A 56,376-nucleotide genomic window follows, 5' to 3' on the forward strand; every position below is an offset into this window, starting at 1 on the left:
CGGCTTGGTGCCGAGTTCCCGCAGGTCGAGCGACGCGCCGAGCCAGACGAAGAACACCGGGCCGAGGAACCCCTCGGTCAGTGCGAACAGCTGCCGGGCCAGTCGCCGCGGCTCGCCGACCGCGGCCACGGCCAGCCCGAGCACGAACCCGGCCAGCATGATCGACACGTGTGTCGCGGCCGCCAGCCCGGCCAGCGCGAACAGCACCATCAGGCTGATCCGCAGCTCGACCGCGAACCGCCGGTCCTCGGACACGTCGTGCACCCGGTGCCGGACGCCGGACTTCTCCGCCTTGTTCAGACCGAAGAACACCACCACGCCCGCCACGAGCACCGCGAGCGCGCCGAACGCCGCCCGGCCGGCGTGCGGCGGGTCGATCGCGAGCGGCAGCGCGACGATGCAGGTGGCGTCCGCGATCGCGACCTGGGGGAGCAGCTCGACCACCGACCGCCCGCCGAGCCCGAGCGAGTCGACGATCGGCAGGACCAGCGCCGCCGACGAGGACGACATCAGTACGGCGTACAGCGGGATGTGGCCGGTGCCGAAGAGGGCGTTCAGCGCGAACGCGAGTGCGGTCGCGACGATCCCGGTGACGACCGCGCGGAGCAGGCCGGGGCGGATCGCCCGCCGCAGGCTCTCGTCCCGGACCGGAACGTGGGTGCCGGCAACGAACATCACCAGCCCGAACCCGATGTCGGCGAGGAACGTGAAGCTCGGGTCGGACGCGCTCAGGTACCCGATCCCGGTCTTGCCGAGGATGACCCCGGCGATCAGTTCGCCGAGCACGATCGGGATGTGCCAGCCGCGCCGCAGCGCGAGCAGCGGCCCGGCCAGTCCGACCGCGATGACCACCGCCAGCATGGTGAAGCTCACCGGGTAGCTCCTTTCCCCAGATCGCCATTGTGCATCCGGGACGCTGAGGAACGGCGACGGCGCGGCGCCGGCAGGTTCCGGAAGTGGCCCGTCCGGTTCCGGTTCTACCGTGGTCGCATGCAGACTGCGTGGTACGACGCCCCCTCGCACACGGCCGGCGCCGCGCTGGCCGCCACCGTCACGGCAGCCGCCGACGTCGACATACGGGCCACCGGCGTACGGGTCCGGGCCGAGGACCTGACCGCGGTCTCGGCGGCGGCCCGGAAGCTCGGGCTCACCGAGGGCTCGACCCGAACGCTGACCGTACTGATCGAAGCGGCGAACCCGCCCGCGATCCAGGCCTTCTGGGACGTGATGCTCGGCGCCTCGATCTTCCCGGTACGGCGCCTCGACGAGCCGCGGCCGCTCCGGAACCGGATCCACGTGGACGTGGTCCGCCCGTACGACGAAGTGCTGCGCGCCCGCGGCGACCGCGAACCGTCGGGCCCGTTCGGTGTGATGCTGGCCGACGACGAGGGCAACGAGGTCGACCTGGTCCCGGGCGACCCGCTCCCCAGGACCACCGACTGGTACGCGTTGTTCAGCGCGATGGTCCACTACCCGAAGGCGCCGGCAGGGTTCGTCACGACCGTGGCGGAGCTGGCCGACGCCGCGGGCGTCCCGCTGCAGCTCGACGTACGGACGGAAGGCGTGACGATCGCGAGCCGGAAGGACGCGTGGGCGGACGGCACCGGTGCGGCGGATCCGGCGTTCGTCGCACTCGCCCGGCAGACCGAGGGTGCGGCCAAGGATCTCGGACTCCGTGCGGATCCGGCGCCGTTGCGGTTCGTGCAGTTCGGCATCGACGCCCTCGATGTTCAAGCGGTACGGGCGTTCTGGACCGAGTTGCTGGGCTACGAAAGGGACAGCAGGCCGGACGTCACCGACATCTACGATCCGCGCGACCTGAATCCGGTGCTGTTCTTCCAGCAGTTGCGGGAACCCCGGCCGCAGCGGAACCGGATCCGGTTCGAGCTGGCGGGCCGAAACCCTTACCTGGTGGCGGATCCGGAGGGCAACGAAGTACTCGCCGGAACGTGAAAGACCTGCCCCTCCACCTGAAGGGGCAGGTCTTCGAGTTTGTCTCCTTTGCGGCTCAGCTCATTCGCCGATGCGCCTTGACCAGGTCGAACTCGTGGACGATGGCGGTCGCGTGCCCATGCGCGAGCGCGTACTCGCTGGAGAGCCATCGCACTCTGTCGTCGAAGCGCAGGAACGACGGTCCGTCGTTCATCAGCTGGAACCACTCGGTCATTGCGCGTCCGGTGCATCTGGGCACGGCCTCCACCAAACGCTGATGCGTCTCTTCGGAGTGGTTCAAGCCCATCTTCGCCTCCCGTTATCGGGGTACCGCGTAGTTATCGACTGTGCACCACCTGGCCGCCCGGAATCAAGACTCCCGACAGGAAAGTCGCCGCTCAGCGGACGCCGAATTCCAGCAACTATTGGCAGACGGGCACGGTTTCCGGATTTTCCGCTGCGGGTTCCTCGACCCGGTCGACCTCGGCCTTCGGGTGCCGGCGGCGGTGCCGCAGCTCCGCCCAGCGACCGCGCGGGCCGCGTTCCCGGCCGGCCACCTCGGTGGCGGCGACCTCGGTACCGGCCCGGCGGGCGGCCTGGACGGCAGCCTGCGCGATCGGCAGGATCGCCTCGCCACGGAACGGCTCCGGGTGCACGAACGACTCCGGCCCGACCCCCATCGCGGCCGCCACCGACGGCAGCAGTGCGGCGGACGCGGCGGCGTACCCGGTCGCCGACGGGTGGAAGTTGTCCCGGCCCCACATCGACGGATCGGTGCGGAACACCTCGCCGAGCAGTGAGCCCAGCGACACGGACCGGCCGCCTGCTTCGACGACGGCGATCGTCTGAGCGGCGGCCAGCCGGTGGCTCCAGGACCGGGCGACCTGCCGCAGCGGCGGCATGATCGTCCGGACCACGCCCAGGTCCGGGCAGGTACCTACCACCACCTCACAGTTCGCGGCGCGCAACCGGCGGACGGCGGTCGAGAGCAACCGGACCGAGGTCGACGGCGGCATCTTCGCCTTCACGTCGTTGACGCCGATCAGGATGACGGCCACATGCGGACCGGCCTGCAGCGCGGAGTCGACCTGGGCCGCGAGATCGGTCGACTTCGCCCCGGTCTTCGACACGTCGACGAGCCGCACCGGACGCTCGGCCAGGTCGGCGAGACCGGAGGCGAGCAGCACCCCGGGAGTCTCGTCCGGCGACTCGGTGCCGTAGCCGGCGGCACTGGAGTCGCCGATCATGGCGAACGTGATCGGATGTCCTGGATGCCGGCCGTACAGGCCGTCGCCCGGAGTGGGGTAGTACCTCGTCGGTCCGATCACGCGCTTCGCGTACTCGGCCTCAGCGGTCAGTACGCCGTACAGCGTGGCACCGATGAGTCCGAGACCCCCGCCCCCGAAGGCTGCGGCCTGGGCCAGCTTCTTGGCTGCCCGGGCTCTACTCATGAGTCAAGGATTACACGGCGTTACAGCGATGCAAGTGAAAATAGGGCAATGCCGCGAGTATCACTACAGTAAAGATCGTGCGCTACGCAGACTCTCTCCTGGACCTCGTCGGCAACACCCCACTGGTGAGGCTGTCCAAGACCACCGACGGGGCCAAGTCCCTCGTCCTGGCCAAGGTTGAGTACTTCAACCCCGGCGGCTCGGTGAAGGACCGGATCGCGGTCCGGATGATCGAGGCCGCGGAGGCCTCCGGCGAGCTCAAGCCCGGCGGCACGATCGTCGAGCCGACCTCCGGCAACACGGGTGTCGGGCTCGCGATGGTCGCCCAGCAGAAGGGCTACAAGTGCGTCTTCGTCTGCCCGGACAAGGTCAGCGAGGACAAGCGCAACGTGCTCAAGGCGTACGGCGCGGAGGTCGTGGTCTGCCCGACCGCGGTGGCTCCGGAGCACCCGGACTCGTACTACAACGTCTCCGACCGCCTGGTCCGCGAGATCGAGGGCGCCTGGAAGCCGAACCAGTACGCCAACCCGAACAACCCGCGCTCGCACTACGAGACGACCGGTCCCGAGCTCTGGGAGCAGACCGAGGGAAAGATCACGCACTTCGTGGCGGGCGTCGGCACCGGCGGCACGATCAGCGGCACCGGGAAGTACCTCAAGGAGGTCTCGAACGGTCGCGTGCAGATCATCGGGGCCGACCCGGAGGGCTCGGTGTACTCCGGCGGCACCGGCCGGCCGTACCTGGTCGAGGGTGTCGGTGAGGACTTCTGGCCGGAGACGTACGACCGGGAGATCTGCGACCGCGTGATCGAGGTGTCCGACGCGGACTCGTTCGCGCTCACCCGGCGACTCGCCCGTGAGGAGGCGATGCTGGTCGGCGGTTCGGCCGGAATGGCCGCTGCCGCCGCGATCCGGCTCGCGCACGAGCTGGACGACCCCGACGCGGTGATCGTCGTACTGCTGCCGGACGGTGGCCGCGGCTACCTGACGAAGGTGTTCAACGACGACTGGCTGGCGCAGTACGGCTTCCTCGCGCACTCCAAGCAGGGCACCACGCTCGGTGACGTACTGGCCGGCAAGGACGGCAGCCTGCCGCCGCTGGTGCACACGCACCCGCACGAGACGATCGCCGAGGCGGTCGCGATCCTCCGGGAGTACGGCGTCTCCCAGATGCCCGTCGTCCGGGCGGAGCCGCCGGTGATGGCGGCCGAGGTGGCCGGCGCGGTGTCGGAGCGGACGCTGATGGACGCGCTGTACTCCGGCAAGGCGCGGCTCGCCGATATCGTCGAGCAGCACATGGACCCGGCGCTGCCGTCCCTTGGCGCCGGCGAACCGGTGACCAAGGCGGTCGAGCTGCTCGAGGGTCGGGACGCCCTGATGGTGCTGGACGACGGCAAGCCGGTGGGCGTACTGACCCGGCAGGACCTACTGGTCCATCTGTCCGCCGACTGAGGTCTCTAGCGGTCTACGACTGACGGGATGATGGCGATCAGTGCGGTGATCACGATGCCGATCACCACGACTGCCGCGCCTGCGATCTGAAGAATGTCCATGTCTCAAGAGTCCTTCAGTTCCGCCCGGTAGACATCGGCCTCCCGGTCGGTCTTTCGCTCATCCCAAGGTCGTACGCCGGGATACCCGGTCTCCTACTAGAGGAGTCCGGGCCATCCCCTAAGGGCACAGAACCTAATGGACGACCGCGAAGTCGGCCGGATCGAGCTTCCGGGTCCGGCGCCAGTACGCGAACGTCCACTCCGGCCAGATCGTGGAGTTCCGCCCGGAACTGTCGAGGTACCAGCTGGTGCAGCCTGAGTGCCAGACAGAGTCGTCGAGTTCGCGTTGGACGTCGGTGACGAAGTGTTCCTGGGCGTCCTCGCGGACCTCGACGTACGTCGCGTTGCGGCGGCGGAGGAGGTGCAGGGCCTGCAGCACGTACCGGACCTGGGCCTCGATCATGAAGACCATCGAGGAGTGGCCGAGGAGCGTGTTCGGGCCGACCAGCAGGAACAGGTTCGGGTAGCCGGCGACCGTGATGCCGAGATGCGCGCCGATGCCGTTGCGCTTCCAGTGGTCGGCCAGATCGACGCCGTCCCGGCCGAGGATCGGCATCCGGGTGAGGTTCGCCGAGACGTCGAACCCGGTGCCGAGCACGATCGTGTCGCAGGAACGTTCGGTGCCGTCGGCAGTGATCACGCCGGTCGAGGTGATCCGCGCGATCGGAGTGCTGACCACGCTGACGTTCGGCCGGGCCAGCGCCGGGTAGTAGTCGTTCGAGATCAGGATCCGCTTGCAGCCGATCTGGTAGTCCGGGGTCAGCTTCGCGCGGAGCTCGGGGTCGGTGACCTGCTTGTGCAGGTGCCGTTTCGCCTGGAGTTCAAGGCCTTTCATCAACTTCGGGTTTCCGGCGAAGCCGGCGCCGCGGCCCTCGAGTCCCCAGTAGACGGCGTTCCGGATCGTCCGTTGCGCGGCCGGGAAACGCTCGTGCAGCGTTTGTTCCCAGCCGCCGATCGCCCGGTCCGGCTTCGGCGTCACCCATGGTGGCGTGCGCTGGTACACGTCCAGCTGCGCGACCTGCGGGGCGATCTGCGGTACGAACTGGATCGCCGACGCGCCGGTCCCGATCACCGCGACGTTCCGCCCGCGGAGGTCCCGGTCGTGATCCCACTGCGCCGAGTGGAACGCCGTACCGTCGAAGGAGTCGAGGCCGGGGATGTCCGGGAGCTTCGGGCGGTGCAGGCTGCCGACGCCGGCGACCAGGGCCTGGGTCTCGAGCGTCTCGTCGTCGTTGACCGTGACCGTCCAGTGCCCGGACGCCTCGTCGAACTCCGCCCGGGTGACCTCCGCGCCGTACCGGATCTTGTCCGCGATGCCGTTCTTCTCCGCGCAGTAGCGCAGGTACGCGAGGATCTCGTCCCAGGGCGCGAACATCCGTGTCCAGCGCGGGTTCTGCTCGAACGAGAACGAGTAGAGGTACGACGGGATGTCGCAGGCGCAGCCCGGATACGTGTTGTCCCGCCAGGTGCCGCCGAGGTCGTCGGCCTGCTCCAGGATCACGAAGTCCTCGCAGCCGGCCTGCTTGAGCTTGATCCCCATGCACAACCCGGCGAACCCGGACCCGATGATCACGACCTCAGCCATAGCAGCCGAGGTTACCGGTGGGTCACACGCCGGCGGAAGGGGACAGTGGACGTGCACGCAGGCACAAGTGCCTGAATCGGGCACTTCGAGGCCCGAATACGACGGTTACGCCTGCGCGGGCGTCCACTTACGCCTTCAGGCGGTAGAGCGTCTCGCCGGCGTTCGGGACGACGAAGGTGTCCGGGTCGGCCTCGTAGGCGTCGAGGTCGACATCGGCCGGGTTGAGGTAGCCGAGGTTGGCGCCGCGGACGACGTCCTCGGGGATGCCGGTCGCGAGCGTGACCTGGACGCGGAGGTGCTCGCCGCTGACCGGGTCCCAGGTGCCGGCGCCGCGCAGGTGCGTCGAGTGCGCGAGGACACCCCAGTGCAGGTCGCGGAACTTGTCCCACTGGCCGAGGAAGTAGTCGCGGCAGTGGTACCCGATCTCCTCGATCTCCGGGTGCATCGCGGCCAGCTGGGTGACGTGCGGCGCGTACAGGATCACCTCGCCGCCGTCCGCGACCACCGGTTCGAGCTTGTAGAACCCCTTCGCCGCGGTCCAGATGTCGGCGTACTTGGGCGGCATCACCGAGACCACGCGCCGGATCGGATGGTCGAGGTAGCGGACGTGGGTCAGCGCGGAGATCTCGGCGGCGGCGCGCCACGACTCGACGGTGTCACCGAACGCGATCGCGTGCAGCGAGTCGGTACCGGACTGGGCGACCACGGACAGCGCGAGCTTCTCGGCCGGGATCAGCGCAGCGGCCTCGTCTATCAGCGCCCGGACCGGCGTGATGCCCGGCGTACCGATGATGTTCGCACTGGTGATCAGCGCACCCAGCCAGTGCGAGAAGTCGATCACCTCCTGGCCGGCGACGCCCGGGAAGAAGTACTTGTTGCCGCCGGAGAACCCGACCACCTCGTGCGGGAACACCGGCCCGACGACCAGCGCCACGTCGTGCTCGACGACCGCCCGGTTCAGCCGGACCGGGACCTCGTCGCGGAGCATCTCGCCGGAGATCTCCCCGACCCGGTCGGGACCGATCGTGCCGAGGTCGGCGAACGTCTCCGGCTTCCACCACTCGTGGTTGATCACGTTCGGGTAGTCGTCGCCGAGGTGTTTGCGGAGCTGCTCCGGGCTCATCTCCGCATGGGTGCCGAGGGCAACCAAGATCGTGACCTCGCTGCCCTTCAGGGCCTGGGTGACCGCCTTCAGGAGCAGCGGGAGCGGGCAGCTGCGGGTCGCGTCCGGGACGATCACACAGACGCTGCGGCCCTCCAGCCCCGCACCGGCCAGAGCGTCACCGATGAACGCCGTCACCTCGTCCTCGGTCAGGACCTGACCCGCACCACCGATCACCGCCGCATTAGTCACACCTCGACCCTACTAAGGGGCGGCGCCGGATCACAGCTGTGACGGTTGTGGCTGACTGGTGCGCGTCCACTGCACGCCGGCGATCACGGCGTACGTGACGGCGCCGAGCGGGACTGCCCAGAACCGGAAGAACGGGAGCTGACCCGAGACCGCGGTCGCTGCGAACACCACGCCGTACGTCGCGACGCCCGCGACCGTCCCGCGCCGCCGGGAGTCGAGCGCGGTGCTCGGCAACGGACCCATGTGCCGGTCGAGCACCGTGCCGAACGCGCTCAGCCCGGCGAGTGACGTGACGATGACCAGGACGCCGCCGGGCAGGCCACCGAAGACGATCGCGACTGCGTTCAGGAACGTGATCAGCGCGAACGCGACCGCCATGTCCAGCGCACCGAACGCGAGGTGTGACCGGCGCCGGCGGCCGAGGGCGACGCCGTCGCCGGTACGGAGCGGGCCGGGTTCGCCGGTGAGGCGCTGTACGGTCAGGATCAGGCCGGCCGCGAGGACGATCAGCAGCAGTACGCCGAGGACGGACAGCACCACGGACCGGGTCGTCGACATGTACTGGTGGACCTCGCCGCCCGACACGCAGCTCGCCGACGGCGGGAACCAGCTGGTCCGCGGTACGGCGTCCATCGCCCCGGTCCTGCGCGCGCAGTCCTGACCGGGGTCGTACCAGTTCGGCTGCGACAACGTGACCACGGTCGTCCACACCAGCCCGCCGATCAGCCCCAGCCCCAGCAAAGATCCCGCCCGACGCCGCACCCAGTCCACGGCACTACCCTCTCATCCGTGGATCCGTACCTTGCTCAGCTCCGTCGCGACGTGGGTTCCCGGCTGCTGTTGCTGCCCGGCGCGCAGGTGCTGGCGATCGACGCCGCCGACCGCATCCTGTTCCAGCGCAGCCGCGACACCGGCCTGTGGGAACTCCCCGCCGGCGGCGCGGAGCCCGGCGACAGCTTCCGCAGTACGGCGACCCGCGAGTTCACGGAGGAGACCGGGCTGGTAGGCGAGCTCTCTGGACGACCCGGCTTGCTGCTGTGCCGGCCGCGCTCCGGCAGAGACCGGCCGCCTGGGGGCTGCTCTGATCAGGTGACGTCGATCAGGACCTTGCCGACGACGCCGCTCTCGACCGCGGTGTGCGCCTCGGCTGCTTGCTCGAGTGTGTAGTGGTGCAACGGGATCCCGGCCTCCGGCCCGACCCGGATCGCCCCCGCCGCGACCGCCGCCGCGACATCGCCGAGCCCGCGCGGCCGCCAGGAGTCCGGCGCCGTGTACAGCAGCACGAACTGCCAGCGCGCGTTCGGCACCATCGACGCCCGGACCGGGAGTTCCATCGTGCCGCCGCCGTCGGTCGCGTACACCGCCACCGATCCGTGCGTGGCGATCACCGCGGCGTCGATGGCCGCGTTCGCCGCCGGCGACACCTCGACGATCGTGTCGACGCCGCCCGGGGCAATCGCCCGTACCTCGGACACCACGTCCTGCTGCTTGTAGTCGATGACATGGTCCGCGCCCGCCAGTGCCGCGAGGTTGCCCTTCTCCGGGTTGCTTACGGTCGTGATCACGGTCGCGTCCGACCACCGCGCCAACTGGATCGCCGCGTTGCCCACCGCGCCCGCACCGCCGGCGACCAGCACGGTCCGCCCGGCCAGCTTGCCCGGCCCGAGATGAACCGGCCCGTCCTCGGTCACCGTCAGACAGCGATGCGCGGTCAGGAACGGTACGCCGAGCGCAGCGCCGAGGTCGTACGACGCTGTGTCCGGCAGCGGCACCACATGCCGCACCGGCACCACGGCGTACTCCTGCGCCGTACCACCCGACGGCCGTTGGTACGCCGCCTCCCAGAGCCACACGCGCCGCCCGCGGAGCCCCGCGTCGACGCCTCGCCCGACCGCGTCGACGACCCCGGACCCGTCCTGGTTCGGTACCTGCGCCGGATGCACCGGCGTACCGGCCTCACTGCCGCGGCGCGACTTCCAGTCGGTCGGGTTGACGCCCGACCGGTGGATCCGCACCCGCACCTCTCCCGCCGCCGGCTCAGGCATCGGCCTGTCCACCAGAGTCAGGACCTCGGGCTCACCGGTCACGGAGTACTCGACAGCTCGCACCCCACCGACGCTACCTCAACCGCTTGGTGAACATCAGCGCCAGCCGAGTTCGTCGAACGCCGGCGCGATCACCGGCGGATCGTCGTCCCGCAGCGGCCGACGGATTGTATAGAGGTCAGTACCTGGCCGCTATGCCGTTTAGAGTCATGGCATGACGACAAACGAGCAGGCCGTTTCCGGTGAGCGGGCGGACCTTCTGGACCTTCTCGCCACCCGTCGGCACTTCCTCCGGCACACCGCCCAGGGGTTGACCGACGAGCAGGCGAGTACTTGCAGTACCAAGAGTGAGCTGACGGTCGCCGGGTTGATCAAGCATGTGTCGACGGTCGAGCAGCACTGGGCGGAGTTCGCTCAGGGTACGGCCGACACGGCGCCGACCGAGTTCACGCCGGAGGTGATCGCCGCCTGGGCGGACCAGTTCCGCCTTGTCGAGGGCGAGACGCTCGCGGACGTGCTGGCGGAGTACGAGAAGGTCGCCGCCGCCACCGCCGACCTGGTCCGCACCCTCGACCTCGAAGCCAAGTACGAACTGCCCGCCGCCCCCTGGCAACCGCCGGGCGTCTTCTGGTCGGTGCGGATGGCCTTCCTGCACATCGCCTCCGAAACGGCCCAGCACTCCGGCCACGCGGACATCATCCGCGAAACCATCGACGGTCAGAAGACCATGGGCTGACCCAACGAACATGAGCGCCAGGAGATTCTCCTGGCGCTTCGAAACCTTTGGTCGTCGTGCTGCATCGTGGTTTGTAAGGGGAGAGACAAACCTCGGTGAGCTGACCGCCCCCATGGAAATCCGTGGGCCACCGATGGTCCGGTGTGCCGCGTCGCGGTGCGCCTGTCCGCTCAGGAGACCGTCGCCGGTGTCCGGGGACGGTGGGGGAGGCACAACTTCATGCGATTCAGGGGAACGGCCGGTCTGGCCGTGGGGATCGCTGTTCTGCTGCTGGGGGCAGCGACAGCAGAAGGTGCGACGCGGACGCCGGGGGACAACCCGGGCATCCGGATCGTGCCCGGGCCGGAGGAGCCGGGCGAGGCCCAGTTCGTACCGGGCGCGAGCAACGTCGTACCCGCGAACGCGGCGCCGGCGACGGACATCGGCAGGACGCAGATGAAGGCCCAGGCAGTCGCGGCACCGTTCTACGCGTGTCCCGGGTTCAGCGGGCTGGAGGCAACGAACCCGTTGGCGAATCTGTACGCCGACAAGTTCGCCTGGGGTCCTTACGCGGCGTACAAGGTCGGTAACGGTGGCGGGAACATCAACTGGTCGCTGAACCCGTACAAGAACGCCAGCTGGTACATGTGGTTCCACTCGCTGCGCTGGCTCGGGCAGGGGATCATTGCCGCCGGCAAGGGTGATCTGGCCGCGCTGACCCGGGTGAACACGATCGCGTACGACTGGTACCGCGACAACCCGTACTCGTGGAAGGCGAACGTCGGCGCGTGGGAGTCCACCATGCACCGCACCAACGTCCTGAACTGCCTGCGCCAGGCGATCATGTCCGGCTTGCAGGTCACGACTCTGCCGACGCGCTACGCCTGGGTGGATGCCGCGCTGCTGAGCCACGCCCGCTTCCTCACGAACTACTGGAGCGGCGCGTGGAACCACGGCACCGACGAGAGCATCGCGCTCTTCGGCGTCGGCTGCGCACTTGGCCGGACCGACTACGAGAACCTCGCCCAGCAACGCCTCGCGGCCGGGATCACCACGTCGATCGACGCACAGGGGTCGACCAACGAACAGTCGACCGGGTACGCGTCCTTCAACTACTCGCTCTGGGGCCGTGCGATCACGGTCCTGCAGAACTGCGGCGTCGATCCCGGTACGACGATCGCGACCCGGCGCGCGCTACTCGCCAAATGGTTGACGCTGGCAACGAATTCGCTCGGCAAGCTCCATCAGCTCGGCGACACCGAAGTACAGGCGACATACCCGTGGACGGGGACGCCCCTGGAGTACGCCGGTTCGCTCGGAGCCACGGGCACGGTGCCGCCGTGGCGGGTCGGGGTCTACTCGGCCGGGTACGTGTTCGGGCGGACGGGCTGGGGGACCGATCCGGCGCGCGGGTTCGCGGGCGAATCGACGTACAGCATCAGGTACGGCGCGGCGCGGGCGTTCCACGGGCACTTCGACCACACGAGCATCACCTACACCTCGCGTGGGCGGGACATCATCGTGGACGGCGGGTACGCGGCGTACAACGCCGGGGCGTATCGGACCTGGGCCGTCAGCCCGAGTGCGCACAGTGCCATGACGACGCCGATGTCGACGTACCTGAATCCGGTGACGCGGCTGACTGCTTCGGCGGTGAAGGATACGTCGGAGTCGTACGTGTTCACCGACGCGCCGGGGAGTGGGATCAGCCGCGCCCGCTCGGTGCTGGTGCTGAAGGATCCGGACCTGCTCGTCGTGTGGGACCGAGCCTCGGCGAAGACCGCGCAGGCGTTCCAGACGTTGTGGCACCTCCCGCCGGACCAGCGCGCGACCGTCTACTCACGGACGACCGCCGTGGCGATGGCGCCGGGCGACTCGACCAGGACGATCCTGTTCCAGGTGCCGTTCAAGCAGGCACTCCCGGCCGGCGCGATCCTGGTCAAGCAGGCCCAGACCAACCCGATCCAGGGCTGGTACTACCCGACCAGCTACAACCGCCAGTCCGCCCCAACGCTCATGCTGGCCCGGGCCGGCAAGACGGCGTCGATCCTGTCCTTCGTCGTCCCCGTCCGATCCACCGGCACGGTCACGTACTCCGTCCGCCAGTCCGGTACGACGTTCATCGTCAACCTCAACGTGGCCGGCCAAAAGACCGCGATAGCCATCTCCGCCGGCGGCTCCCTCTACCGCGCCGGCTGACAGACGCGGGGCGCCTTCAACAAGAGGCGCCCCGGACCGTCACGACGTCTCCGGCCGTTTCCTGGGAACCTGGAAGCGGTGCACCTGCTGCGGCCAGCCGCACGCCTCGGCGATCTTCCCCGCCCAGTGCCGTGCCGCCTCCTCGTCGGCCACATCCAGGACGGCGAACCCGCCCAGGTGCTCCTTCGACTCGACGTACGGCCCGTCTGTGAACATCGGCGTACCGCTGGAAGCATCCACGCTGAACACCGGCGCCTCCGGATCCAGCCCACCGGTGAAGATCAGCACACCGACCTCCCGCATCTCCGCCAGCAACGGCCGCAACCCCTTGGACTTCGCCGCCAGCTCCGCATCCGTATGCTCCGGCACCCACTCGTCATTGAACGCAACGAGGTACTCAGCCATAACACCCTCCTCCACAGGCAGCCCAACGCCGCCCTTCCACCCTCACCACGAACGCCACAACCCCAATCCGACAACTCACCCTACGACGGGGTGAACATCTCGTTGGCCGTACGCCACCTGGCCGGGCGACTACAAGCTCAGCTGTCGGCCGGGAACGGTGCGCCGGTGTTGCTGTGGCAGCGGTAGCCGTTGGGGTTTTTGTGGAGGTACTGCTGGTGGTGGTCCTCCGCGTAGTAGAACGTGGTTGCGGGGGCTATTTCGGTGGTGATGTCGTCGTAGCCGAGGGGCTTGATGACGGGGGCGTAGAGGTTGCGGGTGCGTTCGGCTTCGGCGCGCTGGGCGTCGGTGGTGTAGTAGACGGCCGAGCGGTACTGCGAGCCGAGGTCGTTGCCCTGGCGCATGCCCTGGGTCGGATCGTGGGTTTCCCAGAAGACCTTCAGGAGGTTCGTGAAGGTGGTCTTGGTGGGGTCGTAGACGACCCGGACGGCCTCCGCGTGACCGGTGCGGGCCGGTGCAGACCTCTTCGTACGTCGGGTTTGGGGTGTAACCGCCCGCGTACCCGACGGCCGTGGTGTAGACGCCCGGCTGCTGCCAGAAGATCTCCTCGGTGCCCCAGAAGCATCCAGTACCGAACCAGACCTCCTCGAACCCCTCGGGCGCGGCGGCGGTCTGCGGCGTGCGCAGGACGATGTTCTCGTCCGGTACGGCGAAGCCGCGGGTGGGCCGGCCGGGCAGCGCGGCCTGCGGCTCGACCATGGCGGTGTTGCGGGTGAAGAACGACATTCTCACGCCTCTCGCAGTCTGACTCTCATAGTCTCGCAACGCCTCCCGCAGGGCGAACCTTCCCCGCACCCCTTACGGCGTCATGACGTCCGGGATGCGTACCGACGAACGGGCAGTGGTCGGCGGCGGCGAGCGACGTCACGCGGCGACACGACGGCAAGGGGCGGCCGGAGGCCACCACTGCCCGTCCTTCGGTACGGCATCACGCGATCATCACCCCAGTCCGCCTGGTGGGGCCCGCGGTGGTCAGGGAGGTGTACGACGCCGCCAGCCGCCGTACGCCGTCCCGGAGGGCGTCCTCGTCCAGCGTGAAGGGGAGGCGGATGAAGGACTCGAGGCCGCCGTCGGGGGAGAAGCGGGAGCCGGCGACGAGGAGGGCGCCGTTGCGCTGGGCGACGCCAACGAGGCTGGAGCCGACCGGCTCGGGAAGCTCGCACCACAGGGACAGCCCGCCGGACGGCAGCCGGAACTTCCACGACGGGAGCTCCTCCGCTACGGCGGAAGCAAGCGCGTCCCGTCGACGGGCCAGCGACGTACGGCGGTCCGGGAGGAGCGTGGAGCGCCGCCGGAGCAGATCCGCGACCACGAGCTGCTCCAGCACCGGCGCCCCGAGATCCAGCGACGCCCGCGCGTCCAGCACCCGGGCCACCAGCGCCGCCGGCACCCGCATCCACCCGATCCGCAGCCCGCCCCAGAACGACTTGCTCACCGACCCCACGGTGATCACCCCGTCCGGGTCGTACGCCGCGAACGGCGGCGGCATCTCCTGCCCGTCCAGCGACAGCTCGAACAGCGTCTCGTCCACGATCGCCGTCGTCCGCGACCGCGCGAACGCCCGCGCCAGCCGCTGCCGGTCCGCCGCGGGCATCAGGAAACCGGTCGGGTTCTGGAAGTCCGCCACCAGCCACGCGGCCCGCGGCGCCGTCTGCCGGATGGTTGCCTCCAGCAACGGCAGGTCCCAGCCTCCGGGCGACATCGGTACGGCGACCACCCGGCAGCCGCTGCGCCGGATCGCGTCCACCGAGTTCGGGTGCGTCGGGCTCTCGGTGAGCACCCGGTCGCCGATCTGGGTCATCGCCCGGACGGCGATCGACGTCGCCGCGAGCGCCCCGGCGGTGACGACGATCTGGTCCGCGGTCGTCGGCAGGCCGCGTTCGCAGTACGCCGCGGCGATCTCGGCCCGCAGTACCGGCAGGCCCTGCGGGTGGTACCCTGGCGTCGCGAGGTGCAGCGGTAGGTCGAGAGCCGCGGCCGCCACCGCCGTACTGATGCCGGGCACCGCCGCGGGCGCCGCGCAGGTGAAGTCGTACAGCCCCTCGGTGTCGACGCCGGGCGCGTGGTGCCGCCCGAGCTCGGGCTCGACCTTCGACGGCAGCGCGGTCACGCTGCCGGAGCCACGCCGGCTGATCAGGTACCCGCTGTCCCGAAGCTCCCGATAAGCGGACGCCACCGTCGTACGGCTGACGCCCAGCGCCTCGGTCAGTTCGCGCTCGCTCGGCAGCCGCGAGCCGGGCATGATCCGGCCGTCCGCGATCAGCAGCCGGAGCCGCTCGGCCAGCACCCGGTACGCCGGACCGGGACCGCCGGCCCACTCGCCGAGCAGGCCGGTCAACGTACTCGCAGGGAGATAACGGGCTTCCATGCAGTCCACTATCGCGCAATTGGCTATCGAATACCAGGCCACTTGTTCCGGACACTGGGATACGTGACCGCCACCTCCGATGCCCCGCCGCGGCAGCTCGCCCCGATCAACCCGATCCAGCAGCTGAAAGCAGGCCACCTTCCGCGCCGCCTGGTGCAGCTGTACGTCGGCCTCTCGTTGTACGGCGCCTCGATGGGCCTGATGATCCAGGGCAACCTCGGCCTGGACCCGTGGGACGTGTTCCACTCCGGCATCACCAAGCACCTCGCGCTCAGCTTCGGGACCGTGGTGATCGCGATCAGCTTCGTCGTACTGCTCGCCTGGATCCCGCTCCGCCAGTGGCCCGGGCTCGGCACGATCAGCAACGCGATCGTGATCGGCCTGGTCACGGACCTCACGCTGGCCACCGTCGACCGGCCGCACGCGCTCTGGCTGCGGATCGTGTTCATGCTGTCCGGCGTCGTCCTGAACGCGCTCGCCGGGGCGCTCTACATCGGCGCGCAGTTCGGCCCGGGTCCGCGCGACGGCCTGATGACCGGCCTGGTACGCCGTACCGGACTGAGCGTCCGCCTGGTCCGGACGACCCTCGAGCTGGCCGTCCTCGCCACCGGCATCCTCCTCGGCGGCTCGATCGGCATCGGCACCGTCGTCTACGCCCTCTCGATCGGCCCGCTCGTCCACGTCCTGCTACCGATCTTCACGGTCCGGTTGAAGCGCGAGTAGCTACGATGTGGCGAGCCGGAGAGTCAGGAGCAATGCATCGTCGCGGTCGTTCCCGATCGGGAACTGATCAAGCAACTGCTGGACAAGATAGAGCTCACGAACACCGTCGCGCCGATCGAGCTGAAGAAGCTCAGCACCACCGCGAACATCAGCACCAGCGGCGCGATCAGCGAAGCACTCCGCCGACACCGTCGACCTTTGCCAGCTTCCCGGCGTACGGCAGGATGTCCGCCGAGCTCGATCTCTCGGTCAGCGACGCGGAGATCCGCGCGGTACTGCTCGACGCTGCCACCGCGGTTCTTGGTCGGCGCGGGACCCCGGTGGGGGAGTGAGCGGGTACCGGTTCACGGCGCCGCTGTGGCAGTACCCGGGCGAACGCAGGTGGTACTTCGTCAGGGTGCCGGAGGACGTCAGCGACGAGATCAGAGACCTGACCGAGGGGCAGCGGAAGGGATTCGGGTCGGTGCGGGTCACGGTGACGGTCGGCGCTAGTACCTGGCGGACGTCCGTCTTCCCGACCAAGACCGGCGCGTACGCCCTCCCGGTCAAGAAACCGGTCCGGACCGCCGAAGCCCTACTCGAGGGCGCCCCGTCGATACCCAGTTGGTCCTCACCGGATTCTGGCTAGAATCCGCGGGAGTCGCTGGACTGACGGCCCGGCATCTGGTGGTTGTATTGCCGAGCGCCGCCGTCCGCCTGGTGCTGCGGTCGCGCGGCCGCGGCCGCGGCCCCGGCCGCAGGCTGCGGGGCGCTGGCCCGACCGGACAGCGAGGTCGCCTGGGCGTTCATGTTCTGCTCGACCTGGGCGTTCTCGGCAGTGACGGTCGCGTTGCCGGACATCGCGCCGGCGCGGACGATCCTGGACCCATCCGCGTGCGGTGCGACCACATGGACCTGGGCGTTGCCGGACATCGAGTTCACCTGGGCGGTGCCGCCGGCGAACTGGCGTACGTCGACGTTCCCGCTCTGCGTCTTCGCGTTCACCTGCCCCTGCGCCCAGTCCGCGGTGACGTTTCCGCTTTGCGCCTTGGCGTCGAGGTCCTGCACCCAGCCCACGGACACGTCTCCGGACTGGGTGTTGGCGTTGACGGTCCATGCGGCATCCACGTTCACGTCGCCGGAGTGGGTCCGCGCATCGACGGAGCTGAGACCGTTGGCTTCGATGTCGGCGCTCTGCGTGTGGGCGCTGAGCGCACTGCCCGGCGGCACTACGGCGGTGATCTCGATCGGCGATGCCACCGGCACGCCGACCCCGGAACCGTTGCCGTTGATCTGTACGCCGTTGACCGTGATCGGACCGCTGTAACCGGAGATCTCGATGCCACTGTCGGTGGTGATCACTCCACCGCTGATATGGCCGATCGTCATGTCGCCACCGGCGCCGTTGATTGTCATCCCGCCGTTCGACGCGCCGGTGACCTTCGCCGACAGCACACCATCGCTGTTCTGCGTCAGCGTCGCGCGGTTCACGGCCTCGGCCGAGGGACCGTCGGTGTCGGAGGTCGAGATCACCATCGTGGCCTGCTTGCAGTTCGGGTCGACCCGAACCGACACCTTGCCGGCCGATCGCAGTAGTTCAGCATCGATGGTGACGGGCCCGGCTGTGTCTGCCACGAGTTCCCGACGGGTCGAAGGCGTTCTCGGCTTCTCCCCCGCGGCGGGCCCTTGCGGTTGCTCCGTGTTGGCCGCAGGTTGCTGGTCGTTGGTCCCAGGCTGCTGGGGATCAGGCCCGGGCTGTTGCCCGGTGACGCCGGGCTGTTGGGGGTTGGCGCCGGGTTGCTGTGCGTTGACCCCGGGTTGCTGGGGGGCGACGGTTGGTTCTGGGGTGGTTGCTGGGACCTGAGCGGCGGCTGCGGGTGCGTCCAGTTCGTTGGCGGACTGCCGCTCCTCTTGCGCCTCGGCGGCGAGGACGGACGCGCCCTGGGTCGCGGCCGAGTCGATCCAGCGCTGAGCAGTGCTCGGCTGGGCGGCGGGCACCGCCTGCGGCTCCCCACCCTCGACCACCGGGCTGCCCTGCGTCGCCTGCGGCTCTCCGCTCTCACCGAGCTGAAGTCCGTTGTTCTCCCTGACCTCGGCCTCACCACCGACCTCTGCCTCACCGGCGACGTCTGCCTCACCACCGACCTCTGCCTCACCGGCGACGTCTGCCTCACCGGCGACGTCTGCCTCACCGGCGACGTCTGCCTCACCGGCGACCTCGGCGTCACCGGCGGCGCGGGGCTCGTTGACTTCGCCCTCGGTGCGGGGCTCGCCTACTTCTGCGTCGCCCTCTGTGCGGGCTTGGGGTTGGGCCTCGCCTTGTTGCTGGTCGCTGCCTGTCTCGAGCTGGTTGGCGCCTTCTCGTTGCTGACCGGGCTCCACGGTCTGGTTCGCGGCACTTTCCTGCTGGAGCTGCTGTACGCGGGTCTCGAGCAGACCCCGCAGCTGCGTCTGCAGCCTGAGGTTGTCCTCCATCTGCGAGATCGTCTGCGCCTGCTGATCGATGGTCGACTGCAGCGCCTGGATCTGCTGGGCCATCTGCTCGTTCAGCTGCTGAGCGGCCGCCGTCGGCTGCTGCACCTGCTGACCCTGCACCTGCTGCACCTGGCCCTGCTGCTGGCCCGGCACGTTCTGGAATCGGCCCTCCGGCCGGAACACCTCGTCCATTCGGCCCGACGCGAGCGCCGCCAGGTCGGAGCGGTTGATCGTCGACCGGCCGATCGCGTAGCGCACCGACGGATCCGTCCGCTTGACGTCGCGCGCCGCCTGCGTGAACGCGGCCTTCAGCGCCTTCGTCCCCTGCCGGGTGTTGCGCCACCGCGAAAACCGGTTGGCGATCCGGCGCAGCGGGTTCCTGGTCTGGGCCTGCGTGGACGTACGGGCGGACATGGCGGCGCCGAGCTGCTGCGAGACCGCGCCGTACCGGTCCGAGCGGAACTGGGCGTCGACGTGGGTGCCGGCCAGCATCTGCAGGTCGGCACGCGTCATGTGGGCGCGGCCGATCTGCTCGCGGACGGCGGGGTCCATCCGCTTGACGTCCCGGGCTGCCTGCGTGTACGCCGCCTTCAGCGTCTTGGTACCGCGACGAGTCGTGTTCCACCGCGAGAACCGCTGGCGGATGCCCCGCGGGTTCTCCGGGTAGGACTGGCTCATGAGGTCTCCTAGTCGATGTACACGGCGTAGTTGACCCCGACGGACGTTGTCAGCGGGTCCTTGCTCGGCTTGGTGCTGTACAGGTGGATCTGGGCCCCCGGACGCAGCCAGACGGCGAGGTGGCGGCGGCCGGTCCCGGCGCCGGGCTCCCACTCGTCCGCGAACGTCGGGCTGCTCTCGTCACCGACATAGTCGGGCTGCCCCCAGTGCCGGGTCGCGAGTGCCAGGTGATCCGGCCAGTGCGCGTCCAGGCCGGTCTCGGCGGCGGCGATGTCGCTCGGGCCGATCTCGTACGCCGACCAGCCGCTGTCCGGGCAGTCCGGGAACGCGAGCCCGTCGAACACGATCATCGTGGTCCCGCGCCGGGTGGTGAACCCCCACGAGACCATGTCGGCGGCGATCACCTCGCCGGCCTGCAGCGGCCACGGCTGCCAGGACGTCCGGCCCATCACCCGATGCACCAGCGCGCGCACGACCTCCGGCCCGGCCTCGTCGCCGTCCGGACCCGCGATCACGGTCCAGTCCGGGATCTCGGCGAGGTCCGCCATCGCCAGGTCGTCCTGGTCGAGCGGCCTGTCCTGCGTCTTCATCCGGCGCCGTCGTCCTTCCTGCCCGATCCCACCCGTGGGTCTCCTGCGAGCAACCGTAGGCGGCGGGTGGGTCATTCCGCCAGCCGGTACGACGTACCTGTGGACAACTCGGTTCCGCCGATCCGCCGGGCTGTGGACGGGCTGCGGGGGTTCAGCAGACCAGGCCGTACGCTGGTCCGGTGAACACCGAACACCACTACGGCTTCGAGACGCTTGCCATCCACGCCGGGAACGAGCCTGACCCGACGACCGGAGCGGTGGTGCCGCCGATCTACGCGACCAGCACCTACAAGCAGGACGGCGTCGGCGGCCTCCGCAACGGGTACGAGTACTCCCGGTCGGCGAACCCGACCCGGACGGCGCTGGAGGAGTGTCTCGCCGCGATCGAGGCGGGCAACCGCGGCTTCGCGTTCGCCAGCGGCCTGGCCGCCGAGGACACGCTGATCCGGTCGGTGTGCGCGCCGGGCGACCACGTGGTGTTCCCGGACGACGCGTACGGCGGCACGTTCCGGCTGTTCTCCAAGGTGCTGAGCAACTGGGGCGTCGAGATGACGCCCGCCGCGGTCACGCATCCGGAGGCGATCCGGGCCGCGATCCAGCCCGGGAAGACCAAGGTCGTCTGGCTTGAGACCCCGACGAACCCGCTGCTGAACGTCGCGGACATCGCGATCGTGGCACAGATCGCGCACGACGCGGGCGCGCTGCTCGTGGTGGACAACACCTTCGCCTCGGCGTACCTGCAGCAGCCCCTCGAGCTCGGCGCGGACGTGGTCGTGCACTCGACCACGAAGTACATGGGCGGCCACTCCGACGTGGTCGGCGGCGCGCTGGTGGTCCGGGACCCGGAGCTCGCGGACAAGATCGCCTTCCACCAGAACGCGATCGGTGCGGTCGCGGGGCCGTTCGACTCCTGGCTGGTACTGCGGGGCATCAAGACGCTCGGGGTCCGAATGGATCGGCACAGCGACAACGCCGAGAAGGTCGTGGAGTTCCTGCAGCGGCACCAGTCCGTCAGCCAGGTGCTCTATCCGGGGCTCGACGGGCACCCCGGTCACGAGACCGCCGCCAAGCAGATGAAGCGCTTCGGCGGGATCGTCAGCTTCCGGGTCACCGGCGGCGAGGCGCAGGCGCTGGACATCTGCAACAAGGCGGACGTCTTCACACTCGGCGAGTCGCTCGGCGGCGTCGAGTCCCTGATCGAGCACCCCGGCAAGATGACACACGCCTCGGTCGCCGGCACACCGCTAGAGGTCCCCGCGGACCTGATCCGCCTGAGCGTAGGCATCGAAACAATCGACGACCTCCTCCAAGACCTCGACCACGCCCTCTCCTAACCCACCTCGCACCCGCACCTCGCACCCGGGGACCCGCACGGCGCACCCGCACGGCGCACCCGCACGGCGCACCCGCACGGCGCACCCGGGGACCCGCATTCCCGGACCCGGACTCGGGCCCGCATCTCCCGGACCCCGCACCAGGCGACGCGTCCGGGGGACCGCGCCCCGGACGGCGCACTCGGGACCCGCACCCTGGCCCAGAGATCCCGCGCCCGGGCCGCGGGACCCGCGCCTCGGACCCGCGCCCGGGGGGACCGCGCCGCGGACGCGCGCCCCGGATCCGCACCCGGGCCTCGGGACCCGCGCCCGGCAACCGCGCCTCGGACCCGCGTCCGGGACCGCATTCCCGCACCCGCACGGCAACCGCGCCCCGGTCCGCACCCCCGGACCTGAGCCCCGGACGCGCACCCGGCAACCGCGCCCTGGACCTGGCAACCCGCACCCTCCACACCTCCGCACCACGTCAACGCGAGGGGATAACCCCTCGCGTTGACCGTTCACTGGTCGTGTGAAGGGGGCGAAGGGACAAGCCGAGGGGTTATCCCCCGAGTTGCCGCTGGAGCGGCGCGGCGAGGCGATGCCGGGCGGCGGGTACGGCAGCGCGGGGGTCCGGCGAGGCTGGCCGCGGGCGCGTGGCGCGTGGCGCGTGCGCGGGTGTGGCGGGGCCGGGGGACGGGTGTGGCGGAGCAGGGTGAGCGGTTACTGCGGCGCAGCCACGTGATGGGGTATGGCGGGTACGGTGGGCGGCTCGAGCGGGTACGGCGGCGCAGCCACGTGATGGGGTATGGCGGGACGGGTGTGCGGGTACGGCGGGCGGGGTGAGCGGGCACGACGGCAAGGCCGGTGCGCAGGGTGCGCGAGTACGGGGCGGGCGGGTTGAGCGGGGCTGGGGTGAGCGGGTGCGCGAGGCTGGCCGGGAGCGGGGTCGGCGGGCAAGTTGGTCGGGTGCGGCCGGCAGGTTGAGCGGAGTACGGCGGCGGGCGGGGTGAGTGGGTGTGGTGGGAGAGGGTGCGGTGTGCGAGGCGGGGGCGGGTGTGTGGCCGGGGTGGGGTGGGTGGGTGTGGCGCGTCTGGGAGGGTGGGGCGGGGTTGGGAGATGCGGATGAGGGGAGAGTGTGGTGGGCCTGGTTGTTGCGGTTGACTTTGGGTCGACGTTCACGAAGGCGGTGGCGGTGGATGTCGCCTCGGGTGGGTTGGTTGGCCGGGCCGAGCACCGTACGACGATCGACACCGACGTCATGGACGGGTGGCACGCGTGTCGCGCCGTACTCGAGGAAGCCGACCGTGGTGTGCGGAACGCCGAGGTGCTTGCCTGTTCCAGTGCGGGTGGTGGGCTGCGGATCGGTGTCGTGGGCAACGAAGAGCTGGTCACCGCGGAAGCGGGGAAGCGGGTCGCACTGTCCAGCGGTGGACGCGTCGTGGCGGTTGTCAGCGGCGGGCTCACCGCGACCACTCAGAAGGAACTGCGCAAGGACCGGCCGGACGTCGTGCTGCTGCTCGGCGGGACCGACGGCGGCAACTCGGCCGTACTGCTCAACGCCGCCGAGACGCTCGCGAAGTACAAGTGGCGGAAACCGATCGTTGTCGCGGGCAACGTCGACGTGCGGGACGAGATCGCCGGCACGCTGACCGCGGCCGGCGTACCGCATGTACTGGCGGGCAACGTCGTACCGGAGATCGGGGTGTTCGCGCCGGACAGTGCGCGGGCCGCGATCCGGGAGATGTTCCTCGCGCACGTGATCGGCGGGAAGAACCTGTCCTGGGACCCGGCGTTCGCGCGGATGGTCCGGGCCGCGACGCCGGACGTCGTACTGCGTGGCGTCGAGGTACTGGCCGGCCTGCACGGTGACGTCGCGGTCGTGGACATCGGCGGCGCCACCACCGACGTGCACTCGGTGATCGAGCTCGACCCCGAGGACGCGAACCTAGGCCGCGAGGTGGTCGCCACGCATCCCGTCACCCGTACCGTCGAGGGCGATCTCGGGATGCGCTGGAGCGCCGTACCGGTGGTGGAGGCGGGCGCCGAGGCCGGGCTGATCGGCGACGTCGACGGTACCCGGGCGGCGGCGGAGCGGCGACGCGCGGATCCGGCGTACCTGCCGGACGATCGGCGCGAGGCGGCGTACGACGAGACGCTGGCGAGTGTTGCCGCGACGGTCGCGCTCCGGCGGCACGCGGGACGGCAGCGGATCGTGTTCGGGCCCGGCGGGCGGGTGATCGAGCGCTCCGGCAAGGACCTGCGCGAGGTCGACCTGCTGGTCGGATCCGGGGGAGTGCTGCGGCACAACCGGCCGGAGGTGGCGGCGCGGATCCTCGGCGCGATCGGGACGAACGCGCAGGAGGAGGGTTGGCTGGTGCCGCAACGCGCGGAGGTGTGCGTCGACGCGGACTACGTGCTGGCGGCCGTCGGCCTGCTCGCCGATGACTCGCCGAAGGCCGCAGAAGGCCTCGCCACCCACATTCATGGAACAGGCCTCCTCGGGCACTAGGCTCACTGACCAGGGAGGTCAGATGAGTGACGTGGGGCGCGACGAGACCGAGGGAAGTCCGGTCGCGGACAACGAGGCGCTGGAGAGCTCCAGCGAGCCGGCGGCCGAGCAGCCACCTGCGAAGGTGGACCACGGGAAGGTGGACCACGGGAAGGTGGACCACGGGAAGGTGGACCACGGGAAGGTGGACCACGGGAAGGTGGACCACGGGAAGGTGGACCACGGGGTGACGCCGGCGATGCAGATCGCCAGTGCGTGGGCGTGGCGGTTCCTCGTGATCGTGGCAGCCGTCGGTGTGATCGGCTACGCGGTGCGGTACCTGTCCGAGGTCGTCGTACCGGTGACCGTCGGCGTCCTCCTCACCGCCCTGCTCGTTCCGGTGACGAACGGCCTGCAGAAGCTCCGGGTCCCGCGCGGCCTCGCCGCCGGCACCACCGTCATCGCGACGATGATCGTGGTCGCCGGCCTGCTGACGCTGGTCGGGACGCAGATCGCCGGACAGTTCGAGGCCTTGTCCAGCCAGGTCGGCGAAGGCGTCCAGAAGCTGCGCGACCTGGCCCGGATCAACTTCGGCCTGACCGACAGCGACATCACCAACCTGTTCAAGCAGATCCAGAAGCAGATCACCTCCGGCGGCGCGCTCGGTCAGCAGGCGGCCGCGGTCGGTACGACGGCGACGCACGTGGTGGCCGGCCTGTTCATCTCGCTGTTCTGCCTGTTCTTCTTCCTGTACCAGGGCGAGCAGATCTGGTCATGGCTGGTCCGGCTGTTCCCGCGCCGCGCCCGCGACCGCGCGGACTCGTCCGGCCGCCGGGCGTGGGTGTCGCTGACCGCGTTCGTCCGCGCGACCGTGATCGTCGCCGCGGTGGACGCGATCGGTATCTCGCTGGGTGCCGCGATCCTCGGGCTGCCGCTGGTCAGCGCGATCGGCATCCTGGTGTTCGTCGGCGCGTTCATCCCGGTGGTCGGCGCGCTGGTCAGCGGCATCGTCGCGGTCCTCGTCGCACTGGTTGCCAAAGGCCCCATTATCGCGATCGTGATGCTCGCGGTCGTGATCGGCGTACAGCAACTGGAAGCCCACGTCCTCCAGCCCTTCCTGATGGGCCGCGCCGTCAGCGTCCACCCCCTGGCCGTCATCCTCGCCATCGCCACCGGTGTGGTCATCGCCGGCATCGTCGGCGCCCTGGTAGCCGTCCCCACCGCCGCCGTCCTGAACGCCATCGTCAACCACCTGGCCGGCAACGACCCAGACCCCGAACCCCCAAGAAGACGCCGCCCCCAACCAGCACCCGCCGAGGACTGATCAGCTCCCGCCCACACCCTGATGCTCGAGTGCGTTACCGCCGGCCATCGCGAAGTCGCTGTCGCGAAGGGTGTCGAGCGCGTTCTAGTGGCGCGTTCGTGCTGAGGCTTCAGCTGTCACCCGCGGCGAGTTGTGGGAAGGCCTGGAGCCAAAGTGCCGCACATCGGCGGGGGAGCCGGAGTCGGGGCCAGAGGGCGACCAGGACATCGCGGTTCAGGTACTCGGTGACATCGGCCTGTACGTCGATGAAGTCCCGCGCCTCCAACCGGGAGTAGATCGCACCGACCTTGCTGCCGACCGCGTCGGCCTCCGACAACACGGCGCCGAGGTCCATGAGGACCGGAGGATGTTGTCGCAGTTGGTCGACGGCCTCGGTGAAGTGGGTGAGGTCGAGATCGTTGGTGAAGCGGTCGATGTCGTCGGATTCGCGATTTCCGAAACCGTGCGCCCGGAGTGCGTAGCCGCCCGCGAGTACGAACTGGTGGTTGGCGAGAGCCTGTAGACCGAGGGTCGCCAGCCTGGTCTGTAGCGGAGTCAGGGAAAGGGACCATAACGCCACCGGCCGTCCTCGCGGGGCGGGGACGGCCGGGGGTGTTGTGGGTCAGCGTTCGATCTTGGTTTCCTTGGGTTTGGCGTTGGCGCCGGTTTGTTGCTGGGTGCCTTGGTCGCCGGTTTGCTGGCCGGTCGCGGCCGGGGTCTGCGGAGACTGGGCGCCCGGAGACGCGACGCCGCTGAGGGCGGCCATCGCGCTCCGCTGCGTGTCGACCTGAACCTGGGACGACTGCGCGAGGCCCTGGAGGATTTCGTTCCGCGCTTCCATGCTCGGCGCGTTCAGCGCAGCGCTGAACCGCTGTGCCATCTCGACCCGGTCCTTCGCGCTCAGACCGCTCGCGCCGAGGTCCGGGTTGTGGCGGCCAGCGTTGTAGCTCGCCACCGCGCCCTCGGCCTTGATCATCGCGTTGTTGAACTTGCCCTCGAACCAGCGGCCCGCACGGCCGGCAGCTTCCCGGCCGGCCGCGACGGCGTTCCGCCCGGTGTCGACCGCGGTGTCGCGGGCGTTACGAACACCCTGTACTGCGGTGTCGCGGGCGTTCCGGGCACCACCGACGACCGAGTCCCGCATCTCGCCGACGCGCTCGGTGCCGCTCTGCCAGGCCTGGTCGAGCCGGACCTGGCCGCGCTGCGCCATGTCCACGACGCGATCCCGGCCGGCCTCGTACGTTCCGAGGGCCTGCTGGCCGAGCTCCTCGGCCCGGTCCAGGGTGTTGCGCGCACCTTGTACGACGGTGTCGCGAGCGCCGCGCGCAGTGTCCACCGCGGTGTCCCGAGCGTCGCGGACAGTCTGAACCGCGCCGTCCCGTACGTCCCGGGCACCCTGGACGACGGTGTCGCGAGCGTCGCGAACGCCCTGCACCGCGACGTCGCGGTAGTCGCGCGCCTGGGAGGCGAGCGAGGTGGCCATCTCGCTGATCCGGCCGCGGGTGTTGTCGTAGGTCAGGTGCACCCGGGCGACGGCGGCGCGGGTCGCGTTCTCGATCCGGGTCCGCAGCGGGTCCCGGTTCGCGGCGCGCATCAGGTTGCCCTGCTGGCGGTCGTCGAGGCTCGCGAAGGCCACGGCGGACTGACGCTGCTCCGGCGACATTCCGACGACGGCTTGCAGGTTGCGCTGCTCGTCGGCGGACAGGTTGGTCAGCCAGTCGGTGGCCTGGACCCAGTTGCCCTGCTCCCAGCCGGCGGGGCCCTCAGATGGGGTCGTCATTGCCTCTCCTAGTCGATGTAGATCGCGTAGCTGACACCGACCGCAGGGGTCAGTGGGTCGCCGCTCGGCTTGGTGCTGAACAGACGCAGGTGCGCGCCGTTGAGGGCCCAGGTCGCCAGGTGCCGCTTGTCGGCGCCCGCTCCGGGTCCCCATTCGTCGAGGAAGTTCGGGTTGCTGTCGTCGCTGACGTACGCGGGCTCACCGAAGTACTTGCGGGCCAGCGCCACGTGGTCCGGCCAGTGTTCGTCCAGCCCGGCCGCGGCCGCTTGCGTGTCGTCGGGACCGAGCTCGTACGCGCACCAGCCGGCGTTCAGTACGTCGGCGTACGCCAGGCCCGGGAAGACGACGATCGTCGTGCCGCGCTTGGTGGTGAAGCCCCAGGACGCCAGGACGGGGTCGATCTGCTCGCCCGGCTGCAGCGGCCAGGGCTCCCAGTTGGTGACAGCGGTGACCCGCTGGACGATCGCCCGGACGACCTCGGGCCCGCTGTCGTCGTTGTTGGGCCCTGCGATGGCACGCCAGTCGGCGATCTCGGCGAAGTCGGCGAACGCCGCCTCGTCCTGATCGAGCGGCCGGTCCATGGTTTTCATTTCCGGGCTTGTTCCTTCCGTGGGTGCTCAAGCCGTCGTCGGCAACCGTACGGCGGGGTCAGGGTCAACAACAACGGGTGATCGGCTGCCTGTGGATAACTGTTCTGAAGGGTGAATTGGTCTGCTCTGGACATCGCATCCCGCCGGGATGCGATGGACGGGTTGGACCTGTCTAGCGGTTGCTGGGACCTCGGTCGGTACCGCGGTCCGGGCCGGGCCGGCCGCCGGTCTCCGGGCGGGCGCCGGTGTTGTCGACGGTGCGGGTGGCGCCCTTCGGCGGGATCGCGGCGCGCAGGGTGGCGCCCAGGTCGGAGGACAGACCGGAGGACTCGCCGGCGGCCTGGGCGGCTGCGGCGGCGCCCTGCGCGACCTGGGTGAGCTTGGCGGGGGAGACGGCACTGTCGGTTCCGGTCCCGGTGCGGACCTCGCTGTTGGCAGCGGCGTCGCGCATGTTCGTCCGGTAGTCCTGCCTGGCTGTCGTCATGACCCCTCCTCGTTGAGGTACACCACGTAGTTGATGCCGACCGAGGTCGACAACGGCTTGCGCCGTGGGCGGTTGCTGTACAGGTGGATCTCGGCGCCGGGTGGCGTCCAGACCGCCAGGTGCCGGCGGTCGCGGCCGGCTCCTGGGGCCCAGTCGTCGTCGAAACCCGTCTTCGTCTGTAGTCCGACGTACGCCGGCTGTCCCCAGTGCCGGCAGGCGAGCTCGAATTTCGCCGGCCAGTGGTCGTCGAGGCCGGCGGCGACCTCCTCGAGGTCCCAGGGCTCGATCGCGAACGCCACCCAGCCGCTGAACGGGCTGTGCGGCAGCACCTGGTCGTCGTACACGGCGAGCTCGGTGTTCCGCTTGGTCAGGAAGCCCCAGCCGTCGAGCTGCTCGTCGATCACCGTACGGCGGTTGATCGGCCACGGCTTCCAACTGGTCCCCGACTTCACCCTGCGGATCAGTCGCCGGACCGGGACGGGTCCGGTCTGGCCCGCCTGCGGGCCGCCCAGGCGTCGCCAGTCGCGGACGTCCGCGAAATCGGCCATCGCGCGGTCGTCGTCGTCAAGCGGCCGGTCAAGTGTCTTCATCCGTGCGGCTGTCCTGTCGTCGCGGTACGTGTCGAAACTACGACCCGGGGAGGGTCAGGCGGCCGCTACGACAACGGAACAGCCGCCCTGGAAAGCTTTCCAGGGCGGCTGTCGGGTAGGTCAACCGTCGTTTGGTATCGGTTCGGTGAAGGACCGGCTCAGCTTCAGTGCATCGCGGCGGCCGCGGAGGCCTCCACCGACTCGTCACCGTCGGCCTTCGGGCCGTCGTGGCGGCCGGCCAGCCGCTGCTCCGGGGTGATGATCGCCAGGATCAGCGCGATCGCCAGGAACGGCAGCGAGACCAGGAACACGTCGTCCATTGCGTCGACCAGCCCGTGCAGGGCGAAGCCCTTCAGCGGCTCCTTCAGCGTGTGCAGTGCCTGGACGCTGTTGGCCGCCTTCGCCAGTCCGTCGACCATCGACTGCGTGGCGTTCGGAATGATGTCGGACAGGTGCGTCTTCAGCCGGGTGGTCAGTACGGCGCCGTAAACCGCCGTACCGATCGCGCCACCCATCGAGCGGAAGAACGTCATCGTCGAAGTGGCGGTGCCCATGTGCTGCCGGGGAACGCTGTTCTGCGCGGCGGTGACGGTGATCTGCATCGACAGACCCAGACCGGCGCCCATCACGAACATGTAGATCGCCAGCTGCCAGTACGGCGTGGTCAGGCTCAGCGTGGACAGCAGCACCATGGCGCCGCCGACCAGGACCGCGGAGATGATCGGGAAGTGCTTGTACCGGCCGCTCTTGCTCATCATCTGGCCGCTCGGGATCGACGCGGAGAAGATACCGACGATCATCGGCAGCAACGCCAGGCCGGAGCGGGTCGGCGACAGGTCCTTGACGGCCTGCAGGTACAGCGGCAGGAAGATCAGCGCACCGAACATCGCGAACCCGAGCAGGAACGCGTACCCGGCGTACCCGGAGAAGATCCGGCCCTTGAACAGGTCCATCGGGATGATCGGCTCGGCCACCCGCAGCTCGATCAGGACGAAGGCGACGGCGAGTACGACGGCGCCGATCAGCAGCGCCAGCGTGGTCCCGTTGCCCCAGCCGTTGGACGGGCCGCTCCAGGAGACGGCCAGCAGCAGCGAGGTGACGGCCGCGGCGACCGTGGAGGCGCCGAGGTAGTCGATCTTGTGCGAACGCTTCACGTGCGGCAGCTTCAGTACGGCGGCAACGATTCCCAGGGCAACGAGGCCGATCGGCAGGTTGATCCAGAAGATCCAGCGCCAGCCGGGACCGTCGGTGAGCAGACCGCCGAGCAGCGGGCCGGCCACCGAGGACAGGCCGAAGACGGCACCGAAGTACCCCATGTACTTGCCGCGCTCGCGCGGCGGGATCACGTCGCCGATGGTGGCGAACGCCAGCGACATCAGACCGCCGGCGCCCAGACCCTGGACGGCGCGGAAGCCGATCAGCTGCTCGATGTTCTGCGACAGCGCGGACAGCACCGAGCCGCCGAGGAAGGTGACGATCGCCGCGATGAACAGCGGGCGACGGCCGTACAGGTCGGAGATCTTGCCCCACAACGGGGTCGAGGCGGTCGAGGTCAGCAGGTACGCCGTGACCACCCAGGACAGCTTGTCCAGGCTGTTGAACTCGCTGACGATCCGCGGCAGCGCCGTACCGACGATGCTCTGGTCGAGTGCGGCCAGGAACATCCCGGCCATCAGGCCGCCGAGGATCACCAGGATCTGCTTGTGGGACAGGTAGCCGGGACCGCTGTCAGGCGCAGCGCCGCCGGCGGTGGCGGGCTCTGTGGTGCTCATCTGGTGCTCTCCAGGTTCTTGTCGTTGTTCTCACTGCCGGCAGGGTCGCCGCCGGCGGTGGAGTCTTGGTCGGTACTGCGCTCTGCCGGGCCGGACGGGCGCAGCCGCGGTGCGACCGCGGCCCAGCCCTTGTCGGCCCAGGCGGCGCTGGAAGGGGCTTCGGTGAGGGCGGCGACACCGTCCGCGAAGCGGGTCATCAGCCGCTCGAAGGTCTGCACGTCCTGCTCGGACCAGCCCTCCATGGCGGCGCTCAGCAGTTCCATCCGGTGCCGGGCACTGGTCTCCCACTCCTCGACGCCCTGCTCGGTGAGCTCGACCCGGAAGGCCCGGCCGTCGTCGGGGTCGGGGGAGCGCCGGACCAGGCCGAGCTGCTCCAGGGACCGGACGTGCCGGCTCGCGGTCGAGGCGTCCAGCTCCAGCCGGCCGGCCAGGTCGGACAGCCGCAGTGCGCCGTTGCACCGCAGGGCGAACAGCACGACGTGCGCGCTGTGGTCGATCGTGTCGCCGGGCTGCTTGGCCTTCAGCCGCCGCCCGATCCGGGTGAACGCGTGCATCACACCCTCGATCGGGGTCTGTGGAGCATACGCGTCGTTTACATGCATGCTGCAAGCATATACATGCTTGCGTGATACACGCAAATGAGTTTCCAAGATCTTCAACTGAGCCGCCACTCATTTGCTCTCGGTCGCCGGATCGTCACGCTCTGCAGTGGGACGCCGTCGCGGACAGTAATTCGACGCCGGAGGGTGGCGTTTTGTGACGCCGATCCGGGAAGAAGTGGTGCTTGCCTCACCGGTCATGGTCGGTCCAGCACCCTGTCGGCGATGGCACGCGCCGCCGAGGCTTGGACGGTGATCAAGCGCCGGCTGGTGGAGTTCGCGGTTGTCTGCCTTGTCCTGACCTGGGTGCCGTGGGCGGTCCTCGGACTGAGCGGCGCGAATGTGGACGAGGGCGCAGGGTCGCTCGTGTTCTCCCTTGCCGCGTCCGGTCCGTCGTTGGCCGCACTGGTGATGTGGCTCCGGCATCGGGAGCGCCGGAGGAGGGGCCACTGGTCCTGGCGGTGGCCCGTCGCTGCAGTCGGGCTCGGCGCCCTTGCTCCGTTCGCTGCCTGTGTCCTGTCCGGCCGGTTGCCCGACCTCCCGGGTCACGCGTCGTCCGTCGTCGCGGGAGCGGGTGGGGTGCTCGGCGCGGCGGCGTACACGTTCCTGGCCGGGCCGGTCTCGGAGGAGTTCGGCTGGCGCGGATACGTGCAGCCGCGGCTACGGCAGTACTACGGGCCGCTGGGGACCAGCCTGATCCTCGGAGCGGCGTGGGGGCTGTGGCATGTGCCGCTGTACTTCCTGCCGGGCACCGGACAGCACGACGACGGGCTGTTCACCGAGCAGGGCTTGACGTTCTTCCTGGCGTTGTTCCCACTCACCTACCTGATGCTGTTCGTCACCGAACGCCTCCGGGGCGGTGTGCCGGCGGCCATCCTCGTGCACGCGGCGTGGAATCTGACCGAGCAGCTGGTTCCACCGCTCGGGCATGCTGTCTGGCTGGAGCTGCTGGTCGTGACGGCTACCGCGGTCGCCGTCGGCTCCTACTGGCGGCGTACGTTGCCCGCAACGGTTCGATGACGACAGGAAGGTGCCGGGATGGCACAGGTAGCGGTGGTGACCGGTGGTGGGTCCGGGCTCGGGCGGGAGATGGCGCTCGCACTCTCACGAGCAGGCTTCCAGGTGTGGGTGACCGGACGGACCGAGGACAAGCTGAAGGAAACCGTTGCTCTTGGTGGGGAGCAGGTGCGGTACGCCGTCCTGGACGTGGCTGACGGGGCTGCGGTGCGGGAGTTCTTCGGGGGGCTCGAGCGGGTCGACGTACTGGTGAACAACGCGGGGACCGGGTCGCCCGCTGCTGCGGTGCAGGACGTGCAGGAGGAGGACTGGCGGCGGGTGGTGGACACCAACCTGACCGGCTCGTTCCTTTGTGCGCAGGCGGCGTACGACGTGATGTTGCGGCAGGACCCGAAGGGCGGGCGGATCATCAACAACGGGTCGATCTCGGCGCACGTACCGCGGCCGCAGGGGATCGCGTACACCGCGAGCAAGCACGCGATCAGCGGGCTGACCAAGGGGCTCGAGCTGGAGGGCCGGGCGCACGGGATCACCGCCTGCCAGATCGACATCGGGAACGCCGCCACCGCGATGACCGCGCGGATGCAGCAGGGCGTGCTGCAGCCGGACGGATCGATCGCGGTCGAGCCGACGTTCGACCCGAAGATCGTCGCGGACTTCGTGGTCCGGATCGCCGAGCTGCCGACGTCGGTCGCCGTACCGACGATGACCGTGATGGCGGCGGGAATGCCCTACGTCGGAAGGGGATGACAGGTGGCGGGGGCTAGTTGCCGGCAGCGGGGAAACAATCTGTTGCTATGTGCAAAATTGTTTCCCCGCCGTCCCGTACACGCCACCGCAGCGCGACAGGTAGTGCACCGGTGAAACGATCCTCGGGGAGGGCGGTCGGGGCAGGGCGGCGGGAGACAGGGGTCAGCTGGGTTGTGTACGGGACAGGTCGATGTCGATGAGGTCGTACCACCGGCCTGACGGAGGCTGCTCGAGCAGCGGGTCCTTCCAGCGCAGCCGGACCCGCTCCGGCTGCGCCTCCATCAGTACGGCCTCCTGCCACGGCCCGTCGGTCCGCGCCCACCAAGTCTCGGTCAGGCTCTCCAGCCCTTCCTGCTGAACCACGGCGACCGCAGCGTCGCGATCATTCGCCGGACCCAGCGCAGCACCGAAGACGGTCGTCGGCAACCAGCCACCGGTCACGGGCACCACCCGGCCGAGCACCTCGCCGTCCTCCCGCACCACGTCCTCCGGCGACGGGAACCCGAGCCACTGCTCCTTCAACGCCTTGATGATCCGCGCCGTGGTCTCACCGAGGAACCGGATGCTTGCGAGCTCCGCCGTACTGTCCGCGTAGTCAGCTGGTACCTCTCCGCCGACCCAGGTCTGCCGGATCCGTTGTGTAGCGGTGATGTCGGCCAGTGGATCCCCGTCGACCAAGAGCAGGTCAGCACGCGCCCCTACCACCAGGCGCCCGCGGCCGGTCAGTTTGAACACCTCGGCCGGCGCACTGGTCGCAGCAACGAGCGCCTCGGCCGGTGTGAGTCCAGCACTCACCAGGTGCACCAGCTCCCGGTGCAGCGACGCTCCGAACACCAGCCCAGGGTTGGGCGCGTCAGTACCAGCCAGCACGCGTACGCCGGCCCGCAGCAACGCCAGGATGTTCGCCCGAGCTGCTGCGCCGTCCGGTGGCTGCGGCGGCATCCAGCGCCGCGACTGGTGGTCCAGCACGCGCCGCCAGCGGGCAGGCATCCTGGCCATCAGCTCCGGCTCGTCCTGCAACGGCAGGTGACCGGAAGGCCCGTTGAACATGTCGACGACGTCCAGCGTCGCGATCACCGCCATCCCCTTGACCGCGTCGACGTCCTGCGGGGTCATCAGGTCGGACGGCGCATGCGCCAGTACGTCGACGCCGCACTCGGCCACGGTCACCGCACCCGCCGCCGTGGAGACGTGCGCCACGACCGTGAGCCCGTGCGCGTGCGCCTCGTCGGCCAGCGCGCGGATCGTGTCCCGAGTGAGCGTCGGGATGTTCATCATCGCGCCCGAGCCGTCGTCGTAGATCAGCTTGAGGTGGTCGGCGCCCTCGGCGATCCGGTCCGCGACGAACTGCTTCGCGTCCTCCGGCCCGGTGACGTACGGGAACGGCGGGAACGCGATCGTCGGATGCCCGCCCGGTGCGGTCGCCCCGATGCTCGACGTGAACAACCCGGTCCGCGCTGTCTCCCCGGCGATCACCTCCGGCATGCTGAACATGTCGAGCTGCGTGGTCACGCCGTACGTCGCCGCCAGCTGCGTACATCCGGGCGCGAGGTGGATGTGCGCGTCGATCAGCCCGGGGAGCAGCGTCGTACCGGAGCCGTCGACGAGGATGTCGTCCGGCTGCGCGATGTCCGGGCCGCCGATCGCCGCGATGCGACCGTCCGTGACCCGCAGAGAGTCCGCGGGCAACGCCGTACCGCGGTCGACGAGTCGGGTGTGCAGGATCGTGAATGCCATGTCGGGGACGCTAAGGGGTGACGTAACGTCAGACTCCAGCCCGATTTTCCGGAGGTGTCGTGGAGCGAACGGTCAGTGAGGTGGCGCGGCTCGCCGGCGTCTCGGTGCGCACGCTGCGGCACTACGACGCGATCGGCCTGCTCCCACCCGGCCGCGTCGCCGCCAACGGCTACCGGTACTACGGCCGGCCCGAGCTGCTCCGGCTGCAACGGATCCTGCTGCTCCGCGAGCTCGGCGTACCGCTGCCGTCGATCGCGCGGATCCTGGACGAGCAGGACGACGAGGTGACCGCGCTGGAAGGGCATCGGGAGCAGCTGCTGCAGGAGCGGAGGCGGCTGGACGACATGCTCGGGGCGGTCGAGCGGACGATCGCGGGGCTGTCCGGGGACGAGACGGTGACCGACGAGGAGTTCTTCACCGGGCTGAACGACGCGCGGGCTCGGCTCGGGGGCGAGCTTGCCGAGCGGTACGGCGACGCCGCCGCGGAGGGCTTCGAGAAGGCGGTGCGGGAGACCGACGGGTGGACGCGGGAGGACTACGAACGGCTGGGGGACGAGGGGCGGCGGTTGTTGTTGCGAATGGCCTCCGCACGGGACCGCGGTGTTCGCCCCGACTCGGCAGCGGGGCTGGAGCTGATCGAGCAGCATTATCTGGGGGTGCTGGAGGTTTGGCCGGCTACGCCCGGGACGTACCACGGGCTCGGGGATCTGCTCGTGGAGAACGCGGATCAGCGGGCGATCATCGAGCTGGTGGACGCCGACCTGCCGGAGTGGCTGGCGGCCGGCGTCCGGGCGTATGCGGTGCAACGGCTCGGGTACTGCGGAAACACAGAGGAAACTGTCCGACGGCACGTCTAGTGTCAGACAGGTGAGCGATTCTCTGGTGCACGTCCGCGACCTGCGGAAGTCGTACGGCGACTTCGAAGCGGTCCGCGGGATCGACCTGGACGTCTGGCCCGGCGAGGCCTTCGGCTTCCTCGGGCCGAACGGCGCGGGCAAGTCGTCGACGATGCGGATGATCGGCGCGGTCTCCCCGGCCAGCGGCGGCACGCTCCGGATCCTCGGCATGGACCCGGCCACCGACGGTCCGGCGATCCGTGCCCGGCTCGGCGTCTGCCCGCAGGACGACACCCTCGACACCGAGCTCTCGGTCCGGGAGAACCTGACGATCTACGGGCGGTACTTCGGCCTCAGCCGGGCGGAGTGCCGGCTCCGCGCGGACGAGTTGCTCGAGTTCGTCGCGCTCACCGAGAAGGCGAAGGTCAAGGTCGACGAGCTGTCCGGCGGGATGAAGCGGCGGCTGACGATCGCGCGCTCGCTGGTCAGCAAGCCGGACCTGCTGCTGCTCGACGAGCCGACGACGGGTCTCGACCCGCAGGCGCGGCACCTGTTGTGGGACAAGCTGTTCCGGCTCAAACAGGCCGGCGTCACGCTGATCATCACCACCCACTACATGGACGAGGCCGAGCAGTTGTGCGACCGCCTCGTGGTGATGGACGGCGGGCTGATCGCGGCCGAGGGTTCCCCGGCCGAGCTGATCCGCGACTACTCGACCCGTGAGGTGACCGAGCTGCGGTTCGGGCCGGACGTGATGCTCGCGGACCACGACGCGCTGGCCGGCAAGGTCGAGGACCTCGCCCAGCGCATCGAGGTGCTGCCGGACCGCCTGCTGCTCTACACCGACGACGGCGAGCGCGCGGTCGCCGCCGTCCACGAGCGCGGGCTCGAGCCGGCCGCCGTTCTGGTACGCCGTTCCACCCTGGAGGACGTGTTCCTCCGGCTGACCGGCCGGACCTTGGTGGACTGATGGCCGTCGCAGTGGAGAACGGTCGCCGGATGTTCGACTACTGGCTGACCGTGTACAAGCGGACCTGGAAGGGCACGCTGATCACCAGCTTCCTGCTGCCGTTGCTCTACCTGGCCGCGATGGGGATCGGGCTCGGCTCGTTCGTGGACAGCAACGGGACCGGTGCGCTCGGTGGCGTCAGCTACCTGCAGTTCATCGCGCCGGGGCTGCTCGCCTCGACGGCGTTGCAGATCGCGGTCGGCGAGGCGACGTACCCGGTGATGTCCGGGCTGAAGTGGCAGAAGTTCTTCCACTCGATGATCGCGACGCCGCTGCGGGCGGCGGACGTGGTGTACGGGCAGCTCGGCTTCATCGCGTTCCGGGTGCTGAGTTCGTGCACGGTGTTCCTGGTGGTCATCGCGCTGTTCGGCGGGCTCAGGTCGCCGCTCGGCGTGCTGGGACTGCCGGTCGCGTTGCTGGTCGGGCTGGCGGTCGCCGCACCGATCGCGGCGTACGCGACGACGCTGGAGAACGACTCCGGATTCGCGATCGTGTTCCGGTTCGGGGTGGTGCCGGCGTTCCTGTTCTCCGGGGCGTTCTTCCCGGTCTCGCAGCTGCCGGACTGGATCGAGTGGCTCGCGTACGTGAGCCCGTTGTGGCACGCGGTCGACCTGTCCCGCAACCTCAGCCTCGGCTCGGTGAACCCGTTGCTCGCGCTCGTCAACGTCGTCTACCTGCTGGCGTGGTTCCTCGTCGGCACCCGCCTCGCCGTCCGCGGCTTCACACGGAAGTTGGTCGGCTGATGGCTCTACTCATGTCGCGACTCCGTCGCGACGGGTCATGGGGCTGTTGCTCCCTGCCTTCCCTCGTCGCTCCGGTCGCTGCGCTCCCTCCGCTCCTCAGTCCAGGCCGGGAGGCCCCATGACCACGATCGCAGCGCGGGTCGTACCTGTCCCGGTTCGGCTCGGTGGCGGGCGGCACATGGTCGAGCGGAACTTCATGCTCTACCGCCGGTCGTGGGTGGTGTTCCTGTCCGGCTTCTTCGAGCCGGTGTTCTACCTGCTCTCGATCGGCGTCGGCGTCGCGCACCTGGTCGGCGCGTTCACGCTGCCCGACGGCACCAAGATCGCGTACGCCGCGTTCGTCGCGCCCGCGATGCTCGCCAGCTCCGCGATGAACGGCGCGATCTTCGACTCGACGTACAACATCTTCTTCCGGATGAAGTACGCCAAGCTGTACGACTCGATCCTCGCGACGCCGCTGCGGCCGTGGGACGTGGCGACCGGCGAGGTCACCTGGGCGCTGCTGCGCGGGGCGATCTACTCGGCGATGTTCGTCGTGGTGATGCTGATCATGGGGCTGATCTCGTCGTGGTGGGCGCTGCTCGCGCTGCCGGCGTCGGTGCTGATCGGGTTCGCGTTCGCCGGTGCCGGGATGGCGCTGACGACGTTCATGCGGAGCTGGCAGGACTTCGAGTTCGTGCAGCTGGCGATCATGCCGATGTTCCTGTTCTCGGCCACCTTCTACCCGGTCGAGACGTACCCGGTGGTCATCCGCCAGCTGGTCGAGATCACCCCGCTCTACCAGGGCGTCGTCCTCGAGCGCGCCTTCAGCACCGGCAACGTCGGCTGGTTCCTGCTCGTCCACGCGCTGTACCTGGCCGCGATGGGCACCTTCGGGATGTACGTCGCGTCCCGCCGCCTGGGCAAGCTCCTGCTGAAGTAGCCGGAACCATGACCCCCTGTTCCGCCGTCCGACCCTGCATGACCGATGAGTCCTTCCACGATCTGGTGCGGGCACCGAAGGTAGCGCTGCCGGGCGGGCCGCGGCGCTGGGTCGAGGACTCGCTCCGGTTACTGTCCGACCACTTCGGTACGGCGATCCTGCGGCGGCCGGTCGTCGTACCGGACGAGTTCGTGCCGCCCGGGTACGACGGCTCGGACGCGGCCGCTCGAGCGGTCTGCGTGCAGGTCTGCGAGTACCTGGGGATTCCGGCCGAGCGGGTGCATTTCAGCTTCCGGTTGGAGAAGGTCGCCGAGGCCGCCGAGTTGCTCGGGTCGGCGATGCTCGACGGCTATCTCGACCCGGAACACCCGTTGTCGCGGGGCGCGGCGCCCGGGGACCACGCGGCGGTGCGGGCGCATTCGAGCAGGCTGGGTACGGCGTCGTTCGACCAGGTGGATCGGATCATCGAGGCCGAGCTGGCCGGCGACGAGGACAGCCTGTTGCCGTTCCTGGTCCGGCGGCTCGGCGCCGACGTGTTCGGTGCCGAGGTGGTGCGGTGTCTGCTCGCCGCGTCCGATCCTGGGCGTCCGGGCGTGGCGAACAGCGCCGTACAGGCCGGGCCGGCGCTCGGACGGTGGATCGACCTGGGTGCGGAATCTCCCGGCACCGAACCGATCCCAGGGCACTGCGCGGTCCTGCTGCGCTCCGACGTGCTCGCCGACCCGCTGAAACTGCTCGCCGCCGTCTCGCACGAGTTGAGCCACGAACTGCTGTCCCGGCCCGCTCCGCCCTGGGCGTCCGGGCCACTCGAAGAACCGTTGACCGATCTGTGTGCGCTGTTCCACGGGTTCGGTGTCGTGCTGGTCAACGCGGCCGTCGACGAGAGCACGCTCGACGACGAATGGGTCCACACCTCCGGCTATCTCGGCGAACACGCCGTCGCCGAGGCGCTCGCGTCGTACCGCTTCCGCCAGCACCGGCTGCTCCGCGACAGCCCGCTGCTACCCGACTGGCACCAGGCACTCGACCCGGCACCGCGTGCCCGGTTCACGGCCCGCCTCGGGGAACTGATCGGAGGCCCCATAACCCCCCGCGACGGAGTCGCGGCATCCAATACAGCTTGGTGATGTGACTGCAACATCTCCGATGGAACGGGCACCCCGGTGACCGCGTCAGTTTCGGTATGAATCTGATCGGTGCCTGGCGGCGTCGGCAACATGAACGCGAGCTGCTCTACGGACCGAAGGTCCTGTTGCCCGGTGGACCCGAGCAGTGGATCGAGGACTCGCTGGACTGGCTGATCGGCCGGTTCGGGGTCGAGCCGATGCGCCGCCGGCCGGCACTGCCGAGTGCGTTCGTCCCCGCCCGGTACGACGGATCCGAGCGCGCCGCCCGCCAGCTCTGCCTGCGGGTCTGCGCCTGGATGGAGGTGCCGGACGACCGGATCCGGTTCAGCTTCCGGATGGAGGACGTCCGGGCCGCGGGCCGGAGCGCCGCCGTCCACCGGCTGCAGGCCGAGCGTCCCGAGCTGATCGGGATTTCGGGGCTTCAGGCAACGATGACGCCCGCCGAGGTGGAGGCTCTGGCCGCAGCCGGGTACGCGCCCGAGATCGCCGTCCTCGCCGAGCGCGAGCTGGCCGCGGAGGTACGGCGCAGTACGGCGCTCCGGGACGAGACCGATCCGGAGCGGCGGGCCGAGCTGTACGAGCGTGCCGTCGCGGTCTGGTCGGCGCCGGCCGGCAGCGGTTCGCGCGCGGCCTGGCTGGACCTGCGGACCGGCGGCCACGAAGGTACGGCGGTGATGTTGTCGGCGACCACGCCGGCCGACCCGGCCGCGGTGATCGCGGCGACGGCCCACGAGCTCGGGCACGAGGTGCTCTGGGGCTACCACCTGATGGATCGGAGCCGGCCGGACGCCGAGGCGGTGACCGATCTGTTCGCGGTCTTCCACGGCTTCGGGATCTTCCTCGCGAACCAGGCCGTCGAGCGGGTCCCCGGGCGACGCTCGATGCGGCAGAGCCTCGGCTACCTGGGGGAGCGCGGCGCCTCGGACGCGCTGGCGGCGTACTGCTTCCGCCGGCACCTGTTGTGGCCGGAGTCGCTGCTCCCGGTGATGCCGACCGAGCTCGACCGGACGGTCCGGATCCGCACGTTCGCGCGACTCGCGGCGCTGGTGAAACGCGCCGAGATCGACTCGATCCAGGAGGGCGCCCGGCTGACCTGATGTCAACCACCGGTGACGCAGCGGTACCGGAAGGTTTCGCTGCGCTGTCCGCCAGGCATGATTCGGCGGGTGAGGAATCCGATCGGGACGATCAAACGAAGTCAGCAGTTGCGGTCCCAGCTGAAGGCGCCCCGGGAGCGGTTGCCGGGTGGTAGCCGGCGCTGGATCCGGATGTCGATGGACTGGTTGATCGCCGAGTTCGGCGAAGACGTCCTGCACCGGCCGATCGTGCTGCCGGCCGACATGATCCCGGACGGGTACGACGGCAGCGAGGCGGCCGCCACCGCGTTGTGCGGACTCGTCGACGGCCGGATGGACCTGACCCCGGGGCAGTGTGGCCTGAGCTTCGAGCTGAACGGCGTACGGCGTCCGGTCCGGGCGCACGTCGTGAAGGAACAGTCCGGCCGCTGGATCCGTGCCGACGGCCGGAACCAGATCCAGCTCGCCCCGGCGCTGGCGGCCGATCCGGTCGCGTTGACCGCCGTCTACGCACACGAGGCCGGGCACGAGCTGCTGCTCGGCAGCGGCCGGATCACGCGCGCGGCACGGCCGGACCACGAGTCACTGACCGACCTGATCACGGTGTTCTACGGGCTGGGCATCTTCACCGCGAACGCGGCGTACGAACGCCGGCCGCGACCGAACGGGCGGGGCAAGCAGCCGCTGGCCCGTGGGTACCTGCGCGAGGCGGCGCTGTCCGAGGCCCTCGCGTACTACGCGATGCTCCGCGGCGAGCGGAGCCCGGAGTGGGAACGCCACCTCGACCCGCCGGTACGCCGCGGCATGCGCAACCAGCTAGCGATCCTGCACCGCTAAGAGATGCTTCATCCAGAAGTCGCCGCCGCGGAGGATCGTCGCCTGGCTCGGGCCGGTCAGGTGGTCGACGAGGTGCAGGTACGTGATCGTCTGGTAGAGCGTGCCGAGCTCCTCGGCGAGCTCGACCGCACGCCGCAGCTCGGCCGGCGCGGCGTACTCCTCCCACTCGGCCAGGTACGCGTCCCGCACCCGCTGGTCCGCGGACAGCGGTGACCGCTTCTCGACGAACGTCACCAGATCGAGGAACGGATGCGCCAGCGCGGCATCGGTCCAGTCGAACGCGAGCACCTTCCGATCCCGTACCGCAAGGTTCCGTGGGTGCAGATCGCCGTGCAGCAAGGTCTCCGGTACGCCGATCGCCGCGAGCTCGGTGATTGCCTCGCGCAACTGTTTCGCCCGGTCCGGGAGCGTCGCCAGCGCGGCCGGGTCGAGGCGCCGCGTCAGCTTGTTCGGCTCGAGCAGCCGGTCCAGCTCGGTGTCGAGTACGGCGAGCCGCCGGTCGGCGCAGCTGTACTCCAGCAACCGTTCGGGCTCCGCGGCGTAGCTCCGTTGCAGGCGTGCATGGTTGCGCACGGCATCGATCCACAGCGAGACGTCCGTCTCCTGAGCGAGCGGCGTACCGAGGCCGGGCAGCAACATCCAGGCCCGCTGCTCGTCGATCGCGATCGGTGCCGGGACCTCGCCGGGGCGATCGGTGGACGCGAGCTGCAGGAACCGCGGTTCGTGTGCGAACAGGAACGGCAACGCGCCGGGCTCGGTCGACGCCTGCGAAAGCGCCTTGAAATACACGTCACCGTCGGTCGTCGGGATGCGCAGAACGTTGGACAGCCCCCACGTCTTCACCTGCGCCCACGGTCCGGTCACATGCACGTGCTGCCCGATCCACCGCAGCTCGTCGTCGTACCATTCCGGCGGCTCCAGCTGGTACGTGATGGGCTCCTCGGACAGACACGTCCGTACGACGGCCTCGACACCGTACTGCTCCCGCAACGCCTGCAACATCGGCTCGACATCCGGGAACCAGAAGTCGTCCGGCATCTCCAGGGTGAAGACCTGTTGTGCGAGGCGAGCCCGGACTTCCATGACCTGAAGCGTATGTTCCAGGTGCAACTGCTTTTCGCGGTTAGGGTGCTTGTCGTGATCGATGCCAGAGATGTTGCGCGGGCGGCCGATCTGCTGCACGACGTGGTCGCGCCGACGCCCTTGGAGTACTCGCGCTGGCTGAGCGACCTGGTCGGCGGCGACGTGTTCCTGAAGTGCGAGAACCTGCAGCGGACGGGGTCCTTCAAGCTGCGCGGGGCGTACGTCCGGATGGCGCGGCTGTCGAAGGCGGAACGCGCCCGCGGTGTGGTCGCGGCGAGCGCCGGCAACCACGCGCAGGGGGTCGCGCTCGCGGCGCAGCTGCTCGGCATCAAGGCGACCGTGTTCATGCCGAACGGCGCCCCGATCCCGAAGGAGAAGGCGACCCGGGCGTACGGCGCCGAGATCCGCTTCGCCGGTACGTCGATCGACGACTGCCTGATCGCGGCGCGGGCGTTCGAAGCCGAGACCGGCGCGGTGCTGATCCACCCGTTCGACCATCCCGACATCGTCGCCGGGCAGGCCACGACCGGGCTGGAGATCGTCGAGCAGTGCCCGCAGGTCCGGACCGTCGTCGTACCGACGGGTGGCGGCGGGCTGCTCGCCGGGATCGCGGCCGCGATGCAGCGCGACGGGCTGCCGGTCGAGGTGGTCGGCGTGCAGGCGGCCGGTGCCGCGGCGTACCCGGCCTCGCTGGCGGCAGGCGAGCCGGTACAGCTGGAGCGGATGCGCACGATGGCCGACGGGATCGCGGTCGGACTGCCCGGAAAGGTTCCGTTCGAGACGGTCCAGCGGTACGTCGGCGACGTACGGACCGTCGGCGAGGACTCGTTGTCGAAGGCGCTCCTGCTGGTCCTCGAACGCGCGAAGCTCGTCGTCGAGCCGGCCGGTGCCGCCGCGGTGGCCGCCGTACTGGACGAGCCGAGGCGGTTCAAGCCGCCGGTGGTCGTCGTACTGTCCGGCGGGAACATCGACCCGCTGCTGCTGATGCGCGTGATCCGGCACGGCATGGCCGCCGCCAGCCGGTACCTGTCGTTGCGGGTCCGGATCCCCGACACACCGGGTGGGCTGGCGATGCTGCTGACCCGGATCGCCGCGCTGGACGCGAACCTCATCGAGGTCGTGCACGAACGCATCTCGGAAACCCTCAGCCTCGAAGAGGTCGAGGTCGCCCTGCAGCTGGAGCTCCGCGGCGAGGAACACCGCGAGCGCCTGCTCGCCGGCCTGGTCGCGAACGGCTACAGCTACACGCTCAACTGACGCTCAGAGGGGACGGGCTCGCAGGTCTTCACGAGCGGGGCGTGCAGGCGCTGCGCGAGCACCTGACGCTGGGTCGGCTGGGCCTCGGCCTGCCGCCGCAGGCCCTCGTCGGTCAGCCGGACGTTGATCGCGCGGCGGTCCTCGGGGCACATGTGCCGCTCGACCAGGCCGGCGACCTCCAGCCGGCCGATCACCCGGGACAGTGCGCTCTGGCTCAGATGCACCGACTTCGCGATCGTCGCCACCTTGGCGGAGTGCTCCGGGAACTCGGCGAGCCGCTCGAGCACCTCGTACTCACTCATGCCCAGCGAGTGGCCGGCCTGCAGCGCCCGGTCGAGGGCGCAGGTCAGGTCTGCGTGGCGGGCCAGCAGCTCGCGCCATTCCCTGACATCGGCGTTGGTCTCACCAGTCCCAACGCTGACCTTCGTAGCGGTCATGTCGCTGACCTTAGCATGCAGGTGCAATCAATGCAAATGCATTTAATGCCTAGACATTAGATGCACACGCATGCAATAGTCTCTCCTCGTGACTACGCAAACCCCGTCTCCAACCATCACTGCACCGGCTCGCATGACCTGGGACGCGCGCCTCTGGGGCGCTCTTCTGGTGGTCTGTGGCGTGATCTTCCTCGACGGCCTGGACGTGTCGATGGTCGGCATGTCGCTGCCGTCCATCGGCGCCGACCTGGGCGTCTCTCTTTCTTCTCTGCAGTGGGTCGTGACCGGCTACGTGCTCGGGTACGGCGGCCTCCTGCTGCTCGGCGGCCGGACCGCCGACCTGCTCGGCCGGCGCCGGGTCTTCCTGATCGCGCTGGCCGTCTTCGCCGTCGTCTCGATGCTGAGCTCACTGGCGACCAACCCCGAACTGCTCATCGCGGCGCGGTTCGTGAAGGGCATCGCCGCGGCGTTCACCGCCCCGGCCGCGCTCTCGATCATCACCACCACCTTCCACGAGGGACCGGATCGCAACCGGGCCCTGTCGATCTTCACCACCTGCGCGGCCAGCGGCTTCTCGATGGGCCTGATCCTCGGCGGCGCGCTCACCGAGGTCGGCTGGCGCTGGACCTTCCTGATGCCCGGCCCGGTCGCCCTGATCGTGCTGCTGTTCGGCCTCAAGCTGATCCCGAACAGCCCGCGCGACGACGCCGCCGGCGGGTACGACGTACCAGGAGCGATCACCGTCACCGGCGGCATGCTGTCCCTGGTCTATGCGGTCGTCGGCGCCGAGCACGCCGGCTGGGTGTCGCTGCAGACCATCGGGCTGTTCGTGCTCGCGGCCGTGCTGCTGGTCGGCTTCGTCGCGATCGAGCTGCGCACCAAGCACCCGCTGGTCCGGCTCGGCATCCTGCGCAACGCCTCGCTGCGGCGCGCGAACCTGGCCATCCTGACCGTCTTCGGTTCGTACGTCGCGTTCCAGCTGATCGGCACCATGTACCTGCAGAACCTGCTCGGCTGGTCGTCCTTCCAGACCGCGCTCGGGTTCCTCCCGGCCGGCCTGCTGGTGGCCACGCTGTCCCCGAACGTCGGCAAGATCGTCGACCGGATCGGGACCGAGAAGATGATCATCGTCGCGATGGCGCTGTTCGTCGCCGGGTACGCGCTGAGCTTGCGGATCGGCCCGGAGTCGGCGTACTTCTCGACCGTCTTCCCGACGATCATGCTGCTCGGGCTCGGGTTCGCGCTCGGGTTCCCGTCGCTGAACATCCAGGCCGTGTCCGGAGTCCCGGACCACGAGCAGGGGCTGGCGTCCGGGCTGTTCAACACGTCGAACCAGGTCGGCGGCGCGGTGGTGCTGGCGATCGTGACCGCGGTGATCAGCGGTCAGACGGTCGGCGTCACCGCGGCGGCCGGGGTGCTGTCGGCGTACAAGTCCGGGCTCGGGGTCGTGACGGGGATCGCGGCACTCGGTCTGCTGATCGCGCTGACCGGTCTGCGTGGGCTGAAGGCCCGACGGGCCGCGGAGGACGCCGAGGCGGCGGAGCTGGCCGCCGTACAGGACGAGCTGGCGACGGAGGAGATGACGCCGGCGGCGTGACAACAACCAGCCCTTCTGGGGCTGTGCGGTGATAGAGAGCGGATGGTGCGGACTCCTCCCGGGGTCCGCACCACTGCATTTCGGGGGATTCCCCGATTGGTTTCGACCCGGCGGGGTGCTGCACTGGACGCATGAGCAACCAGAGCTACGACGAGAAGGTCAAGGACATCCTGGACCGCGTCGCCAAGGGCCACCTTTCCACCGAGGAAGGTGCCACCCTGATCGCGGCCATCAAGCCGTCCGAGACAGCAGTTGCCGGCGACGCGTCTGCCGGGACCGCTGCTGGCGCGACTGCGGGGGAGCCGGTTGCCGACGAGGGAAGCTCGGCGTCAGAGGGCAAGCCGCCGCGGCCCTGGCCGACGGGCGACGAGGCGCAGACTCCCGACGCCTGGGCCGACGCCGTCGACTCACCCGCATCAACCCCGACCACCGGCCCGGCGTCCGAACAGGCCAACGGAACCGCCGACCCGGCCAACGGAACCGCCGACGGCGTGGCCGCGGGTCCTGCCTCCGGCTCGACCACTGGCTCGGCCGGTGCGGTTTCCGGTGTGCAGGACTCGGCGCCTGAGGACGTGGAGGAGGAGCACAGCAACGTGCCGATTCCGTCTGGGGTGCAGCGGGTGACGGTGCGGGCGATCGGGCGGCGGGTGCGGCTGATCGGTGAGCCGGCCGTGAACGGCGTCGCGGTGGACGGGCCGCACGTGATCAAGCGCGACGGAGACACCCTCGCGATCAGCAGCGAAGGCGACATGGGCGTCTCGATCGACGGGTTCAGCATGCTGCGCAACCCGACCGACCTGAAGGCCCACGTCAACGGCCTCGCCAAGGAGTTGTCGATCCGGGTCAACCCGCACCTCCAGGTCGAGGTCGAGGTCACCGGCGGCAGCGTGAACGCCGAGCGCCTCCCCGGCCTGACCCGGGTCCGCGTCACCGCCGGCACCGCGAAGGTCGCCGACGTCGACGGCCCGATCGACGTCCTCGTCCAGGCCGGCTCCGCGACCCTGGACGCCCAGATCACCAAGGGCCGCTCCCGCGTCCGCGTCGAGTCCGGTACGGCGAACGTCGCCCTCCGCCGCGGCTCCGACGTACACGTCCACACCGAGGCCCAGCTCGGCCGCGTCACCTGGTCCGGCGCCGTCTCCGGCCAGTCCAAGGACGTAGAGATCGGCCGCGGCCGCGCCGCCCTCGACGTAGAGGTCCTCGTCGGCACCGCTCAAATCACCTCCGACTGACCCCACCCAGACTGTGCCCGGTGTCCACAAGCTCAGGGGTTGACCCCTGAGCTTGTGCCTTGACGGCTCGCATGCCGGGTGCGAACCCTTCATCTCATAGGTCAACCCCTGAGATGGCCGGTTCGGTCGGGACCGCTCGGAGGGTGCGGAGTGGGGAGACGTAGAGGATCGCGTTGCCGGCCAGGGTGCCGAGGCCGGCGATCCACAGCGTGGTGTGCAGGCCGAACGCAGTACCGAGTACGCCGCCGAGCAGGCTGCCGAGGGGAGCGGCGCCCCAGCTGACGAAGCTCATCGTGGCGCTCACCCGGCCCTGGAGTTCCCGCGGGCACAGGCGTTGTTGGGTACTGACCTGCAGGATGTAGCTGACGATGATGCAGAAGCCCGCGAGCAGCGTGCCGATGACGAACCAGCTCACCTGCCAGCCGGGTGCCGTCAGCGCCTGCACGGTGAACGCGACGCCGATGCCGGTGGACGAGAGCAGCAGCGTGCGCGCATCGCCGTACCTCGTGCTGACTTTCTCGGTGACGGCCGACGCGACGACGGCGCCGAGCAGGCCGATCATGCTGAGGATGCCGATGGTTGCCGGTCGCAGATGTACGCCGCGGACCAGGTAGACGACCATGATTGCGCCTGCCGCCGCCTGGAACAGCATCGTCACCATCGTGTTGAGGGCCAGTGGCCGGAGCAGCGGATGCCTGAATACGTACTGCAGGCCGTCGCGGATCTCGCGGCGCAACTGCGGGCGTTCGGGTCTGATCGGCGCGGGCTCGGGAGTGCGGATGCTGCGGAGCCAGATGGCCGACCAGACGAAGCTCAGCGCGTCCAGGCCGATCGTGACCGCGGCGCCGATCCACTGGACGAGGATTCCGCCCGCGCCCGCGCCGATCACGGCGGCGACCGAGTGGTTGGCGGCGAGCTTCGCGTTGCCCGGAAGGAGCCGGTCGCGGTCGAGCATCCGGGGCAGGTACGAGTTGTGCGCGACGTCGTACAGCACGGTGAGGACGCCGGCCGGAACGAGTACGACGTACACCTGCGTCAACGTGAGTACGCCGAACCACCAGGCGATCGGGATCGACGCGAAGAGCAGCGCGCGGAGGAGGTCGGCGTACACGAGAACCGGGCGGCACCGGATGCGGTCGGCCCAGGCTCCGGCGAACAGACCGAGGACGAGCCAGGCGGCGGTCTCGCAGGTGCGGAGGAGGGAGACCTGGAGGGTCGAGGCGTTCAGGGTGAGTACGGCGAGGAGCGGGATGGCGCCCATGCTGAGCCGTGATCCGAGCTGGCTGAGCAGGTCGGCGGCCCACAGGCGGCGGAAATCTCGGTGGCGGAGGATGCCCATCTCGCGACCGTAGACGCCGAATTGAGCGGTGTCGACTCAAGTGTCAACAAAGTTGAGTCGAGCAGGCTCAAGGTTAGAGCCAAACCACGGTCCATGGTGTGCAGCGACCAGCTGAGCTGGCGGGGCCGCAATGCGAAGCGCCCCGGTGGGCTGTCCACCGGGGCGCTTCGGGAGCTTGGTGGGGTCAGCCAGTGAACGGTTCCGCGGCGACGATCTCGACCGTGACGGGCTTCCCGTTGGGGGCCTCGTAGGTGGCCTTCTCGCCCTTCTTCTTGCCGAGGATGGCGGCGCCGAGCGGAGACTGCGGGGAGTAGACGTCGATGTCGACCGACGCGTCCAGGGCGAGCAACTCGCGGGAGCCGAGCAGGAAGGTCTCGACGTCCTCGTCGCCGGCGAACTTGATCGACACCTTCATGCCGGGCTCGACCTTGCCGCCCTTCTTCGGGGTCTCACCGACGCGGGCGCGGCGGACCATGTCCTCCAGCTGCCGGATCCGGGCCTCCATCTTGCCCTGCTCGTCCTTGGCGGCGTGGTAGCCACCGTTCTCCTTGAGGTCGCCCTCGTCCCTGGCCTCGCTGATCCGCTGGGTGATCTCGGCACGGGCGGGGCCCTTGAGGTGCTCGAGCTCGGACTTCAGCTGGTCGTAACCGTCCTGCGTCAGCCAGACAACGCTGTCCTCGTCGATCTTCTGCGTCACGGGCTGCTCCTTGTGTCGGTGGATGGGCAGGAAAATACTGCTGGCCGCCGTCGTCGACGGCGACCAATCAAACGAGCGTAGCAAGAGACCGCCGATCACGCAGGGGTTCTGACCGGTCGCCAACGCTTGGAAAACGTTTGCTACCTCGGTTTTCTCCGACCGCGAACACAACCGGGCGGCAGTCCGCTGCCACGGCAGTGGTTCCGGGTCAGCGCGGGCGCGGCTGGTCGGCCGTCGTACAGCCGATCAGCACCACCGAGGTCGCCGAGCGTTGCGTTGTCAACGTCACCGGCAGGGTCTGGTGGCGGGCGGAATCGGCCCGCACCGTGACGGTTACCTCGCCGACGATCGAGAAGTCCGCGGCCTTCGCCTGCAGCCGGCAGGTCGCCTCGACGGACTTGTTCCGGTCGACCGTCATCGTGGCGGTCGCGCTGGTCGGCGAGACGGTCTTGAAGCCCTGCAGCTCCGAGCGCACCGGCGGGTTCGACTGGATCCAGGCGACCCAGACCAGCCAGACGAGTCCGGCGAGCACGAGGACGCCCAGGACGCCGATCACCAGCGGACGGCGGGACCGTCCGGCACGCCCGTACCGCGCGTTCAGGTCGGGGGTCGGAGTGGCGGCTGATTGCCCGGTTGATTGCCCGGTTGATTGCTCGGTCACAGGTCGTCCAGGGGGTCGGTCGTGGGTTTTGTCGGGGCTTGGAGGACCATTGTGTCTTGTGAGTGGAGATCTTCGGTTGTTGCATGTGCACGCCCACCCGGACGACGAGTCGAGCAAGGGAGCCGCATCGACCGCCCGGTACGTCGCCGAAGGCGTCGAGGTCCTGGTCGCCACCTGTACCGGTGGCGAGCGCGGATCGATCCTGAATCCGAAGATGGACCGCCCGGAGGTGCTGGCGAACATCACCGAGATCCGCCGCAAGGAGATGGACACGGCGCGCGAGATCCTCGGCATCCGGCAGGAGTGGCTGGGCTGGGTGGACTCCGGTTTCCCGGAGGGCGACCCGCTGCCGCCGCTGCCGGAGGGCTGCTTCGCGGCCTTGAAGGTGGAGGACGCCGCGGCCCCGCTGGTGAAGCTGATCCGCGAGTTCCGCCCACAGGTGGTCACGACGTACGACGAGAACGGCGGCTACCCGCACCCCGACCACGTGATGTGCCACCAGATCACGGTGGCGGCGTTCGAGGCGGCCGGTGACAAGGACGCGTACCCGGAGCTCGGCGAGCCGTGGCAGCCGCTGAAGCTGTACTACCACCACACGTTCCACTACGAGCGGATGAAGGCGCTGCACGACGCGATGCTGGAGCGCGGCCTGGAGTCGCCGTACGCCGAGCGGCTGAAGGACTGGAAGCCGGACCCGGAGAACGAGCGCCGGATCACCACCCGGGTCGAGTGCGCGCAGTACTTCGAGGTCCGGGACCAGGCACTGCTCGCGCACGCCACGCAGATCGACCCGGACGGCCCGTGGTTCGCCGTACCGCTCGAGGTGCACCAGGCGGCCTGGCCGACCGAGGACTACGAGCTGGCGCGGAGTCTGATCGAGCCGGAGCTGCCGGAGAACGACCTGTTCGCGGGGCTCCGCTGACGGGCGGCCAGGACAATGACAGAATGGTGGCGTGACAGCGATGATCTCCCTTCAGACGGTCGAGATCGACCCCAACGTGGTGAAGCCGGGATGGGTCGCGCTGCTGATCGTGCTGGCGCTCGGTGCCGCCACGGTGCTGCTCTGGTTCAGCATGCGCAAGCAGTTGAAGCGGATCGACGTGGACCGCGATGGTGCGGACGACCCAGCACCGTCCGGCGACCCAGCGAGTCCGGACGGCTCGCCGTCCCCGGATGGCGATGCAGCGCCGACGACTTCGGACCCGAAGGACCTGAGCAAGACCCCGAGTGACCACTCTCAGCAATAGCGACATCTCGGTCCGGTCACCGATTCCTGGGAGCCCGATCACGAGATGGTGTCGGACTGGGCTGCCCACCTCCGGCTGACCCTATAGTGAGCCGGGTGCTGACTGGTACCCACGACCGCTTCCGCCGGTGACCGCGACCCGTGCCGCGCGGCACCGCATGCCCGGACGTCTGGTCGCGGGTGGGGTGGGTGCGGTCCTCGTCGCCTCCGCCGCGCTGGTGCTCGCGCTGTACCTCTCCGGCAGCCAGCCGCAGAACGCCGGCGGGATCGGCGGTCCGGGCGCGTTCGTGGCCTGGCTGCAGCCGATGCTCCGACTGATCTCGACACTGGCCACGGTGGGTTGTGCAGGCGCGCTGCTCGCGGCCGTCGTACTGCTGCGGCTCGAGGGCGGACCGCTCGGCGTCCAGGGCCGGCGTGCGGTCCGGGACGCGAGCAACGCGGCGCTGATCTGGGCGGTCTGCGCGTTCGTGAGCTCGGTCGTGACGGCGGCGCTGCTGCTGAACACACCGGTAGGGCTGCTGCGGCTCCGGGTCGACGACGCCCTCGGCGTGCCCGAGGTGAAGTCACTGCTGATCACGGGCATCCTCGTGCTCGCGCTGGCGATCGGGATCCGCCGTGTGCAGACCTCCTCGGCCGCGGGCCTCGGCGTACTGGTCGCGATCGCCGCACTGGTCCCGACCGCTGTCACGGCGTACCCGAGGAACGAGTCGTACGTCGTACTCGCCGGAGCCGCCCTGGTAATCCACGTGATCGCCGCGACGACCTGGATCGGCGGACTCGCGGGCCTCGTCCGGTACGGCCGGGCCAGCCGGAGCGGCCTGCCGATCGTGATGGAACGCTACGGCCAGGTCGCGACACTGTCGGCGATCGCCGTCGTCCTCAGCGGCCTCCTCAGCGCCGCCGGCCGCCTGGCCGCGAAGGGTGGCGGCTGGGGCTCGATCCTCGACGAACTCACCCACGACGCGTACGGCACCCTCCTGATCGTCAAGGTGATCGCGTTCGCCCTCCTCGTCGCCCTGGCGGCCCTCCACGACAACCTCCTCGAATCCGCCCGCCCGTTCTGGCGCATCGTCGCCACCGAACTCCTGATCATGGCCCTAACCCTCGGCCTCTCCGTCGCCCTCTCCCAGACCGCCTAGTCCCAGGGTGCGGTGCGGAGGTCGGCTGTGCTGCGGCGGGCTCGGTCGGCCGGGCGGTCCTGGGTTGGGGTGCCGACGGCGATCATCGAGATGATGTGCCAGCCGGGGCCGGGGGTCAGGTCGGTGGTGAGGGCTTCGAGGTCGAAGGCGCGGAACTGGCGGCAGGCCAGGTCCATCGCGTGCGCTTGCAGGGTGAGATGGGCGACCGATTGGCCGAGGTCGTAGTCGGCGAAGTCCGAGTAGGCCCAGTCGGTGTCCTCGACGTACCGGTGGGCCATCGTGACGATCAGCAGCGACGCGGTCGGTGCCCAGCGGGCCGAGCTGCGGGCCAGGTGACGGACGATCCGCTTGTGCTCGGGTTCGTCGCGGCGCGCCACGAAGTACGCCCAGGGCTGGGAGTTGCCCGCGGACGGGGCCCAGCGGGCGGCCTCGAGGAGGAGGTCGACGTCGTCGTCGGAGACGGTCCGCGCGGAGTCGAACAACAGCGGGCTGAAGCGGCTGGCGAGCAGCGGGTGCACGGGCATGCTCCCATTGAACGAGCCGGTCCGGCGGCGCATACGGTGGGGGTATGGCGAACGAGCTCGGGCGATCGACCAGTCCGTACCTGCGGCAGCACGCGGAGAACCCGGTGGAGTGGCGGGAGTGGTCGGAGCAGGCTTTCGCTGAGGCGCGAGAGCGCGACGTACCGGTGTTCCTGTCGGTCGGGTACTCCGCGTGTCACTGGTGTCACGTGATGGCGCACGAGTCGTTCGAGGACGCGGGTACGGCGGCGTACCTGAGCGAGCACTTCGTGAGTGTGAAGGTCGACCGTGAGGAGCGGCCCGATGTCGACGCGATCTACATGGCGGCGACCGTCGCGATGACCGGGCAGGGCGGATGGCCGATGTCGGTGTTCCTGACGCCGACGGGCGAGCCGTTCTTCTGCGGAACGTACTTCCCGAAGGAGGCCCGCGGCGGGATGGCGTCGTTCGGGCAGGTGCTGGAGGCAATCACCGACGCGTGGCAGCACCGGCGCGAGCAGCTCGACGGGATCGGGAAGCGGGTCGTCGCGCAGCTCGGGGCCGAACAAGCCGTCGGGCCGGAGACGTTCGATCTCGACCGGGCGGTCGAGTTGCTGAAGGCGGACTTCGATCCGGTGGACGGCGGGTTCGGGCGGTCGCCGAAGTTCCCGCCGTCGATGGTGCTCGACTTCCTGCTGCGGCACCATCGGCGTACCGGGGACGAGGACGCGTTGGCGATGGTTGCGCAGACGTGCTCGCGGATGGCGCGGGGCGGGATGTACGACCAGCTGGCCGGCGGGTTCGCGCGGTACTCCGTCGACGGGCAGTGGGTGGTGCCGCACTTCGAGAAGATGCTGTACGACAACGCGTTGCTGCTCGACGTCTACACGCACTGGTGGACGATCTCGCGCGACCCGCTGGCCCGGCGGATCGCCGAGGAGACCGCGGACTTTCTCCTGGCTGAGTTGGGTACGGCGGAGGGCGGGTTCGCGTCGGCGCTGGACGCGGATACGGAGGGGGAGGAGGGCAAGTACTACGTCTGGACGCCGTCCGAACTGCGCTCGGTGCTGTCGCCGGACGATGCCGACTGGGTCATCCAGCTGTGCGACGTCACGGGGACCTTCGAGCACGGCTCGTCTGTCCTCCAGCTCCGTGAGGATCCGGCTGACGAGGTCCGTTGGCACCGGGTCCGCGACGTGCTGCGGCGGGTGCGGAGTCGTCGTACCTGTCCGGGGCGTGACGACAAGGTGGTTGCCGCGTGGAACGGGTTGGCGATCACGGCGCTCACGCGGGCCGGGGTGGTGTTGGAGAGGCCTGGGTACGTCGAGGCGGCCGTCGGTGCGGCGCGGTTGATCCGGGACGTGCATCTCGACGGGGCACGGTTGTACCGGACGTCGCGGGACGGCGTACGAGGGAACGCGGACGGCGTACTCGAGGACTATGCGGCGTTCGCCCAGGGGTGTTTGACGTTGCTCGGGGCGACCGGGGACGTCGAGTGGTTCCGTACGGCGGAGGCGTTGCTCGGCCGGGTGCTCGAGCAATTTGTTGCTGACGGCACCTACTTCGACACGGCCGCCGACGCCGAGCGGCTCGTCTGGCGCCCCCAGGACGCCACCGACAACGCGACCCCCTCCGGCGTCAGCCTCGCCGCCGAAGCCCTCACCACCCTCGCCAGCCTCACCGGCTCAGACCGGTACGCCACCGCAGCCGACCAAGCCCTGGCCGCCTCCTCCGCCATCGCCACCCGAGCCCCCCGCTTCGCCGGCCGCGCCCTCGCCGTCGCCGAAACAATCACCACCGGTCCCCTGGAGATCGCCATCACCATCCCAGCCACGCCCGACTCTTCGCCGTCCGGCGCCGCCCCCGGGTCCTCGGCTCCCGGCTCCACCGCGTCCGGCGCGGTGGCGTCCGCCTCGTTCGCCGGCGACGGTGGTGTGGCGGGGGAGCTTCTGCAGGTTGCGTTTGGCGACGCTCCGTGGGGGACGGCGATTGTTGCTGGGCTGCCCGGTCTGGGGGTGCCTTTGATGGATGGACGAGGGCTGGTGGGCGGTCAGCCGGCGGCGTACGTGTGTCGGAAATTCACCTGTCAACTCCCGGTCACGGCGCCGGAAGACCTGCGGAAAGCGTTGCGTCCTCTGCACTGAGCACCTGCACAAGTGCGGGTTTTCCCTGTCGTTTCGGGCAAATCCCTTGACTCACGGCGACCGGGCGGCAACAGTCGGTCCTCAGTCGGATGTAACAGAACTCGCATGTACCGACACGAAGTGTCACAAATGAGGCAGTGGCACTGTTGCGTCAGCATCCGGCGCGTCCCCAACTGAATTCGGTCGCTGCGCCCAAACAGCGACCACACCGTGAGGAGATGTTGTCTTGAAACGACTGACATCAGCAGGGGCGGTGGCGATCGTCGCGGCAGCGGGTCTTGCCGCTGGTATGACGGGGTTCGCCGCTTCGACCGCGGGAGCCGCCGACCGGGCGGTTCCGCTTCCGGCGTCCGGCTTCAACCAGCTGGCAGCCGTCAAGGCCGAGCAGGCGCTGACCGCGCAGACGGCCACCGCCCTCGCGCTCGGCTCCGGCGAGCAGCTCCAGGTCCGCGACGTCGTGAAGGACCCGGACGGTACGGAGTACGTCCGCTACGACCGTACGTTCAACGGTTTGAAGGTCGTCGGTGGCGACCTGATCGTCAAGCGCAAGGGCGAGTCGATCGGGCAGGTCACCTACAACCGCGGCGCCAAGGCCGTCGAGGTCTCCACCAAGCCGACTCTGTCCCAGTCGGCGGCGCTCAGCAAGGGTGCCAAGGCGGCGAAGTTCAAGGCGGATGCCAACAAGGGTCAGCTCGTCGTCTACGTGACGCCGGCCAAGCCCGTGCTCGCGTACGAGGTCGTCACGAGCGGCGTGAAGCCCGACCAGACCCCGTCGGTGCTGCACTCGTTCATCGACGCCAAGACCGGCGCAGTGCTTGCGCAGGACGACGAGATCAAGGCCGGTACCGGCAACTCGATGTACGCCGGCACCGTCAGCATCGGTACGTCGGGCAGCTACACCATGACCGACCCGACCCGCGGTGGTAACTACACCACCGACCTGAAGGGCGCGACCAGCGGCAACGGTACGACGTTCACCAACACCACCGACACGTGGGGCGACGGCACCGCGTCGAACCGCCAGACCGCCGCGGTGGACGCGCACTACGGTGCCCAACTGACCTGGGACTACTACAAGAACGTCCACGGGCGGAACGGCATCTTCAACAACGGCCAGGGCGCTCGCTCCCGGGTGCACTACGGCAACGCGTACGTGAACGCGTTCTGGGACGGCACCCAGATGACGTACGGCGACGGGATCAGCAACACGCACCCGCTGACCGAGATCGACGTGGCCGGTCACGAGATGAGCCACGGTGTCACCGAGGCGACCGCCAACCTGAACTACTCGGGTGACGCGGGCGGCCTGAACGAGGCGACGTCGGACATCTTCGGCACCATGGTCGAGTGGTACGCGAACAACGCGAGCGACCCGGGTGACTACCTGATCGGCGAGAAGATCAACATCAACGGCGACGGTACGCCGCTGCGCTACATGGACAAGCCGTCGAAGGACGGGGCCAGCAAGGACTGCTGGACGACCAGCACCGGCGGCCTGGACCCGCACTACTCGTCCGGCCCGCTGAACCACTGGTTCTACCTGGCCTCCGAGGGCACCGGCAGCAAGACCATCAACGGCGTCACCTACAACAGCACCGCCTGCGATGGTACGACGTTCGCCGGTGTCGGCCGGGACGTCGCAGCCAAGGTCTGGTACCGGACGCTGACCACCAAGCTGAGCTCGGGCAGCACCTACAAGGACGCGCGTGAAGGCGCGATCAACTCCGCGAAGGAGCTGTACGGCGTGGACTCCGCGCAGTGCAAGGGCATCGAGGCCGCGTTCGGCGGCATCACGGTCCCGGCCGGCTCGGCCGCCTGCGGTGGCGGCACCACCCCGCCCCCGACCGGCGACAACCTGCTGAAGAACCCGGGCTTCGAGTCCGGCGCGGTGGACTGGACCGGCACCGCGGGTCCGGTCACGAACAACACCGGCCGCCCGGCGCGGACCGGTAGCTGGAAG

55 protein-coding genes and 1 pseudogene (2 of these 56 cut by a window edge) are annotated in these 56,376 nt (G+C 69.6%); 29 read left to right on the forward strand and 27 right to left on the reverse strand.

Going from position 1 to position 56,376, the window contains the following annotated elements:
• On the reverse strand, positions 1-873 hold the 5' portion of the coding sequence (locus JOF29_RS06190; RefSeq protein WP_209693263.1) for a cation:proton antiporter. It extends 267 nt beyond the left edge of the window; only the first 873 of its 1,140 coding nucleotides appear in the window; its start codon is at positions 871-873; its stop codon lies beyond the left edge, outside the window.
• Between the two features lie 117 nt (positions 874-990).
• Here JOF29_RS06190 and JOF29_RS06195 point away from each other — a divergent pair, with 117 nt between their 5' ends.
• Positions 991-1,953: a VOC family protein gene (locus JOF29_RS06195; protein ID WP_209693264.1), complete on the forward strand. Its 963-nt coding sequence runs from the start codon at positions 991-993 to the stop codon at positions 1,951-1,953.
• Between the two features lie 55 nt (positions 1,954-2,008).
• Here the strand turns inward: JOF29_RS06195 and JOF29_RS06200 are convergent, their stop codons facing one another.
• Complete coding sequence (locus tag JOF29_RS06200; RefSeq protein WP_209693265.1) at positions 2,009-2,239, reverse strand: DUF4287 domain-containing protein; 231 nt, start codon at positions 2,237-2,239, stop codon at positions 2,009-2,011.
• 115 nt (positions 2,240-2,354) lie between these two features.
• Positions 2,355-3,383: an SGNH/GDSL hydrolase family protein gene (locus JOF29_RS06205; RefSeq protein ID WP_209693266.1), complete on the reverse strand. Its 1,029-nt coding sequence runs from the start codon at positions 3,381-3,383 to the stop codon at positions 2,355-2,357.
• A gap of 77 nt (positions 3,384-3,460) precedes the next feature.
• Here JOF29_RS06205 and JOF29_RS06210 point away from each other — a divergent pair, with 77 nt between their 5' ends.
• Positions 3,461-4,834, forward strand: coding sequence for a cystathionine beta-synthase (locus JOF29_RS06210; protein WP_209693267.1), 1,374 nt, complete (start codon positions 3,461-3,463; stop codon positions 4,832-4,834).
• A gap of 234 nt (positions 4,835-5,068) precedes the next feature.
• Here the strand turns inward: JOF29_RS06210 and JOF29_RS06215 are convergent, their stop codons facing one another.
• From JOF29_RS06215 to JOF29_RS06225, 3 genes are all read right to left on the reverse strand, one after another.
• Positions 5,069-6,520, reverse strand: a complete 1,452-nt coding sequence (locus JOF29_RS06215; protein ID WP_209693268.1) for a flavin-containing monooxygenase — start codon at positions 6,518-6,520, stop codon at positions 5,069-5,071.
• Positions 6,521-6,647: 127 nt separating this feature from the next.
• Positions 6,648-7,874, reverse strand: a complete 1,227-nt coding sequence (locus JOF29_RS06220; protein ID WP_209693269.1) for a lactate racemase domain-containing protein — start codon at positions 7,872-7,874, stop codon at positions 6,648-6,650.
• 30 nt (positions 7,875-7,904) lie between these two features.
• Positions 7,905-8,645, reverse strand: a complete 741-nt coding sequence (locus tag JOF29_RS06225) for a hypothetical protein (protein WP_209693270.1) — start codon at positions 8,643-8,645, stop codon at positions 7,905-7,907.
• 18 nt (positions 8,646-8,663) lie between these two features.
• Between JOF29_RS06225 and JOF29_RS06230 the strand changes: the two genes are divergently transcribed.
• Positions 8,664-9,041, forward strand: coding sequence for an NUDIX domain-containing protein (locus JOF29_RS06230; RefSeq protein ID WP_209693271.1), 378 nt, complete (start codon positions 8,664-8,666; stop codon positions 9,039-9,041).
• On the opposite strand, the gene JOF29_RS06235 is transcribed toward JOF29_RS06230, so the two are convergent.
• Complete coding sequence (locus tag JOF29_RS06235; RefSeq protein ID WP_209693272.1) at positions 8,960-9,982, reverse strand: NADPH:quinone reductase; 1,023 nt, start codon at positions 9,980-9,982, stop codon at positions 8,960-8,962. The two genes, JOF29_RS06230 and JOF29_RS06235, sit on opposite strands and share 82 nt — an antisense overlap.
• Before the next feature lie 151 nt (positions 9,983-10,133).
• Here JOF29_RS06235 and JOF29_RS06240 point away from each other — a divergent pair, with 151 nt between their 5' ends.
• Together JOF29_RS06240 and JOF29_RS06245 are read left to right on the forward strand one after the other, a co-directional pair.
• On the forward strand, positions 10,134-10,655 hold the full coding sequence (locus tag JOF29_RS06240) for a DinB family protein (RefSeq protein WP_209693273.1): 522 nt from the start codon (positions 10,134-10,136) through the stop codon (positions 10,653-10,655).
• 219 nt (positions 10,656-10,874) lie between these two features.
• A complete protein-coding gene (locus tag JOF29_RS06245; RefSeq protein ID WP_209693274.1) occupies positions 10,875-12,833 on the forward strand; it encodes a heparinase II/III domain-containing protein in 1,959 nt (652 codons plus the stop codon).
• Between the two features lie 39 nt (positions 12,834-12,872).
• Here JOF29_RS06245 and JOF29_RS06250 read toward each other — a convergent pair whose 3' ends face one another.
• Together JOF29_RS06250 and JOF29_RS45175 are read right to left on the reverse strand one after the other, a co-directional pair.
• Complete coding sequence (locus JOF29_RS06250) at positions 12,873-13,238, reverse strand: YciI family protein (RefSeq protein WP_209693275.1); 366 nt, start codon at positions 13,236-13,238, stop codon at positions 12,873-12,875.
• 137 nt (positions 13,239-13,375) lie between these two features.
• A pseudogene (locus JOF29_RS45175) lies at positions 13,376-13,687 on the reverse strand (peptide-methionine (S)-S-oxide reductase); the annotation flags it as partial.
• A gap of 158 nt (positions 13,688-13,845) precedes the next feature.
• Here JOF29_RS45175 and JOF29_RS45180 point away from each other — a divergent pair.
• Entirely contained in the window at positions 13,846-14,043 is a 198-nt protein-coding gene (locus JOF29_RS45180) for a hypothetical protein (protein ID WP_307863567.1), read from the forward strand.
• Between the two features lie 180 nt (positions 14,044-14,223).
• Here the strand turns inward: JOF29_RS45180 and yczR are convergent, their stop codons facing one another.
• On the reverse strand, positions 14,224-15,663 hold the full coding sequence (yczR, locus tag JOF29_RS06260) for a MocR-like transcription factor YczR (RefSeq protein ID WP_209693276.1): 1,440 nt from the start codon (positions 15,661-15,663) through the stop codon (positions 14,224-14,226).
• A gap of 63 nt (positions 15,664-15,726) precedes the next feature.
• Between yczR and yczE the strand changes: the two genes are divergently transcribed.
• Positions 15,727-16,386 (forward strand): membrane protein YczE, encoded by a 660-nt coding sequence (gene yczE / locus JOF29_RS06265; protein WP_209693277.1) that lies wholly within the window; start codon positions 15,727-15,729, stop codon positions 16,384-16,386.
• Positions 16,387-16,552: 166 nt separating this feature from the next.
• On the opposite strand, the gene JOF29_RS44335 is transcribed toward yczE, so the two are convergent.
• Positions 16,553-16,678: a hypothetical protein gene (locus tag JOF29_RS44335; RefSeq protein ID WP_281067213.1), complete on the reverse strand. Its 126-nt coding sequence runs from the start codon at positions 16,676-16,678 to the stop codon at positions 16,553-16,555.
• Positions 16,679-16,714: 36 nt separating this feature from the next.
• Between JOF29_RS44335 and JOF29_RS06270 the strand changes: the two genes are divergently transcribed.
• A complete protein-coding gene (locus JOF29_RS06270) occupies positions 16,715-17,014 on the forward strand; it encodes a DUF1905 domain-containing protein (protein ID WP_209693278.1) in 300 nt (99 codons plus the stop codon).
• Here the strand turns inward: JOF29_RS06270 and JOF29_RS06275 are convergent.
• Together JOF29_RS06275 and JOF29_RS06280 are read right to left on the reverse strand one after the other, a co-directional pair.
• Positions 17,011-19,518 carry a DUF4097 family beta strand repeat-containing protein gene (locus tag JOF29_RS06275; RefSeq protein ID WP_209693279.1) on the reverse strand — a complete coding sequence of 836 codons (2,508 nt, stop codon included), beginning with the start codon at positions 19,516-19,518 and terminating at the stop codon, positions 17,011-17,013. The two genes, JOF29_RS06270 and JOF29_RS06275, sit on opposite strands and share 4 nt — an antisense overlap.
• Positions 19,519-19,526: 8 nt before the next feature.
• Positions 19,527-20,108, reverse strand: a complete 582-nt coding sequence (locus JOF29_RS06280) for a hypothetical protein (RefSeq protein ID WP_209693280.1) — start codon at positions 20,106-20,108, stop codon at positions 19,527-19,529.
• Positions 20,109-20,287: 179 nt separating this feature from the next.
• Here JOF29_RS06280 and JOF29_RS06285 point away from each other — a divergent pair, with 179 nt between their 5' ends.
• The 4 genes from JOF29_RS06285 to JOF29_RS06300 all read left to right on the forward strand — a co-directional run bounded on the left by JOF29_RS06285 (position 20,288) and on the right by JOF29_RS06300 (position 25,236).
• Complete coding sequence (locus JOF29_RS06285) at positions 20,288-21,442, forward strand: cystathionine gamma-synthase (protein WP_209693281.1); 1,155 nt, start codon at positions 20,288-20,290, stop codon at positions 21,440-21,442.
• A gap of 681 nt (positions 21,443-22,123) precedes the next feature.
• Complete coding sequence (locus JOF29_RS06290; RefSeq protein WP_209693282.1) at positions 22,124-22,267, forward strand: hypothetical protein; 144 nt, start codon at positions 22,124-22,126, stop codon at positions 22,265-22,267.
• A gap of 295 nt (positions 22,268-22,562) precedes the next feature.
• On the forward strand, positions 22,563-23,933 hold the full coding sequence (locus tag JOF29_RS06295; RefSeq protein WP_209693283.1) for a glutamate mutase L: 1,371 nt from the start codon (positions 22,563-22,565) through the stop codon (positions 23,931-23,933).
• Between the two features lie 22 nt (positions 23,934-23,955).
• Positions 23,956-25,236, forward strand: coding sequence for an AI-2E family transporter (locus JOF29_RS06300; protein ID WP_245357466.1), 1,281 nt, complete (start codon positions 23,956-23,958; stop codon positions 25,234-25,236).
• Between the two features lie 109 nt (positions 25,237-25,345).
• Here the strand turns inward: JOF29_RS06300 and JOF29_RS06305 are convergent, their stop codons facing one another.
• The 7 genes from JOF29_RS06305 to JOF29_RS06335 form a co-directional block, all read right to left on the reverse strand.
• Entirely contained in the window at positions 25,346-25,795 is a 450-nt protein-coding gene (locus JOF29_RS06305; protein ID WP_209693285.1) for a hypothetical protein, read from the reverse strand.
• 42 nt (positions 25,796-25,837) lie between these two features.
• Positions 25,838-26,995, reverse strand: a complete 1,158-nt coding sequence (locus JOF29_RS06310) for a hypothetical protein (RefSeq protein ID WP_209693286.1) — start codon at positions 26,993-26,995, stop codon at positions 25,838-25,840.
• Positions 26,996-27,003: 8 nt separating this feature from the next.
• Positions 27,004-27,585, reverse strand: coding sequence for a hypothetical protein (locus tag JOF29_RS06315; protein ID WP_209693287.1), 582 nt, complete (start codon positions 27,583-27,585; stop codon positions 27,004-27,006).
• 172 nt (positions 27,586-27,757) lie between these two features.
• Positions 27,758-28,069 carry a hypothetical protein gene (locus tag JOF29_RS06320; protein WP_209693288.1) on the reverse strand — a complete coding sequence of 104 codons (312 nt, stop codon included), beginning with the start codon at positions 28,067-28,069 and terminating at the stop codon, positions 27,758-27,760.
• Complete coding sequence (locus JOF29_RS06325; protein ID WP_209693289.1) at positions 28,066-28,659, reverse strand: hypothetical protein; 594 nt, start codon at positions 28,657-28,659, stop codon at positions 28,066-28,068. The genes JOF29_RS06320 and JOF29_RS06325 overlap by 4 nt, the downstream gene beginning before the upstream one ends.
• Positions 28,660-28,823: 164 nt before the next feature.
• Complete coding sequence (locus tag JOF29_RS06330; RefSeq protein WP_209693290.1) at positions 28,824-30,431, reverse strand: MDR family MFS transporter; 1,608 nt, start codon at positions 30,429-30,431, stop codon at positions 28,824-28,826.
• Positions 30,428-31,033, reverse strand: a complete 606-nt coding sequence (locus tag JOF29_RS06335) for a MarR family winged helix-turn-helix transcriptional regulator (protein WP_209693291.1) — start codon at positions 31,031-31,033, stop codon at positions 30,428-30,430. The genes JOF29_RS06330 and JOF29_RS06335 overlap by 4 nt, the downstream gene beginning before the upstream one ends.
• Before the next feature lie 222 nt (positions 31,034-31,255).
• On the opposite strand from JOF29_RS06335, the gene JOF29_RS06340 reads away from it, so the two are divergent.
• On the forward strand, positions 31,256-32,050 hold the full coding sequence (locus JOF29_RS06340; RefSeq protein WP_209693292.1) for a CPBP family intramembrane glutamic endopeptidase: 795 nt from the start codon (positions 31,256-31,258) through the stop codon (positions 32,048-32,050).
• A gap of 18 nt (positions 32,051-32,068) precedes the next feature.
• Entirely contained in the window at positions 32,069-32,797 is a 729-nt protein-coding gene (locus JOF29_RS06345; RefSeq protein WP_209693293.1) for an SDR family oxidoreductase, read from the forward strand.
• 162 nt (positions 32,798-32,959) lie between these two features.
• Here JOF29_RS06345 and JOF29_RS06350 read toward each other — a convergent pair whose 3' ends face one another.
• A complete protein-coding gene (locus JOF29_RS06350) occupies positions 32,960-34,534 on the reverse strand; it encodes an amidohydrolase family protein (protein ID WP_209693294.1) in 1,575 nt (524 codons plus the stop codon).
• 59 nt (positions 34,535-34,593) lie between these two features.
• Between JOF29_RS06350 and JOF29_RS45185 the strand changes: the two genes are divergently transcribed.
• The 7 genes from JOF29_RS45185 (at position 34,594) to JOF29_RS06385 (ending at position 41,084) form a co-directional block, all read left to right on the forward strand.
• The gene (locus JOF29_RS45185) at positions 34,594-35,391 is read left to right on the forward strand and encodes a MerR family transcriptional regulator (protein ID WP_209693295.1); all 798 of its coding nucleotides are present in this window, start codon (positions 34,594-34,596) and stop codon (positions 35,389-35,391) included.
• Positions 35,392-35,401: 10 nt separating this feature from the next.
• Positions 35,402-36,340: an ABC transporter ATP-binding protein gene (locus JOF29_RS06360; RefSeq protein WP_209693296.1), complete on the forward strand. Its 939-nt coding sequence runs from the start codon at positions 35,402-35,404 to the stop codon at positions 36,338-36,340.
• Entirely contained in the window at positions 36,340-37,122 is a 783-nt protein-coding gene (locus JOF29_RS06365; protein ID WP_209693297.1) for an ABC transporter permease, read from the forward strand. The genes JOF29_RS06360 and JOF29_RS06365 overlap by 1 nt, the downstream gene beginning before the upstream one ends.
• Before the next feature lie 118 nt (positions 37,123-37,240).
• The gene (locus tag JOF29_RS06370) at positions 37,241-38,044 is read left to right on the forward strand and encodes an ABC transporter permease (RefSeq protein ID WP_209693298.1); all 804 of its coding nucleotides are present in this window, start codon (positions 37,241-37,243) and stop codon (positions 38,042-38,044) included.
• Positions 38,045-38,082: 38 nt separating this feature from the next.
• Positions 38,083-39,171, forward strand: coding sequence for a hypothetical protein (locus tag JOF29_RS06375; protein WP_209693299.1), 1,089 nt, complete (start codon positions 38,083-38,085; stop codon positions 39,169-39,171).
• A gap of 56 nt (positions 39,172-39,227) precedes the next feature.
• Positions 39,228-40,268 carry a hypothetical protein gene (locus tag JOF29_RS06380; protein ID WP_209693300.1) on the forward strand — a complete coding sequence of 347 codons (1,041 nt, stop codon included), beginning with the start codon at positions 39,228-39,230 and terminating at the stop codon, positions 40,266-40,268.
• Between the two features lie 69 nt (positions 40,269-40,337).
• Positions 40,338-41,084, forward strand: a complete 747-nt coding sequence (locus tag JOF29_RS06385) for a hypothetical protein (RefSeq protein WP_209693301.1) — start codon at positions 40,338-40,340, stop codon at positions 41,082-41,084.
• On the opposite strand, the gene JOF29_RS06390 is transcribed toward JOF29_RS06385, so the two are convergent.
• Positions 41,064-42,167 carry an aminoglycoside phosphotransferase family protein gene (locus tag JOF29_RS06390; protein ID WP_209693302.1) on the reverse strand — a complete coding sequence of 368 codons (1,104 nt, stop codon included), beginning with the start codon at positions 42,165-42,167 and terminating at the stop codon, positions 41,064-41,066. The genes JOF29_RS06385 and JOF29_RS06390 overlap by 21 nt on opposite strands.
• Positions 42,168-42,221: 54 nt before the next feature.
• Here JOF29_RS06390 and ilvA point away from each other — a divergent pair, with 54 nt between their 5' ends.
• On the forward strand, positions 42,222-43,424 hold the full coding sequence (ilvA, locus tag JOF29_RS06395) for a threonine ammonia-lyase (protein WP_372446230.1): 1,203 nt from the start codon (positions 42,222-42,224) through the stop codon (positions 43,422-43,424).
• Here the strand turns inward: ilvA and JOF29_RS06400 are convergent.
• Complete coding sequence (locus JOF29_RS06400) at positions 43,409-43,861, reverse strand: MarR family winged helix-turn-helix transcriptional regulator (RefSeq protein ID WP_209693304.1); 453 nt, start codon at positions 43,859-43,861, stop codon at positions 43,409-43,411. The two genes, ilvA and JOF29_RS06400, sit on opposite strands and share 16 nt — an antisense overlap.
• Positions 43,862-43,994: 133 nt before the next feature.
• Here JOF29_RS06400 and JOF29_RS06405 point away from each other — a divergent pair, with 133 nt between their 5' ends.
• Positions 43,995-45,458 (forward strand): MFS transporter, encoded by a 1,464-nt coding sequence (locus JOF29_RS06405; RefSeq protein ID WP_209693305.1) that lies wholly within the window; start codon positions 43,995-43,997, stop codon positions 45,456-45,458.
• 131 nt (positions 45,459-45,589) lie between these two features.
• Positions 45,590-46,690 carry a hypothetical protein gene (locus JOF29_RS06410; protein WP_209693306.1) on the forward strand — a complete coding sequence of 367 codons (1,101 nt, stop codon included), beginning with the start codon at positions 45,590-45,592 and terminating at the stop codon, positions 46,688-46,690.
• A gap of 94 nt (positions 46,691-46,784) precedes the next feature.
• On the opposite strand, the gene JOF29_RS06415 is transcribed toward JOF29_RS06410, so the two are convergent.
• The 3 genes from JOF29_RS06415 to JOF29_RS06425 form a co-directional block, all read right to left on the reverse strand.
• On the reverse strand, positions 46,785-48,029 hold the full coding sequence (locus tag JOF29_RS06415) for an MFS transporter (RefSeq protein ID WP_209693307.1): 1,245 nt from the start codon (positions 48,027-48,029) through the stop codon (positions 46,785-46,787).
• A 184-nt stretch (positions 48,030-48,213) separates the two neighbouring features.
• Positions 48,214-48,726 (reverse strand): transcription elongation factor GreA, encoded by a 513-nt coding sequence (gene greA, locus JOF29_RS06420; protein ID WP_209693308.1) that lies wholly within the window; start codon positions 48,724-48,726, stop codon positions 48,214-48,216.
• A 208-nt stretch (positions 48,727-48,934) separates the two neighbouring features.
• On the reverse strand, positions 48,935-49,387 hold the full coding sequence (locus JOF29_RS06425) for a DUF4307 domain-containing protein (RefSeq protein WP_209693309.1): 453 nt from the start codon (positions 49,385-49,387) through the stop codon (positions 48,935-48,937).
• 58 nt (positions 49,388-49,445) lie between these two features.
• On the opposite strand from JOF29_RS06425, the gene mca reads away from it, so the two are divergent.
• The 3 genes from mca (at position 49,446) to JOF29_RS06440 (ending at position 51,772) form a co-directional block, all read left to right on the forward strand.
• Positions 49,446-50,309 carry a mycothiol conjugate amidase Mca gene (mca, locus tag JOF29_RS06430; RefSeq protein ID WP_209693310.1) on the forward strand — a complete coding sequence of 288 codons (864 nt, stop codon included), beginning with the start codon at positions 49,446-49,448 and terminating at the stop codon, positions 50,307-50,309.
• 31 nt (positions 50,310-50,340) lie between these two features.
• Positions 50,341-50,634 (forward strand): hypothetical protein, encoded by a 294-nt coding sequence (locus tag JOF29_RS06435; protein WP_209693311.1) that lies wholly within the window; start codon positions 50,341-50,343, stop codon positions 50,632-50,634.
• 127 nt (positions 50,635-50,761) lie between these two features.
• Positions 50,762-51,772 carry a CopD family protein gene (locus tag JOF29_RS06440; protein ID WP_209693312.1) on the forward strand — a complete coding sequence of 337 codons (1,011 nt, stop codon included), beginning with the start codon at positions 50,762-50,764 and terminating at the stop codon, positions 51,770-51,772.
• Here JOF29_RS06440 and JOF29_RS06445 read toward each other — a convergent pair.
• Positions 51,769-52,296, reverse strand: a complete 528-nt coding sequence (locus JOF29_RS06445) for a nitroreductase family protein (protein WP_209693313.1) — start codon at positions 52,294-52,296, stop codon at positions 51,769-51,771. The genes JOF29_RS06440 and JOF29_RS06445 overlap by 4 nt on opposite strands.
• A gap of 44 nt (positions 52,297-52,340) precedes the next feature.
• Here JOF29_RS06445 and JOF29_RS06450 point away from each other — a divergent pair, with 44 nt between their 5' ends.
• Together JOF29_RS06450 and JOF29_RS06455 are read left to right on the forward strand one after the other, a co-directional pair.
• The gene (locus tag JOF29_RS06450; protein ID WP_209693314.1) at positions 52,341-54,416 is read left to right on the forward strand and encodes a thioredoxin domain-containing protein; all 2,076 of its coding nucleotides are present in this window, start codon (positions 52,341-52,343) and stop codon (positions 54,414-54,416) included.
• 226 nt (positions 54,417-54,642) lie between these two features.
• On the forward strand, positions 54,643-56,376 hold the 5' portion of the coding sequence (locus JOF29_RS06455) for a M4 family metallopeptidase (protein WP_245357468.1). 348 nt of this gene lie beyond the right edge of the window; the window shows 1,734 of its 2,082 coding nt (coding positions 1-1,734); it begins with the start codon at positions 54,643-54,645; the stop codon falls past the right edge of the window.

This window comes from Kribbella aluminosa (assembly GCF_017876295.1).
GTDB classification, from domain to species: Bacteria; Actinomycetota; Actinomycetes; order Propionibacteriales; family Kribbellaceae; genus Kribbella; species Kribbella aluminosa.

What these genes read in the sequence shown, in the direction of transcription:
- JOF29_RS06195 (WP_209693264.1), top strand. Translation starts at nt 991, where the DNA reads ATGCAGACTGCGTGGTACGACGCCCCCTCGCACACGGCCGGCGCCGCG.
- JOF29_RS06200 (WP_209693265.1), bottom strand. Translation starts at nt 2,239, where the DNA reads ATGGGCTTGAACCACTCCGAAGAGACGCATCAGCGTTTGGTGGAGGCC.
- JOF29_RS06205 (WP_209693266.1), bottom strand. Translation starts at nt 3,383, where the DNA reads ATGAGTAGAGCCCGGGCAGCCAAGAAGCTGGCCCAGGCCGCAGCCTTC.
- JOF29_RS06215 (WP_209693268.1), bottom strand. Translation starts at nt 6,520, where the DNA reads ATGGCTGAGGTCGTGATCATCGGGTCCGGGTTCGCCGGGTTGTGCATG.
- JOF29_RS06240 (WP_209693273.1), top strand. Translation starts at nt 10,134, where the DNA reads ATGACGACAAACGAGCAGGCCGTTTCCGGTGAGCGGGCGGACCTTCTG.
- JOF29_RS06245 (WP_209693274.1), top strand. Translation starts at nt 10,875, where the DNA reads ATGCGATTCAGGGGAACGGCCGGTCTGGCCGTGGGGATCGCTGTTCTG.
- JOF29_RS06250 (WP_209693275.1), bottom strand. Translation starts at nt 13,238, where the DNA reads ATGGCTGAGTACCTCGTTGCGTTCAATGACGAGTGGGTGCCGGAGCAT.
- yczR (WP_209693276.1), bottom strand. Translation starts at nt 15,663, where the DNA reads ATGGAAGCCCGTTATCTCCCTGCGAGTACGTTGACCGGCCTGCTCGGC.
- JOF29_RS06275 (WP_209693279.1), bottom strand. Translation starts at nt 19,518, where the DNA reads ATGAGCCAGTCCTACCCGGAGAACCCGCGGGGCATCCGCCAGCGGTTC.
- JOF29_RS06280 (WP_209693280.1), bottom strand. Translation starts at nt 20,108, where the DNA reads ATGAAGACGCAGGACAGGCCGCTCGACCAGGACGACCTGGCGATGGCG.
- JOF29_RS06300 (WP_245357466.1), top strand. Translation starts at nt 23,956, where the DNA reads ATGAGTGACGTGGGGCGCGACGAGACCGAGGGAAGTCCGGTCGCGGAC.
- JOF29_RS06310 (WP_209693286.1), bottom strand. Translation starts at nt 26,995, where the DNA reads ATGACGACCCCATCTGAGGGCCCCGCCGGCTGGGAGCAGGGCAACTGG.
- JOF29_RS06315 (WP_209693287.1), bottom strand. Translation starts at nt 27,585, where the DNA reads ATGAAAACCATGGACCGGCCGCTCGATCAGGACGAGGCGGCGTTCGCC.
- JOF29_RS06320 (WP_209693288.1), bottom strand. Translation starts at nt 28,069, where the DNA reads ATGACGACAGCCAGGCAGGACTACCGGACGAACATGCGCGACGCCGCT.
- JOF29_RS06325 (WP_209693289.1), bottom strand. Translation starts at nt 28,659, where the DNA reads ATGAAGACACTTGACCGGCCGCTTGACGACGACGACCGCGCGATGGCC.
- JOF29_RS06330 (WP_209693290.1), bottom strand. Translation starts at nt 30,431, where the DNA reads ATGAGCACCACAGAGCCCGCCACCGCCGGCGGCGCTGCGCCTGACAGC.
- JOF29_RS06335 (WP_209693291.1), bottom strand. Translation starts at nt 31,033, where the DNA reads ATGCATGTAAACGACGCGTATGCTCCACAGACCCCGATCGAGGGTGTG.
- JOF29_RS06340 (WP_209693292.1), top strand. Translation starts at nt 31,256, where the DNA reads ATGGCACGCGCCGCCGAGGCTTGGACGGTGATCAAGCGCCGGCTGGTG.
- JOF29_RS06345 (WP_209693293.1), top strand. Translation starts at nt 32,069, where the DNA reads ATGGCACAGGTAGCGGTGGTGACCGGTGGTGGGTCCGGGCTCGGGCGG.
- JOF29_RS06350 (WP_209693294.1), bottom strand. Translation starts at nt 34,534, where the DNA reads ATGGCATTCACGATCCTGCACACCCGACTCGTCGACCGCGGTACGGCG.
- JOF29_RS06365 (WP_209693297.1), top strand. Translation starts at nt 36,340, where the DNA reads ATGGCCGTCGCAGTGGAGAACGGTCGCCGGATGTTCGACTACTGGCTG.
- JOF29_RS06370 (WP_209693298.1), top strand. Translation starts at nt 37,241, where the DNA reads ATGACCACGATCGCAGCGCGGGTCGTACCTGTCCCGGTTCGGCTCGGT.
- JOF29_RS06375 (WP_209693299.1), top strand. Translation starts at nt 38,083, where the DNA reads ATGACCGATGAGTCCTTCCACGATCTGGTGCGGGCACCGAAGGTAGCG.
- JOF29_RS06380 (WP_209693300.1), top strand. Translation starts at nt 39,228, where the DNA reads ATGAATCTGATCGGTGCCTGGCGGCGTCGGCAACATGAACGCGAGCTG.
- JOF29_RS06390 (WP_209693302.1), bottom strand. Translation starts at nt 42,167, where the DNA reads ATGGAAGTCCGGGCTCGCCTCGCACAACAGGTCTTCACCCTGGAGATG.
- JOF29_RS06400 (WP_209693304.1), bottom strand. Translation starts at nt 43,861, where the DNA reads ATGACCGCTACGAAGGTCAGCGTTGGGACTGGTGAGACCAACGCCGAT.
- JOF29_RS06405 (WP_209693305.1), top strand. Translation starts at nt 43,995, where the DNA reads ATGACCTGGGACGCGCGCCTCTGGGGCGCTCTTCTGGTGGTCTGTGGC.
- JOF29_RS06410 (WP_209693306.1), top strand. Translation starts at nt 45,590, where the DNA reads ATGAGCAACCAGAGCTACGACGAGAAGGTCAAGGACATCCTGGACCGC.
- JOF29_RS06415 (WP_209693307.1), bottom strand. Translation starts at nt 48,029, where the DNA reads ATGGGCATCCTCCGCCACCGAGATTTCCGCCGCCTGTGGGCCGCCGAC.
- JOF29_RS06445 (WP_209693313.1), bottom strand. Translation starts at nt 52,296, where the DNA reads ATGCCCGTGCACCCGCTGCTCGCCAGCCGCTTCAGCCCGCTGTTGTTC.
- JOF29_RS06450 (WP_209693314.1), top strand. Translation starts at nt 52,341, where the DNA reads ATGGCGAACGAGCTCGGGCGATCGACCAGTCCGTACCTGCGGCAGCAC.